The 56356-nt window shown below is 67.8% G+C and carries 50 protein-coding genes and 1 pseudogene (1 of these 51 cut by a window edge); 27 read left to right on the forward strand and 24 right to left on the reverse strand.

The window, feature by feature from the left end; translation table 11 throughout:
• Positions 1-437: 437 nt before the first annotated feature.
• Entirely contained in the window at positions 438-2327 is a 1890-nt protein-coding gene (gene mnmG, locus AC5P9F_RS16565) for a tRNA uridine-5-carboxymethylaminomethyl(34) synthesis enzyme MnmG (protein ID WP_308679424.1), read from the forward strand.
• A 151-nt stretch (positions 2328-2478) separates the two neighbouring features.
• Here mnmG and smeC read toward each other — a convergent pair whose 3' ends face one another.
• Genes smeC through smeA form a run of 3 tightly spaced genes read right to left on the reverse strand, consistent with a single transcriptional unit; the run spans position 2479 to position 8249 of the window.
• Positions 2479-3894 carry a multidrug efflux transporter outer membrane subunit SmeC gene (gene smeC, locus AC5P9F_RS16570; RefSeq protein WP_099527035.1) on the reverse strand — a complete coding sequence of 472 codons (1416 nt, stop codon included), beginning with the start codon at positions 3892-3894 and terminating at the stop codon, positions 2479-2481.
• Complete coding sequence (gene smeB, locus AC5P9F_RS16575; RefSeq protein WP_274849955.1) at positions 3891-7040, reverse strand: multidrug efflux RND transporter permease subunit SmeB; 3150 nt, start codon at positions 7038-7040, stop codon at positions 3891-3893. Before smeB ends, smeC begins: the two co-directional genes overlap by 4 nt.
• 12 nt (positions 7041-7052) lie before the next feature.
• On the reverse strand, positions 7053-8249 hold the full coding sequence (gene smeA / locus AC5P9F_RS16580; RefSeq protein WP_274849956.1) for a multidrug efflux RND transporter periplasmic adaptor subunit SmeA: 1197 nt from the start codon (positions 8247-8249) through the stop codon (positions 7053-7055).
• Between the two features lie 116 nt (positions 8250-8365).
• On the opposite strand from smeA, the gene baeS reads away from it, so the two are divergent.
• The 10 genes from baeS (at position 8366) to AC5P9F_RS16630 (ending at position 18955) form a co-directional block, all read left to right on the forward strand.
• Positions 8366-9769 (forward strand): sensor histidine kinase efflux regulator BaeS, encoded by a 1404-nt coding sequence (gene baeS, locus AC5P9F_RS16585; RefSeq protein ID WP_076739712.1) that lies wholly within the window; start codon positions 8366-8368, stop codon positions 9767-9769.
• Positions 9766-10455, forward strand: a complete 690-nt coding sequence (locus AC5P9F_RS16590) for a response regulator (protein WP_005411528.1) — start codon at positions 9766-9768, stop codon at positions 10453-10455. Before baeS ends, AC5P9F_RS16590 begins: the two co-directional genes overlap by 4 nt.
• Positions 10456-10589: 134 nt before the next feature.
• Positions 10590-11411, forward strand: a complete 822-nt coding sequence (locus tag AC5P9F_RS16595; protein WP_495232000.1) for a nucleotidyltransferase domain-containing protein — start codon at positions 10590-10592, stop codon at positions 11409-11411.
• A 140-nt stretch (positions 11412-11551) separates the two neighbouring features.
• Positions 11552-12082 (forward strand): gamma carbonic anhydrase family protein, encoded by a 531-nt coding sequence (locus AC5P9F_RS16600; RefSeq protein WP_005411530.1) that lies wholly within the window; start codon positions 11552-11554, stop codon positions 12080-12082.
• Positions 12083-12205: 123 nt separating this feature from the next.
• Complete coding sequence (locus AC5P9F_RS16605; protein ID WP_005414811.1) at positions 12206-12895, forward strand: RDD family protein; 690 nt, start codon at positions 12206-12208, stop codon at positions 12893-12895.
• The gene (locus AC5P9F_RS16610) at positions 12892-13884 is read left to right on the forward strand and encodes a stage II sporulation protein M (RefSeq protein ID WP_012481549.1); all 993 of its coding nucleotides are present in this window, start codon (positions 12892-12894) and stop codon (positions 13882-13884) included. The genes AC5P9F_RS16605 and AC5P9F_RS16610 overlap by 4 nt, the downstream gene beginning before the upstream one ends.
• Entirely contained in the window at positions 13874-15496 is a 1623-nt protein-coding gene (locus AC5P9F_RS16615; protein WP_005411533.1) for a DUF4129 domain-containing protein, read from the forward strand. Before AC5P9F_RS16610 ends, AC5P9F_RS16615 begins: the two co-directional genes overlap by 11 nt.
• Positions 15493-16677, forward strand: a complete 1185-nt coding sequence (locus tag AC5P9F_RS16620) for a DUF4350 domain-containing protein (RefSeq protein ID WP_262238763.1) — start codon at positions 15493-15495, stop codon at positions 16675-16677. Before AC5P9F_RS16615 ends, AC5P9F_RS16620 begins: the two co-directional genes overlap by 4 nt.
• Positions 16674-17660, forward strand: coding sequence for an AAA family ATPase (locus tag AC5P9F_RS16625; protein ID WP_033833772.1), 987 nt, complete (start codon positions 16674-16676; stop codon positions 17658-17660). Before AC5P9F_RS16620 ends, AC5P9F_RS16625 begins: the two co-directional genes overlap by 4 nt.
• The gene (locus AC5P9F_RS16630) at positions 17657-18955 is read left to right on the forward strand and encodes a DUF58 domain-containing protein (RefSeq protein ID WP_099524080.1); all 1299 of its coding nucleotides are present in this window, start codon (positions 17657-17659) and stop codon (positions 18953-18955) included. The genes AC5P9F_RS16625 and AC5P9F_RS16630 overlap by 4 nt, the downstream gene beginning before the upstream one ends.
• A gap of 614 nt (positions 18956-19569) precedes the next feature.
• On the opposite strand, the pseudogene AC5P9F_RS16635 reads toward AC5P9F_RS16630, so the two are convergent.
• From AC5P9F_RS16635 to AC5P9F_RS16645, 3 genes and pseudogenes are all read right to left on the reverse strand, one after another.
• A pseudogene (locus AC5P9F_RS16635) lies at positions 19570-20217 on the reverse strand (hypothetical protein).
• Positions 20217-21395: a glutathionylspermidine synthase family protein gene (locus AC5P9F_RS16640; protein WP_043035569.1), complete on the reverse strand. Its 1179-nt coding sequence runs from the start codon at positions 21393-21395 to the stop codon at positions 20217-20219. Before AC5P9F_RS16640 ends, AC5P9F_RS16635 begins: the two are co-directional and overlap by 1 nt.
• A 7-nt stretch (positions 21396-21402) precedes the next feature.
• Entirely contained in the window at positions 21403-21975 is a 573-nt protein-coding gene (locus tag AC5P9F_RS16645) for a DUF1190 domain-containing protein (RefSeq protein ID WP_005411539.1), read from the reverse strand.
• Positions 21976-22432: 457 nt separating this feature from the next.
• Here AC5P9F_RS16645 and ilvD point away from each other — a divergent pair, with 457 nt between their 5' ends.
• Positions 22433-24271 (forward strand): dihydroxy-acid dehydratase, encoded by a 1839-nt coding sequence (gene ilvD, locus AC5P9F_RS16650; RefSeq protein ID WP_043035570.1) that lies wholly within the window; start codon positions 22433-22435, stop codon positions 24269-24271.
• Between the two features lie 130 nt (positions 24272-24401).
• Here ilvD and dinG read toward each other — a convergent pair whose 3' ends face one another.
• The 3 genes from dinG to aroE form a co-directional block, all read right to left on the reverse strand.
• The gene (dinG, locus tag AC5P9F_RS16655) at positions 24402-26504 is read right to left on the reverse strand and encodes an ATP-dependent DNA helicase DinG (protein ID WP_043035571.1); all 2103 of its coding nucleotides are present in this window, start codon (positions 26502-26504) and stop codon (positions 24402-24404) included.
• A gap of 167 nt (positions 26505-26671) precedes the next feature.
• Positions 26672-27025 carry a hypothetical protein gene (locus AC5P9F_RS16660; protein ID WP_005411542.1) on the reverse strand — a complete coding sequence of 118 codons (354 nt, stop codon included), beginning with the start codon at positions 27023-27025 and terminating at the stop codon, positions 26672-26674.
• A 3-nt stretch (positions 27026-27028) separates the two neighbouring features.
• Positions 27029-27874 carry a shikimate dehydrogenase gene (aroE, locus tag AC5P9F_RS16665; RefSeq protein WP_062605408.1) on the reverse strand — a complete coding sequence of 282 codons (846 nt, stop codon included), beginning with the start codon at positions 27872-27874 and terminating at the stop codon, positions 27029-27031.
• 48 nt (positions 27875-27922) lie between these two features.
• Between aroE and AC5P9F_RS16670 the strand changes: the two genes are divergently transcribed.
• Complete coding sequence (locus AC5P9F_RS16670; protein WP_062605407.1) at positions 27923-28786, forward strand: TolB-like translocation protein; 864 nt, start codon at positions 27923-27925, stop codon at positions 28784-28786.
• Between the two features lie 82 nt (positions 28787-28868).
• Here AC5P9F_RS16670 and AC5P9F_RS16675 read toward each other — a convergent pair whose 3' ends face one another.
• The 4 genes from AC5P9F_RS16675 to AC5P9F_RS16690 all read right to left on the reverse strand — a co-directional run bounded on the left by AC5P9F_RS16675 (position 28869) and on the right by AC5P9F_RS16690 (position 31468).
• Positions 28869-29138 (reverse strand): hypothetical protein, encoded by a 270-nt coding sequence (locus tag AC5P9F_RS16675; RefSeq protein ID WP_049397683.1) that lies wholly within the window; start codon positions 29136-29138, stop codon positions 28869-28871.
• A gap of 32 nt (positions 29139-29170) precedes the next feature.
• Entirely contained in the window at positions 29171-30160 is a 990-nt protein-coding gene (gene hemB, locus AC5P9F_RS16680) for a porphobilinogen synthase (RefSeq protein ID WP_005414824.1), read from the reverse strand.
• A 19-nt stretch (positions 30161-30179) separates the two neighbouring features.
• Positions 30180-31097: a bestrophin family protein gene (locus tag AC5P9F_RS16685; protein WP_005411547.1), complete on the reverse strand. Its 918-nt coding sequence runs from the start codon at positions 31095-31097 to the stop codon at positions 30180-30182.
• A gap of 122 nt (positions 31098-31219) precedes the next feature.
• A complete protein-coding gene (locus AC5P9F_RS16690; protein ID WP_005411548.1) occupies positions 31220-31468 on the reverse strand; it encodes a hypothetical protein in 249 nt (82 codons plus the stop codon).
• 184 nt (positions 31469-31652) lie between these two features.
• On the opposite strand from AC5P9F_RS16690, the gene AC5P9F_RS16695 reads away from it, so the two are divergent.
• Positions 31653-32111 carry a hypothetical protein gene (locus AC5P9F_RS16695; RefSeq protein ID WP_005411549.1) on the forward strand — a complete coding sequence of 153 codons (459 nt, stop codon included), beginning with the start codon at positions 31653-31655 and terminating at the stop codon, positions 32109-32111.
• Between the two features lie 104 nt (positions 32112-32215).
• Here the strand turns inward: AC5P9F_RS16695 and AC5P9F_RS16700 are convergent, their stop codons facing one another.
• The 4 genes from AC5P9F_RS16700 to AC5P9F_RS16715 form a co-directional block, all read right to left on the reverse strand.
• On the reverse strand, positions 32216-34015 hold the full coding sequence (locus AC5P9F_RS16700; protein WP_274849957.1) for a DUF885 domain-containing protein: 1800 nt from the start codon (positions 34013-34015) through the stop codon (positions 32216-32218).
• 238 nt (positions 34016-34253) lie between these two features.
• Positions 34254-34769, reverse strand: a complete 516-nt coding sequence (locus tag AC5P9F_RS16705; RefSeq protein ID WP_005414826.1) for a cytochrome c oxidase assembly factor Coa1 family protein — start codon at positions 34767-34769, stop codon at positions 34254-34256.
• A gap of 25 nt (positions 34770-34794) precedes the next feature.
• Positions 34795-37020, reverse strand: a complete 2226-nt coding sequence (locus AC5P9F_RS16710) for a S9 family peptidase (RefSeq protein ID WP_088436050.1) — start codon at positions 37018-37020, stop codon at positions 34795-34797.
• 162 nt (positions 37021-37182) lie between these two features.
• Entirely contained in the window at positions 37183-37872 is a 690-nt protein-coding gene (locus tag AC5P9F_RS16715) for a glutathione binding-like protein (RefSeq protein WP_099473829.1), read from the reverse strand.
• Between the two features lie 112 nt (positions 37873-37984).
• Between AC5P9F_RS16715 and AC5P9F_RS16720 the strand changes: the two genes are divergently transcribed.
• Together AC5P9F_RS16720 and AC5P9F_RS16725 are read left to right on the forward strand one after the other, a co-directional pair.
• On the forward strand, positions 37985-38605 hold the full coding sequence (locus tag AC5P9F_RS16720) for a TIGR00645 family protein (protein ID WP_005411554.1): 621 nt from the start codon (positions 37985-37987) through the stop codon (positions 38603-38605).
• Positions 38606-38807: 202 nt separating this feature from the next.
• A complete protein-coding gene (locus tag AC5P9F_RS16725; protein WP_005414830.1) occupies positions 38808-39812 on the forward strand; it encodes an energy transducer TonB in 1005 nt (334 codons plus the stop codon).
• 82 nt (positions 39813-39894) lie between these two features.
• On the opposite strand, the gene AC5P9F_RS16730 is transcribed toward AC5P9F_RS16725, so the two are convergent.
• Positions 39895-40149 (reverse strand): hypothetical protein, encoded by a 255-nt coding sequence (locus AC5P9F_RS16730; protein ID WP_495232001.1) that lies wholly within the window; start codon positions 40147-40149, stop codon positions 39895-39897.
• Positions 40150-40226: 77 nt separating this feature from the next.
• Between AC5P9F_RS16730 and AC5P9F_RS16735 the strand changes: the two genes are divergently transcribed.
• Together AC5P9F_RS16735 and AC5P9F_RS16740 are read left to right on the forward strand one after the other, a co-directional pair.
• A complete protein-coding gene (locus AC5P9F_RS16735) occupies positions 40227-41012 on the forward strand; it encodes a helix-turn-helix domain-containing protein (RefSeq protein ID WP_099473832.1) in 786 nt (261 codons plus the stop codon).
• A gap of 67 nt (positions 41013-41079) precedes the next feature.
• Positions 41080-41508: a DUF7832 domain-containing protein gene (locus AC5P9F_RS16740; RefSeq protein ID WP_062605400.1), complete on the forward strand. Its 429-nt coding sequence runs from the start codon at positions 41080-41082 to the stop codon at positions 41506-41508.
• 71 nt (positions 41509-41579) lie between these two features.
• Here AC5P9F_RS16740 and AC5P9F_RS16745 read toward each other — a convergent pair whose 3' ends face one another.
• The 4 genes from AC5P9F_RS16745 to AC5P9F_RS16760 all read right to left on the reverse strand — a co-directional run bounded on the left by AC5P9F_RS16745 (position 41580) and on the right by AC5P9F_RS16760 (position 45500).
• Entirely contained in the window at positions 41580-42764 is a 1185-nt protein-coding gene (locus AC5P9F_RS16745) for an ABC transporter permease (RefSeq protein ID WP_032967061.1), read from the reverse strand.
• A complete protein-coding gene (locus AC5P9F_RS16750; protein ID WP_005411560.1) occupies positions 42761-43507 on the reverse strand; it encodes an ABC transporter ATP-binding protein in 747 nt (248 codons plus the stop codon). The genes AC5P9F_RS16745 and AC5P9F_RS16750 overlap by 4 nt, the downstream gene beginning before the upstream one ends.
• Positions 43504-45030, reverse strand: coding sequence for an alpha/beta hydrolase (locus AC5P9F_RS16755; protein WP_062605398.1), 1527 nt, complete (start codon positions 45028-45030; stop codon positions 43504-43506). The genes AC5P9F_RS16750 and AC5P9F_RS16755 overlap by 4 nt, the downstream gene beginning before the upstream one ends.
• A gap of 68 nt (positions 45031-45098) precedes the next feature.
• Complete coding sequence (locus AC5P9F_RS16760) at positions 45099-45500, reverse strand: diguanylate cyclase (protein WP_495232002.1); 402 nt, start codon at positions 45498-45500, stop codon at positions 45099-45101.
• 198 nt (positions 45501-45698) lie between these two features.
• Here AC5P9F_RS16760 and AC5P9F_RS16765 point away from each other — a divergent pair, with 198 nt between their 5' ends.
• The 3 genes from AC5P9F_RS16765 (at position 45699) to AC5P9F_RS16775 (ending at position 48937) form a co-directional block, all read left to right on the forward strand.
• Positions 45699-46226 carry a DUF1203 domain-containing protein gene (locus AC5P9F_RS16765; protein ID WP_164225697.1) on the forward strand — a complete coding sequence of 176 codons (528 nt, stop codon included), beginning with the start codon at positions 45699-45701 and terminating at the stop codon, positions 46224-46226.
• 190 nt (positions 46227-46416) lie between these two features.
• A complete protein-coding gene (locus tag AC5P9F_RS16770; RefSeq protein WP_012481568.1) occupies positions 46417-47589 on the forward strand; it encodes a lytic polysaccharide monooxygenase in 1173 nt (390 codons plus the stop codon).
• 178 nt (positions 47590-47767) lie between these two features.
• Positions 47768-48937, forward strand: coding sequence for a lytic polysaccharide monooxygenase (locus AC5P9F_RS16775; protein ID WP_076739697.1), 1170 nt, complete (start codon positions 47768-47770; stop codon positions 48935-48937).
• Between the two features lie 158 nt (positions 48938-49095).
• Here the strand turns inward: AC5P9F_RS16775 and AC5P9F_RS16780 are convergent, their stop codons facing one another.
• A complete protein-coding gene (locus AC5P9F_RS16780) occupies positions 49096-49845 on the reverse strand; it encodes a ferredoxin--NADP reductase (protein ID WP_080104359.1) in 750 nt (249 codons plus the stop codon).
• 84 nt (positions 49846-49929) lie between these two features.
• On the opposite strand from AC5P9F_RS16780, the gene AC5P9F_RS16785 reads away from it, so the two are divergent.
• From AC5P9F_RS16785 to AC5P9F_RS16805, 5 genes are all read left to right on the forward strand, one after another.
• On the forward strand, positions 49930-50898 hold the full coding sequence (locus AC5P9F_RS16785) for an ABC transporter ATP-binding protein (protein ID WP_053496779.1): 969 nt from the start codon (positions 49930-49932) through the stop codon (positions 50896-50898).
• A complete protein-coding gene (locus tag AC5P9F_RS16790) occupies positions 50895-51686 on the forward strand; it encodes an ABC transporter permease (RefSeq protein ID WP_005420226.1) in 792 nt (263 codons plus the stop codon). Before AC5P9F_RS16785 ends, AC5P9F_RS16790 begins: the two co-directional genes overlap by 4 nt.
• Positions 51687-52028: 342 nt before the next feature.
• A complete protein-coding gene (locus AC5P9F_RS16795) occupies positions 52029-52796 on the forward strand; it encodes a hypothetical protein (RefSeq protein WP_274849959.1) in 768 nt (255 codons plus the stop codon).
• Positions 52797-53173: 377 nt separating this feature from the next.
• Positions 53174-54112 carry a 2-dehydropantoate 2-reductase gene (panE, locus tag AC5P9F_RS16800; protein ID WP_274849960.1) on the forward strand — a complete coding sequence of 313 codons (939 nt, stop codon included), beginning with the start codon at positions 53174-53176 and terminating at the stop codon, positions 54110-54112.
• Complete coding sequence (locus AC5P9F_RS16805; protein WP_043034470.1) at positions 54109-54993, forward strand: NAD-dependent epimerase/dehydratase family protein; 885 nt, start codon at positions 54109-54111, stop codon at positions 54991-54993. Before panE ends, AC5P9F_RS16805 begins: the two co-directional genes overlap by 4 nt.
• A gap of 55 nt (positions 54994-55048) precedes the next feature.
• Here AC5P9F_RS16805 and AC5P9F_RS16810 read toward each other — a convergent pair whose 3' ends face one another.
• Complete coding sequence (locus tag AC5P9F_RS16810; RefSeq protein ID WP_043034484.1) at positions 55049-55846, reverse strand: TatD family hydrolase; 798 nt, start codon at positions 55844-55846, stop codon at positions 55049-55051.
• 67 nt (positions 55847-55913) lie between these two features.
• Here AC5P9F_RS16810 and hrpB point away from each other — a divergent pair, with 67 nt between their 5' ends.
• A protein-coding gene (gene hrpB, locus AC5P9F_RS16815; RefSeq protein WP_099596112.1) for an ATP-dependent helicase HrpB crosses the window boundary here: on the forward strand, positions 55914-56356 show its 5' end (the start). 2062 nt of this gene lie beyond the right edge of the window; only the first 443 of its 2505 coding nucleotides appear in the window; it begins with the start codon at positions 55914-55916; its stop codon lies beyond the right edge, outside the window.

Raw genomic sequence — 56356 nt, forward strand, 5'->3', positions numbered from 1 at the left:
CAACTGTTCGGGCGGTTCAGGGAGAATCCGGCGTGGGGACCCAAGCTACTTCTCGGTCGCAAGACCTGGATCCACACGGTCGCCCACGCCGGGCTCTCGGCACCCAAGGTGCCAGATTGGCAAGAGATAAGATCCACGCCATGCGTGGACGGGGCCTTTCCCGGCACCCCAAAAAAACAGGGCCGGACAGTCCCCCGACTGCCGGCCCTCTGCTCCCCCACCATGCACCTGTACCGGCCCCTGTTCCAATTCCGGTCACGGGCGCCTACGGCGCCAGCCACGATGGGTGCTATTGGGTTATCTGCAAAAATCCTGCCAACTTTAGGGTTGATTTCGACGCCAACTGGCCGGTGCCGGCGTCCTGGCCCCGAATGGCGCTAAAATCGCCACCCCGGCGCCGCCCCCGGCCGCGCCCGCCCCCAGCTGAACAGCCTCCCATGAACCCGTCCTTCCATTGTTACGACGTCATCGTCATCGGCGGTGGCCACGCTGGCACCGAAGCCGCGCTGGCCGCAGCCCGCACCGGCGTGCGCACCCTGCTGCTGACCCACAACATCGAAACCGTGGGCGCGATGAGTTGCAACCCGGCCATCGGCGGCATCGGCAAGGGCCATCTGGTCAAGGAAATCGACGCGCTGGGCGGTGCGATGGCGCATGCCGCCGACCGCGCCGGCATCCAGTGGCGCACGCTCAATGCCTCCAAGGGTCCGGCCGTGCGCGCCACCCGCTGCCAGGCCGACCGCAACCTGTACCGCATGGCGATCCGCGCCATCGTCGAAGGCCAGGACAACCTGACGGTGTTCCAGGCCGCGGTCGATGACCTGGTCATCGAAGGCGACACCGTGCGCGGCGTCATCACCCAGACCGGCCTGCGTTTCGACGCCGGGGCCGTGGTGCTGACGGCCGGTACCTTCCTCGCCGGCAAGATCCATGTCGGCCCGACCCAGTACGCTGCCGGCCGCATGGGCGACCCGCCGGCCACCACGCTGGCCGCGCGCCTGCGCGAGCGCCCGTTCCAGGTGGACCGCCTGAAGACCGGCACGCCGCCGCGCATCGATGGCCGCTCGCTGGACTACAGCGTGATGGATGAGCAGCCCGGTGATTCGCCGCGCCCGGTGATGTCCTTCCTCGGCTCGGTGGACGAGCATCCGCAGCAGGTCAGCTGCTGGATCACCCACACCACCGAACAGACCCACCAGATCATCCGCGACGCGCTGCATCGCTCGCCGCTGTACAGCGGCCAGATCGAAGGCATCGGCCCGCGCTACTGCCCGTCCATCGAGGACAAGGTAGTGCGCTTCGCCGAGAAGGCCAGCCACCAGATCTTCGTCGAACCCGAAGGCCTGGGCATCGTCGAGATCTACCCCAACGGCATCTCCACCTCGCTGCCGTTCGACGTGCAGCTGGAGATGGTGCGCAGCATCCGTGGTTTCGAGAACGCGCACATCACCCGCCCCGGCTACGCGATCGAGTACGACTTCTTCGATCCGCGCGGGCTGAAGGCCTCGCTGGAAACCAAGCTGGTCAACGGCCTGTTCTTCGCCGGCCAGATCAACGGCACCACCGGCTATGAAGAAGCGGCCGCGCAGGGCCTGCTGGCCGGCCTCAACGCCGCACGCCAGGTACGTGGACTGGATGGCTGGTGCCCGCGCCGCGACGAGGCGTACCTGGGCGTGCTGGTGGATGACCTGATCACCCACGGCACCAACGAGCCCTACCGCATGTTCACCAGCCGCGCCGAGTACCGCCTGCAGCTGCGCGAGGACAATGCCGACCAGCGCCTGACCCCGGCCGGCCGCGAAATGGGCCTGGTCGACGACCGCCGCTGGAACGCGTTCGAAACCAAGCAGGCCGCGGTCGCCGCCGAGCGTGCGCGTCTGGGTGCGCTGTGGGCCACGCCGGCCAATGCGCTCGGCCGCGAAGTGCAGGATACGCTGGGCGTCATGGTCAGCCGCGAAACCAACGTGCTGGACCTGATCAAGCGCCCCGAACTGGATTACGCGCAGCTGATGCAGGTGCCGTCGCTGGGCCCGGCCGTGGCCGACGCCAAGGTGGCCGAACAGGTGGAGATCGGCGTGAAGTACGCCGGCTACCTGGATCGCCAGCGCGAGGAAATCGAGCGGCAGCAGCGGCATGAGGCCACGCCGATCGCCGAGGCGTTCGACTATGCAACCGTGCGCGGGCTGTCGGCTGAGGCACTGCAGAAACTGGAACGTGTGCGCCCGCAGACCATCGGCCAGGCGCAGCGTATCCCGGGCATGACCCCGGCGGCGATCTCGCTGCTGCTGGTGCACCTGGAGCGGGCGCGGCGCGGACGCGTGGCGTAACGCGGTCTCACCTGCTTCTGGTGGGTGCCGACCTTGGTCGGCACATGAGTCTGCCCTGGTGGATGCCGACCTTGGTCGGCACGGAAGCATGGAGTGTCGCGATCTGATGATTCGTGCCGACCAAGGTCGGCACCTACCAGAGCAGATCGCGTTACCGCGCGTCGGCGCCACCACCCAGCACCTTGAACAACGTCACCCGGTTGCCCGCTTCCTGCTGCTGCAGGGCGATCAGGTCCTGCTGCGCGGCATACAGGCTGCGCTGCGCATCCAACGACTGCAGGTAGCCATCCAGTCCGGTGCGGTAGCGCGCATCGGCCAAGGTGTAGCTGCGCTGGCTGTCAGCCACCAACGCGCGTTGCGCGTCCAGCTGCGCGGTCAGGTGATCGCGCGTGGCCAGCGCATCGGCCACCTCACTGAAGGCCTGCTGGATCGCCTTCTCGTACTGCGCGATGCCGATGTCCTTGCCGATCTTCGAGGCATCCAGCGAGGCCTTCAGTGCACCGGCATGGAAGATCGGCGCGGTGATGCTGGGCGCGAACGACCAGCCACGGGTGCCGGCCGAGAACAGCGTCGACAACGCGGTGGAACTGTGGCCGTAGTTGGCGGTCAACGCCAGCGTCGGGAAGAATGCGGCGCGCGCGGCACCGATATCGGCGTTGGCTGCCTGCAATGCATGCTCGGCGGACAGCACGTCCGGGCGCTGCAGCAACACGCTGGACGGCAGGTTGGCGGGCAGCGGCGCCAATGCGACGCTGCCATCCAGCGCCTGCGCGGTAGGCAGCAGGGCCGGATCCAGCGGTGCCCCCACCAACAGCTGCAATGCATCGCGATCCTGCGCCTGCTGGGTCTGCAGCTTCGCAAGCGCTCCGCGCGCGGCTTCCACGCTGGTCTGCACCTGCGACAGGTCCAGGCCCGAGGCCAGCCCCTGTGCATGGCGGGCCTCGGTGCGCTGCAGGGTCTGCTGCTGGCTGTCCAGCGTCTGTTGCGTGAATGCCAGCGACTGCTCGTCGGCCGCCAGCGCCAGCCAGGCCGTCGCCACTTCAGCCACCAGGCTGGTGCGCGCGGCGCGCTGGTTCTCGGCGCTGGCCAGCCAGTTCTGCAGCGCCTCGTTCTTCAGGCTGCGGATACGCCCGAACAGGTCCAGCTCCCAGCTGCTGATACCCACCTGCACGGCATCGGATTCGGTCAGCTGGGTGACGCCGGTCTCGCTGTTGGCATCGCTCACCCGCGAACGGGTGACACTGCCGCTGGCATCCACCGACGGCAGCAGTGCCGCGCGCTGGATGCGGTACTGCGCGCGCTCCTTCTCCACCTGCAGCACCGCCACGCGCAGGTCGCGGTTGTTCTGCAGCGCCAGCGCGATGACCTGCTGCAGGCGCGGTTCCAGGAACACTTCGCGCCAGGCCGGCATCGCCAGTGCCGGCTCGGCCTCGCCGGTGCCGGCATTGCCGAACTGTGCCGGCACCGGCGCCTCGGGCCGCTGGTAGTGCGGGGCCATGCTCACGCAGCCGCCCAGCACGGCGGTCATCGTTGCGGCCGCCAGGGCGCGCAGCAGCATCGGCTTCATGGGCTTGCCTCCGGGGCAGTGGCGTCGGCCGGCGCGCGGCCCGGGAACAGGCGGCGCACCAGCAGGTAGAACAAGGGCACGAAGAACATGCCCAGCACCATCGAGGCCACCGTACCGCCGGCCACGCCCGTGCCCAGCGAACGGCGCGCAGCCGAACCGGCGCCGGTGGCAAATACCAGCGGCAACACGCCCATCAGGAACGCCAGCGAAGTCATCACGATCGGCCGCAGCCGCAGGTAGACCGCCTGCAGGATTGCGTCGCGGGTACTCCTGCCCTGCTGTTCGAGGATGCGCGCGAACTCGACGATCAGGATGCCGTTCTTCGCTGCCAGACCAATCGTGGTCAGCAGGCCGACCTGGAAGTACACGTCGTTGTTGAGGCCACGCAGGTTCATCATCAGCACGGCGCCGAACACGCCCACCGGCACCGCCAGCATCACCGCGAACGGCACCGCCCAGCTTTCATACAGCGCGGCCAGGCACAGGAACACGAACAGCAGCGAGATGGCGTACAGCATCGGCGCCTGGTTGCCCGACAGCTGTTCCTGGTAGGCCATGTCCGACCAGGCGTGACTGAAGCCTTCCGGCAGCGTGTCGGCCAGGCGCGCGATCTCGGCCATCGCCTCGCCGGAGCTGACGCCCGGTGCCGGCTGGCCGGTGATTTCCATCGCCGAGATGCCGTTGTAGCGCTGCAGTGCGGCCGGCGCACTGGTCCAATGCGTGCTGATCAGCGACGACAGCGGCACCATCTGCCCGGCCTGGTTGCGCACGCTCCAGCGCTCGATGTCCTGCGGCTGCATGCGTGCTTCGGCGGTGCCCTGGATGAACACCTTCTTGATGCGGCCCTTGTAGATGAAGTTGTTGACGAAGTCGCCGCCCAACGCCGCGTTCAAGGTGTCATTGACGTCCTGCGGGTTCACGCCCATCGCCTGCGCCTTGGCGTCGTCCACCTTCACCGCGTATACCGGCGCGTCTTCCAGGCTGGCGTAGCGCACGTTGACCAGCTTCGGGTCCTTGGCGGCTTCCTTCAGCAGCGTGTTGCGCGCGGCCACGGCGGCGGCATGGCCGGCACCGCCTTCGTCCTGCAGTTCCAAGGTGAAACCGCCCGCATCGCCGAGGCCAAGGATGGCGGGTGGCGAGGTGATGAACACCTGCGCATCGGGCACGCTGGCCATCGCCCGCGTCAACCGTGCGGCGATGGTATCGGCGTCGTCCTTGCGGTCATCCCAGTCCTTCAGGCGGATGAAGGCCTGGCCGACGTTCTGGCCGCTGCCGGTAACACTGAAACCGGCGGTGGCCTGGATCGAGAGCACGCCGTCGTCCTTCACCGCGACGGCACTCAGACGATCCATCACCGCCCGCGTCTGCTCCAGCGTGGAACCGGCCGGCAGCTTCACCAGCGCGTTGAGCATGCCCTGGTCTTCATCGGGCAGGAACGCGCCCGGCAGGTGCCACAGCAACAGGCCGGTGGCCACGCTCAGCACCAGGTAGAACAGCACGCCGAGCGTGCGGCGGCCGAGGAAACGATCCACGCGGTGACGCAGGCCGTTGGAGGTGCGCTCGAACCGGTGGTTGAACCAGATGAAGAACTTGCCCAGCAGGCTCGGCTCGCCACCGTGGTCGCCATGCGGATGGCCGCCCTTGGGAATCTGGTGCAGGATGCTGCCACACAGTGCCGGGGTGATGGTCATCGCCACCAGCACCGACAGGATCATCGCGGCGGCGATCGTCACCGAGAACTGGCGATAGATCACCCCGGTTACACCGCTGAAGAACGCCATCGGCAGGAACACCGCGGTCAGCACCAGCACGATGCCGACCAGCGCGCCGGTGATCTGGCCCATCGCCTTCAGCGTGGCCGGCTTCGGCGCCAGCCCTTCGAAGGTCATCACCCGCTCTACGTTCTCCACCACCACGATGGCATCGTCCACCAGCAGGCCGATGGCCAGCACCAGTGCGAACATGGTCAGGGTGTTGATCGAATACCCGAATGCAGCCAGCACGCCGAACGTGCCCAGCAGCACCACCGGCACCGCGATGGTCGGGATCAGCGTGGCGCGCCAGTTCTGCAGGAACAGGTACATCACCAGCACCACCAGGATGATCGCTTCGATCAGGGTGATCACCACTTCCTTCAGCGAAATGGTCACGAACGGCGTAGTGGTGAAGGCCACGTGGGCGGTGTAGCCATGCGGCCAGTACTTCTGCAGCTGCTGAAGCCGTGCATCGATGGCCTTGGAGACGGCGATCGCGTTGGCACCGGCATTGAGTTCAATGCCCAGCGACGCCGACGGCTTGCCATTGAAGGTGCTGATGCTGTCGTAGCTTTCCGGCCCGAGGCCGATCTTCGCCACGTCGCCCAGACGCACCACGCTGCCGTTGGCATCGGCCTTGAGCACCACCTGCGCGAACTGCTCGGGCGTGTGCAGGCGGCTGCGCGCGGTTACCGTGGCGTCGAGCTGCTGGCCCTTCAGCGCCGGCTGGCCACCCAGCTCACCGGCGGAGACATCGGTGTTCTGTGCCTGCAGTGCGGTCTCGATGTCCGAGGGCATCAGCGCGTACTGGCGCATCTTCTCCGGATCCAGCCAGATGCGCATGGCGTATTCCTGGCCGATCGGCTGGATGTTGCCGACACCGCTGACGCGGCTGATCTGGTCATCGATGCGCGCTTCCATGAAGTTGGCGACATCGAAGTTGTCCATGCTGCCGTCTTCGCTGGTGAACGACAGCACCTCGAAGATCGAACCACTGGACTTGGTGATGGTCAGGCCGTTCTGCTGCACCGCCTGCGGCAGCGTGGCCATGGCGGCCTGCAGCTGGTTCTGCACCTGCACCTGCGCGGTATCCGGATTGGTACCGGTGGCGAACACCAGGTTGACCTGCGCCGAGCCGTCGGAGGCACTGGTCGAGGTCATGTACATCAGGTGATCGAGGCTTTGCTGGGACTGCTCGATGACCTGGGTGACCGCGTTTTCCACGGTCTGCGACGAGGCGCCGGTGTAGGTGGCGCGGATGGTGATGGTGGGCGGGGCGATCTGCGGGTAGCGGTCCACCGGCAGGATCAGGATCGCGAGCAGGCCGAGCAGGCTGACCGCGATGGCGATCACCCAGGCGAAGATCGGCCGGTCGATGAAGAAACGAACCATGTGGGCCAGGCCTCAGTGCGACTTTTCGTCGGTGTTGCCGTTCGGATCGACCGCCGGCATCGCCGCCAACTGCGCCGTCGTGGCCGCCACCGCTTTCACCTGCTGGCCGAGCGATACCGCGCTGCCGTTGCTGACGATCACCCGTTCGCCAGCCTTGAGGCCGCTGGTGATCTGCCACTGGTTACCGACCACCTGGCCGGTGCTGACGCGGCGCTCGACCACATGATCCTTGGCGTCGAGCAGGCGCAGCAGCGGTTCGCCGCGCTCGTTGCGCACCACCGCCTTCTGCGGCACCAGCAGGGCACGCGCGTCGGTGGCCATCGGCAGCACCGCCTTCAGGTACATGCCCGGCAACAGCAGGCCGTCCGGGTTCGGAATGACCGCGCGCAGCTTCACGTTGCCGGTGCCCGGATCCACTGCGCTGCCGACGAACTCCAACGTGCCTTCATGCGCGTAGGTGCTGCCGTCCTCCAGCAGCACCTTTACCTGTGCCTTGCCATCGATGTCCTTCACCAGGCCCGCATCGAGCTGCTTGCGCAGCGCCAGCATCTGCGTGCTGGACTGGGTGACATCCAGGTACACCGGGTCCAGCCGCTGGATGGTGGTCAGTGCCGTATCCTGGCCGGCCGCGACCAGCGCGCCGGCGGTGACGCTGGAGGTGCCGATGCGGCCGTCGATGGGGGCGGTCACCCGGGTGTAGTCGAGGTTGATGCGGGCAGCCTGCAATGCAGCGCGCGCGGCAATCACGTTGGCCTGCGCCTGCTTCAACGCCGAGGTGGCATCGTCGGCGTCCTGCTTGCTGGCTGCATCCATGCTCACCAGCGCGCGGGTGCGCTCGGCCTTCGGCTGTGCCGACAACACGGTGGCCTCGGCCTGCGCCAGCTGCCCGCGGGCAGTATCGAAGGCCGCCTGGTACGGTGCCGGGTCGACCTGGTACAGCAGCTGCCCTGCCTTGACCTGCTGGCCTTCGGTGAACAACCGCTGGCGGATCAGGCCGCCGACCTGCGGCCGCACCTCGGAGATCTCGAACGGCACGGCACGGCCGGGCAAGGTCTGCTGGAGTGCCAGCGGCTGCGCGCTGGCGATGATGACGCCCACTTCGGGCATGGCCGGGGCATCGGTCCTGCCCGCCGAACAGGCCGCCAGGGCCAGCAGCAGGGGCAACAGCAGGGGACGCGGGGAACGGGACAGCGGGCGCAGGGGGGACATGGGGGCGTGGGGGCCTTTCGTTGACCCGTGCACGCTGCCGTGAAACTGTGCAGAGAATATGGAGATTGTGCGACGGGCTCAGCTGGCGCTTGCTTTCGGCGCCGCATGCGCCGCTAATGGCCTTCGCGATGGCGAAGTTCCAACTCAAATTCGGCCTGACCGCGAAGACCTTCCTCGCGATCTTCACCGCCTGCCTGCTGGTGCTGGCAGTGAACGGCATTGCCAGCCGCGTGGCCTTCCAGACCGGCTTCCTGGACTACCTCAACGACCAGGGCGACCTGCGCATGCAGCGGCTGATGCCACACCTGCAGCGCGAGTACCGCGAGCACGGTGGCTGGGAGCATCTGCGCGGTGATGGCGACCGCTGGGCGCGGCTGCTGCGCCCGGACCTGGCCCATGGGCACGAAGGGCCGGTGCCGTCGCTGTCCGACCAGACCGGCGTGCCGTCGCGCCTGGGCCTGTTCGACGCGCAGCACCGTTTCGTGGCCGGCAACCCCGACGCCACCAGCGATGACGAGCCGCATGCGGTGCAGGTGGACGGGCAGACCGTCGGTTGGCTGGGCATGGTGCCGTTCCAGACCGTCATCGCCACCAACGACCTGAACTTCTACAACACCCAGGTGCGCGCCTGGTGGGTGATCGGCATCGCGCTACTGCTGGTGACGGTACTGCTGGCCTGGCTGGTATCGCGTGCGCTGCGCCAGCGCCTTGCCAAGCTGGCCGCTGCCACCCACCGGTTGGCCGCCGGTGACTACGCCACCCGCATCGAGCGCACCAGTGACGATGAGCTGGACGCGCTGGTCAACGACTTCAACCGGATGGCGCAGGCGCTGGACGATACCGAACGCAACCGCCGCGCCTTCATTGCCGACATCTCGCATGAGCTGCGCACGCCATTGGCCGTGGTGCGCGCCGAGCTGGAGGCGATCGAAGATGGCATCCGTCCGCTGGACCGGGCCAACCTGGTGGGCCTGCAGGGCGAGATCCGCCAGCTGGGCAAGCTGATCGACGACCTGCACGACCTGTCGATGACCCAGTCCGGCGGCCTGGCGTACCGCTTCGCGCCACTGGACCTGGTGGCGCTGCTGCGCAGCGAACTCAATGGCATGCGCGTGCGCTTCGCCAATGCAGGCCTGGCGTTGGAAGAAGACCTGCCCGCCACGCCGTTGCAGGTGTCCGGTGACGAACGGCGCCTGCAGCAGGTGCTGGCCAACCTGCTGGAAAACGCACTGCGCTACACCCATGCCGGTGGCCGCGTACGCGTGCAGGCAGCGCGCGTGCCTGCCGGCGTGCAGCTGGTCGTGGAAGACACCGCGCCGGGCGTTCCGCCCGACAAGTGCGCACTGCTGTTCGAACGCTTCTACCGCGTGGAAAGTTCGCGCAACCGCGCCAGTGGCGGCAGCGGGCTGGGCCTGGCCATCAGCCACAACATCATCCTCGCCCACCACGGCGTCATCCACGCCGCGCCCTCGCCGCTGGGCGGGCTGCGCGTGGTCATCACCCTGCCGGAGCCTGCATGAGCACGTCGCCCGCCACGTCCACGAAGATCCTGATCGTCGAGGACGAGCCACGCTTAGCTTCGGTACTTCGCGACTACCTGGCCGCTGCCGGCATGGCCAGCGAGTGGGTGGATGACGGTGGCCAGGTGATCGACGCGTTCGTGCGCTACCAGCCCGACCTGGTGCTGCTGGACCTGATGCTGCCGCAGCGCGACGGCGTGGACCTGTGCCGCGAACTGCGTGCCAGCAGCGATGTACCGGTCATCATGGTCACCGCACGGGTGGAAGAGATCGACCGCCTGCTGGGCCTGGAGATCGGCGCCGACGACTACATCTGCAAGCCGTTCAGTCCGCGCGAAGTGGTCGCGCGGGTGATGGCGGTGCTGCGCCGCTACCGCCCCGACCCGGGTGCGCGCGCCAACGGTGGCCTGCACATCGACGAGCCGGCCGCACGCGCCACCTGGAACGGCAAGGGCCTGGACCTGACGCCGGTGGAGTACCGCCTGCTGCGCACGCTGCTGGCCACCCCGGGCCGGATCTGGGCGCGCGATGAACTGCTCGACCGGCTGTACCTGGACCATCGCGTGGTGGTCGACCGCACCGTCGACAGCCATGTGCGCAACCTGCGCCGCAAGCTGGCCGACGCCGGCATGGAAGGCGAGCCGATCCGTTCGGTGTACGGCATGGGCTACAGCTACGAGCCCTAGCCGGTAGTGCCGGCCGCTGGCCGGCAACCGCAGAATTCCAAGTGCGCCCGTGAGCTTGCCGGCCAGCGGCCGGCACTACCGGTGCGCACTTGCGTTAAAGTCGAGAACGCTCGACATCAACGAATCACGACGGCATGGACGACATCCACCCGATCGCGCCGGACAAGCGCGCCGCCATCCTTTCCACCCTGGCTGACATCGAACAGCGCTACGACGTACGCGTGCTGCTGGCCTGCGAGTCGGGCAGCCGCGGCTGGGGCTTTTCCTCGCCCGACAGCGACTACGACGCGCGCTTCATCTACGTGCATCGCCAGCCTTGGCATCTCAGCGTCAACGAGAGCACCGGTCCCGGCGAAGCGCAGCGCGATGTGATCGAACTGCCGATCGACGATGAGCTCGACGTGAGCGGCTGGGACCTGCGCAAGGCACTGCGACTGGTTTCAAAATCCAATCCGACCCTGATCGAGTGGCTGCGCTCGCCGATCGTCTACCAGCAGGATCAGGCGGCGGTGTCACAGTTGTGGGAAGCAGCGAAAGCGTTCCATTCGCCGCTGGGCACGTGGTGGCACTACTTCAACATGGCGCGCTCGAACCATCGCGGCTACCTGCGTGGCGAAACGGTGCGCACCAAGAAGTACCTGTACGTGCTGCGCCCACTGCTGGCCTGCCAGTGGATAGAGCACGAACAGACACCCCCGCCGATGGCCTTCGAGGATCTGCTGGACCGGCTGCTGCCAGACGGTGCGGTGCGTGAAGTCATCGATGCCCTGCTGGCGGTCAAACGGGCCAGCGCCGAGGTCGCCGCCGGACCGCGCATTGCGGCGATCAGCGACTACATCGATCGTGAACTGGCCATCCGGACTGCGCAGGCGCCACAGCTGCCCGCCGGACGAGGTGATGCTGCGTGGCTGGATGAGCTGTTCCGGCAGATGCTGGCCGAGCACGCGCCTGCATGAAGAGCCGCACCTGCCGCTGGTAGTGCCGGCCGCTGGCCGGCAACCACGGAAATCCAGGCGTGCCGCGCGGTTGCCGGCCAGCGGCCGGCACTACCACACGGGTATCATCGTCGCGAACGCCCTGATTTCCGGAGACCCCGATGAACCCGCTGCGCCCCTTCCGCGACAAGATGCCCATCCTCGGCGAGCGCGTGTACATCGACCCGTCGTGCACGATCATCGGCGACGTGGAACTGGGCGACGACGTGTCGGTGTGGCCGGGCACGGTCATCCGCGGTGACGTCAATTACGTACGCATCGGTGCACGCACCAACGTGCAGGACGGCACCATCATCCACGTCAGCCACCACAGCCCGTACAACAAGGCCGGCTACCCGACCCTGATCGGCGAAGGCGTGACCGTCGGCCACGGCTGCATCATCCACGCCTGCACGATCGGCGATTACAGCCTGATCGGCATGGGCGCCTGCATCCTCGACGGTGCCCGCGTGGAGCGCCATGGCTTCGTCGGCGCCGGTGCGGTGATCGGCCCCGGCAAGGTGGTGGGCGAAGGCGAGCTGTGGGTCGGCAACCCTGCCCGGCCGGCACGCACGCTGAGCGACAAGGAGATCGAGTCGCTGCACTATTCGGCCGACCACTACGTGCGGCTGAAGGACGAATACCGGGGCTGAGCAGCCAACGCTGCCGCGCGGCTCTGCTAAAGTCTGGGCCCGACCAGGACCTGTCGAGACCCCCATGCCTGTGGTTGCCAGCCGGAGAGGACTCCGGCGCCCACAACGAAGGCCACCGCGCTGATGGCCGCACCGATGCTCGATACCTACCGTGAGGTGGTGACGCCGGAGGGTGTGCTGCTCCAGTTGCCGGTAGCCGGACCGCTGCCGCGGGCCATGGCCTGGCTGGTCGATCTTGGCGTGCGCATCGCGGTGCTGGTGCTGATGGCGATTCCGCTGGCGGTGCTGGACGAATTCGGCTCCGGCCTCAACCTGGTGCTGATGTTCCTGGTCTACTGGGTCTACCCGATCGTGTGCGAGGCGCTGTGGGGCCGTACCCTGGGCAAGCGCGCGCTGGGCCTGCGCGTGCTGTCCCGCGATGGCGCGCCCGTGGGCTGGATGGCGGCGATCACCCGCAACCTGCTGCGCACGGTGGACATGCTGCCGTTCGGCTATGCACTGGGCCTGGTCAGCAGCCTGTTCGATCCGCACGGCCGCCGCCTCGGCGACCTGGTGGCCGGCACCGTGGTGGTGCACGCGCCTGTGCTGTACCTGCCGCCGCCACCTACCATCGACAGCGTGCTGGCCCCGCCGCAGCCACTGCGGCCGGAGGAACAGGCCGCGCTGATGGCCTTCGCCGAGCGCGCGCCACGGCTGTCGGCGGCCCGCCAGCAGGAGCTGGCCGGCATTGCCGAGCCCCTGACCGGCACCCACGGCCAGGTCGCCGTGCTGCGCCTGTACGCCATGGCCAACTGGCTGCTGGGGCGGCGATGAAACAGGAACAGTTCGTCGCCCGCTACCAGCAGGAATGGCAGGAGCTGGAACAGTGGCTGCTGCTGCGTGCCGGCGCCTCGCGCCGCGCGCGCCGCAAGGCCAGCGGCCTGGCACTGGACGATACCGCCGTCCCGCAGCGCTACCGGCGCCTGTGCCAGCAGCTGGCGCTGGCCCGCGAGCGCGGTTACAGCCCGCAGCTGCTCCAGCGCCTGCAGCAGCTGATGCAGCAGGGCCACAGTGTGCTGTACCGCACACGGCCGACGCGCTGGCGCGCCGCGCTGGAATTCCTCGTGGCCGACTTCCCGCTGCTCGTGCGCAGCCAGGCACGCAGCATGTGGGTGGCGCTGGCGATGTTCGCGCTGCCGGCAATCGCCTGCTTCGTGCTTGTACAGGTCTATCCGGACCTGATCCATACGTTGATGGACAACCGCCAGATCGCCGCGATGGAGCGCATGTACGACCCTGCCGCCGAACGACTGGGCCGCGACAGCGGTACCGACTGGATGATGTTCGGCCACTACATCCTCAACAACATCAGCATTGCCCTGCGCACCTTCGCCAGCGGCCTGCTGGCCGGGCTGGGTACGCTGCTGGTGCTGCTGTTCAACGGTGTCACCATCGGCGCGGTGGCCGGCCACCTGCAGCACATCGGGCACGGTGGACCATTCTGGCGCTTCGTGGCCGGCCATGGCGCGTTCGAGCTGACCGCGATCGTGATCGCCGGCGGTGCCGGCCTGCAGCTGGGCATGAAGCTGCTGGCACCGGGCCGGCGCAGCCGCCTGGACGCGCTGGTCGACGGTGGCCGCATCGGTGCGCGGCTGTGCCTGGGCGTGGCGTTCATGCTGCTGGTCGCAGCCTTCATCGAAGCGTTCTGGTCGTCGATCGCCGAACTCCCCGCATGGACCAAGTTCGGCGTCGCCGGAGTGCTCTGGGCCGGCGTGCTGCTGTGGCTGTGGCGTGGCGGGCGTGGAGGCGGTCATGCGCATTGACCGTCTGGACGTGGTGCTGCGTGCACGCAGCGGCTGGGAAGCGATGGAGCTGGGCAGTGCCCTCGCCCGCCGCCATGCGCGCGCCGTGTGGGGCAGCTGGCTGCTGGCCAGTGCTCCGTTGTTCGTGATCTTCAACGCGCTGGGATGGTGGCTGGATGCCTTCGGCTGGGCCTGGCTGGCGATGTGGTGGTGCAAGCCACTGTTCGAGCGTGCGCCGCTGTATGTGCTGTCGCGCGGCATCTTCGGCGAACCGGTCAGCACACTTTCGGCCCTGCGTGCGCAGCGCCACTGGGGCAACACTGGTTCCTGGGGCTACCTGGGCTGGCGTCGCTTCAGCGTGCTGCGCAGCCTGTGCCTGCCGGTGAACCTGCTGGAAGGCAACGCACCGGGTCAGCGCGGTCCACGCCGCCGTGCGGTGGCTGCCGGCGCCGCAGGTGCGGCGACAGTGCTGACCGTGACCTGCATGGCGTTCGAAGCGGTGCTGGTATCTGGTGCCATCGGTGCAGTGTTCATGTTCATGCCACTGGACCTGATGTCCGAATCCTGGCGTGCGGCCTGGGACATGATCGGCAAGGACACGCCGGCATGGGCACGCTTCGGTTTCAATCTGGCCTGCTGGCTGGCCTCGGCGCTGATCGGCCCGTTCTTCGTCGGTGCGGGCTTTGGCCTGTACTTGAACCGGCGTACGCAGATGGAAGCCTGGGACGTCGAAATCGCCCTGCGCCGACTGCGCGATCGCCTGCTGCCGGCGGCATCGACGCTGGCGCTGCTGCTGTGCCTGGCACTGCCGCTGGTCTCCGCCCCGGTGCATGCGCAGGACGCAGATGCCGAGCCCGGGCGCGCAATGGGCAAGCCCAACGCCAGTGACATCGCCGCCGAAGACGACGACGATGAACCGACCATCGACCCGGCCAACACGCCGGCCACCATCTTCGGTGGCACGCCGGTGGACACCGCCGGTTTCCGTCAAGCGGTTAACCGCGCCTATGAGGACCCGCTGCAGCGCCCGACCCGCGAGGTCACCCGCTGGAAGCCGATCGAGCAGGCCGAGGAAAAGAAGAAGGAAGACAAGCAGCTGCAGCGTGACACCAACAGCAAAGGTGAACGCAAAGCGCGCAGGGACGGCATCGCCTGGCTGGCACGGCTGGCCGAATGGGGCCTGTGGGGCCTGCTCGGCATCCTGCTGCTGGTGCTGCTGCTGACCGCGCGGCTGTGGCTGCCATGGCTGCGTGGCAGTGGCCGGCGCAAGGCCGACGCTGCACCGGAGGTGCTGGAGGAACAGGTGGAGTTGCCGGTGGTGCTGCCGCCGGACGTGGCCACCCAGGCTGGCCTGCTCTGGGACCAGGGCCGGCCGCGGCAGGCGCTGGCCCTGCTGTACCGCGCCAGTGTGCGCACGGTGGGCGAGCGCAGCGGTATCGCGCTTCCACCCGGTGCCACCGAAGCGCAATGCCTGCGCGCGTCGCGGCGCATGCCCGAGGCCAGCGACCGTGACCTGTTCGCGCGCATCGTGCGCATGTGGCAGTACGCCGCCTACGGTGGCCGCCTGCCCAGCCGCGCCGATTTCGATGCATTGGCCGATACCCTGCGCCAGCAGTACGGGTGGCAGGCATGAGTCCGCGCCTGTTCTGGTCGCTGCTGCTCGGTGCATTGGTGCTGTTCGGTGTACCGCTGACCATCCTCTACCTGCGCACGCACGAACGGGTGACCGAGACGATCCGGCTGCCGCCACAGGGCGAGGCCGCCTACAACCCGCTGTACGTACTCGGCCAGGCGCTGCGCGCCGATGGCATTGACGTGCACTCGCGGCCACGGCTGGAACTGCAGCAGATGGCACTGGGGCCGAACGATACGGTGGTGCTGCTGCAGGACAGCAGCGAACTGCCGCCGCCCGTTGCCAGCGCGCTGCTGGACTGGGTCGACGGTGGTGGTCACCTGCTGGTACGTACACCGCCGCCGGCCGAGGACGATGCCGGCAGCACGCAGGGCCCCTTGCTGGACCGGCTGGGCGTGGACAGCCTGTTCCAGCGCAGCGACTGCCAGCCGTTCCATGTCGACGACGATCCTGGCCACGTCGAATTCTGCGGTGGCCGCCGCTTCACCCTGGGTTTTGCCGCCAGTGCGCAGGCCGAACGTCGCTGGGGCACGGATCGCGACCTGGTGTTCGCGCGCCTGCGCCATGGCCAGGGCAAGGTGAGCGTGCTGGCCGACATGGAGTTCATGCGCAGCGAGGTGGACTCACCGGCGGCGCGCCTGGCCTCCGCAGGGGGCAAGGCCAGCGACGGCCTGCACGACGCGTCGCATCGCGACCTGACCCGCTACCTGCTCGATCCGAACTACGGCAAGGGTGCGGTCTGGCTGGTCTATGCCAGCCGCCCGCCGTCGCTGTGGTCGCGCATGTTCTATCAGGGCTGGCCGCTGTGGGCACCGTTGCTGCTGACCCTGCTGGGTTGGCTGTGGGGCCGCTCGCAGCGCTTCGGCAGCCTGCTGCCGTCGCCGGTTCTGGAACGCCGTTCGCTGCTGGAGCACGTGCGCGCCAGTGGTGAACTGCTGCTGCGTTTCGGCCACGGCGCGCGCCTGTACGAGGCCGTACTCGCCCTGTTCCTGCACCGCCTGCGCCTGCGCGCACCGGTTGCCGCCGCACTCGATGGCGCGCCGCGCGATCAGGCCATCGCCGAGCTGCTGAAGTGGCCGCAAGGCCGCGTTGCCAGCGCGCTCACGCCCCCTCCACCGCACGATTCCTCCGCCCTGCGCGAGCGCATCCGCTTGCTGCTCCAGATGAGATCCCTGCTATGACCGAAGTCCCCGAGCTGCCGGCGGCCGCCAACGCCCGCCTGATCGAACGCGTCGATGCCATCCGCGATGCCGTCGGCCACGCCTTCATCGGCCAGGCTGATGTGCTGGACCAGATCCTGGTGGCCCTGCTGGCCGGTGGCCACGTGCTGATCGAGGGCGTGCCCGGGCTGGGCAAGACCCTGCTGGTGCGCGCGCTGGCCCAGGCACTTGAGCTGGACTACGGTCGCGTGCAGTTCACCCCCGACCTGATGCCCAGCGACGTCAGCGGCCACGCGGTGTACGACCCGAAGACCGAGAGCTTCAAGATCCGTCGTGGCCCGGTGTTCACCAACCTGCTGCTGGCCGACGAGATCAACCGCGCACCGGCCAAGACCCAGTCGGCGCTGCTGGAAGTGATGCAGGAAGGCCAGGTGACCATCGAAGGCAAGGCCTTCACCCTGGCGCCGCCGTTCATGGCGCTGGCCACGCAGAACCCGCTGGAGCAGGAAGGCACCTACCCGCTGCCGGAAGCACAGCTGGACCGCTTCCTGTTGAAGGTGCTGATCGACTACCCGCAGCTGGAGGACGAGAAGCGCATGGTGACCGCGATCACCAGCGGCCGCGCCGCCAGCGATTTCGACCTGAGCCAGGTGCCGCGCGTGCTCGGTGCCGGCGAACTGCTGGAACTGCAGCGCGCCACGGCGGCGATCACCGTCGATGACGAAGTGATCGACTACGCGGTGCGGATTGTGGCGGCCACGAGGCAGTGGCCGGGTATCGCGGTCGGCGCTGGCCCGCGTGGCAGCATCGCGCTGGTACGTGCGTCGCGCGCGCAGGCGGTGTTGGCCGGCCGCGACTTCGTCACCCCCGACGACGTGCGCGACATCGCGCGTCCCGCGCTGCGCCATCGCATCGCGCTGGCACCGGAACTGCAGATCGAAGGCCAGGACGCCGACGACGTGCTGGGTGCACTGCTGGCCAAGGTGGAAGCACCGCGCCGATGAGGCCGGCCCCGCTGCTGCTGGCGCTGCTGCTGGCCTGGGCCGCCCTGGGTGGCCTGGTGCTGGGCGGCATGCTGCCGCGCTGGAGCTGGGCGCTGGCCGCGGTTGCGATTGCCGTGCCAGCGTTGATGGATCTGTGGCGGCAGACGCGGCGTCCATCGCCGCAGATCCAGCGTGAGCTGCCCGAAGCACTGGCACTGGGCGTGCGCCGCGAGGCCGCGCTGCGGCTGCAGGCGGACGCATCGATGACGGTGCAGGTGTTCGACCTGGTCCCCGGCGGCTGGCCGCTGGAGTCGCTGCCGCAGCGCGTGCGCCTGAAGGCCGGCAGCGCCTCCACCCTGCACTACCACCTGCAGCCGCTGCAGCGCGGGCGCTTCCGCTTCGAAGGCGTGCACCTGTGCATGCGCTCGCCGTGGCGGCTGTGGTGGCAGCAACGCACGCTGCCTCCCGCGCTGGACGTGCGGGTTTATCCGAACTTCGTGCCGCTCACCCGCTTCGCCCTGTTCAGTGCCGACCAGGCCTCGCGGCTGGTCGGTGCACACGTGAAGCGCCGCCGCGGTGAAGGCACCGACTTCCACCAGATGCGCGAGTACCGCATCGGCGACAGTCTGCGCCAGCTGGACTGGAAGGCCACCGCGCGTGCGCGCAAGCTGGTCTCGCGCGAGTACCAGGACGAGAAGAACCAGCAGCTGCTGCTGATGCTCGACAGTGGCCGCCGCATGCTGGCCAGCGAGGGCGGGCTCTCGCACTTCGATCACGCATTGAATGCCTCGCTGGTGGTGGCCTACCTGGCGCTGCGCCAGGGCGATGCTGCCGGCCTGTTCGCCACCGGTGGCGAGCGCCGCTGGGTGGCACCGCAGCGTGGCATGGGCACCGTCGAGCACCTGCTGCGTGCCAGCTACGACCTGCAGCCGCGCGCGGTGGCCACCGACTACCTGGCCGCCGCCACCGAAGTGTCGCTGCGCCAGCGCCGGCGCGCGCTGGTGATGCTGGTCAGCAACGTGCGCGACGAAGACATCGAGGATCTGCTGGCGGCGGTGCGCCTGCTGCAGAAACGCCACCTGGTGTGCGTGGCCAGCCTGCGCGAGCGCGAACTGGATGCTGTCCTCGATGATGAGGTGCAGTCGCTGGAGGACGCGGCCCAGGCCGGCGCCGCGGCGCTGTACCTGCAGCAGCGCGCGAAAGCGCATGAAGCGCTGCGCAGCGAGAAGGTGATGGTTCTGGACGTGACCGCCGACGCCCTGCCCGGTGCACTGGTGGAGCGCTATCTGGCGGTGAAGCGCGAAGGGTTGCTCTGATACCAGGAACGATTGCCGGCCAGCGGCCGGCACTACCGACACATCGCTCTGGTAGGTGCCAACCTTGGTTGGCACGAAACCCACAGCGCCGACCAGGGTCGGCATCTACCAGCAACGGTTGCCGGCCAGCGGCCGGCACTACCCCCTGCAACAACCGGTGCATCGCTCTGGTGGGTGCCAACCTTGGTTGGCACGAAACTCACGGCGCCGACCAGGGGCGGCATTTACCAGCAACGGTTGCCGGCCAGCGGCCGGCACTACCCCTGCAGCAACCGGTGCATCGCTCTGGTGGGTGCCAACCTTGGTTGGCACGAAACCCAAAGCGCCGACCAGGGGCGGCATTTACCAGCAACGGTTGCCGGCCAGCGGCCGGCACTACCCCCCCTGTAACAACCGCCACATCGCCCTGGTGGGTGCCTACCTTGGTTGGCACGAAACTCACGGCGCCGACCAAGGTCGGCATCTACCAGAAACGGTTGCCGGCCAGCGGCCGGCACTACCCCTGCAGCAACCGGTGCATCGCTCTGGTAGGTGCCAACCTTGGTTGGCACGAAACCCACAGCGCCGACCAGGGTCGGCATCTACCAACGGCGGTTGCCTGCCAGCGGCCGGCATTACCCCTGCAACAACCGCCGCTGCAATCGCTCCACCGCGCGCTGCAGCAACACCCGGTTGCGGGCCAGCTTCATCCACTCCGGCAGGCGCGAGAACATGGATCGGTGATGGCCGCGGCTTTCGCGCAATGTCGCGCTCGCGTACTCGTGCAATGCCTGCAGATGTTCAGCGTTATAGGCCTAGAGCAGGCCTGCGCGGGTCGGTTCGACCAGGCACAGCGGCAATCCGAAGTGCGGATCGGCAGGCTCGGCATCACGCAACGGACGCACCGAGACCGAAACATCGGTACTGCGATCACATTGCGCGCATCGAGCAGCGAAGGACGCCGGTGCAGGAACGCCAGCGGGAACCCGACGACGCACGTGCAGCCACTGATGCCCACAGAATCCACAAGGTTGGCGGCCCAGCATGTAGACCGCACCGACCCAGTCACCACTGTCCAGTGCAGAACTGCAGCCGGTGCAGCGGAATCGCGCGGTCCACCGGTAGGGTTCCCAGCTGGCGACCACCCAGCCGGGGGTGTCGCAGCGATGGCAACGCACCGCGACGCGGTCCGCGAAGGCCTGCAGGCTGCGCCCGTCATCGAAGTGCCGGCCAGGCACGGGCGAAGAACGCCCATGCCGGCCAGGCCAACGCCGCACCGCCATCAGACGTAGATCCGCGTCGGCGCCTCGTCAACGATCGCATGCGGCACGAAGCGCGCACTGTCACGGGTGATCGCGCTGTCGTCTTCGCGGATGCCGATGCCGCAGGCGTGGTCACCCACCACCCAGCTGCCGATCAGCGGATAGCCGCCTTCGAAGCGGGTGAGCGGATGGGCGCGCTGGATGATCGCCGGGCCATCGTAGGGACCGTCGCTGCGCTGGGTGCTGCCATCGGCCAGATGCATCTCGATGTTCGCGCCTTCGCGCGAGAACAGCGGCTTGCGCACCCAGCCCGACGCCAGCGTGCTGCCGTCATCGAAATGCGCTTCCAGCAGGTTCGGATGGCCCACGTTGCGCTGCCACAGCAGCGGCAGGATGGCCTTGTTGCTCAACACCGCCTTCCACGCCGGCTCCAGCAGCTGCACGCCCGAGCCGGGCAGCGCGCGACCGAATTCCTCGGCCATCAGGTCTTCCAGCGGGTACAGCTTGAACAGCGTGCCGATCACCGAATCGTCCAGCGCGGTGAAGCGGCCGTCCTCGGACAGGCCAATGTCCTCGATGGCGATGGCCTGGCCATGCAGGCCGGCCTGCGATGCACAGTCGCGCAGATAGTCGACGGTGCCGCGGTCTTCTTCGGAGCTGCCCACGGCACTGAAATACAGCGGCGGCGGCAGCTGCGTGGCCAGTTCGCCGAAACGCTCGACCAGCGTTTCGTGGATCGCGTTGAACTGGTCGGCGTGCTGCGGCAGGCGACCGGCGTTGCGCTGGTCTTCCAGCCACTGCCATTGGAAGAAGCTGGCCTCGAACAGCGAGGTCGGCGTGTCGTAGTTCAGTTCGTACAGCTTGGCCGGCCCAGTACCGTCGTAGGCCAGGTCCAGGCGACCGTACAGATGCGGCTGGCGCTGGCGCCAGCTGTCGGCGATCCAGTCGCGGTAATGCGACGGAATCGCCAGCTGGTCCATCAAGCGTTCGCTGGCGATGACATCGCCGACCAGGTCCAGCGCCATCTGGTGCAGCTCGGCGCTGGGGTCTTCGATGTCCTGCTCGATCTGGCGCAGGGTGAACGCGTAGTACGCGCTTTCGTCCCAGTACGGCTGGCCGTCGATGGTGTGGAAGCGGAAACCCGCCTCTTCCGCGCGCGCCCGCCATTGGGCACGCTCGGCAATCCGGATGCGCTGCATGGGTCGATCAGCCGCCGTAGCTGCCGCTGCTGCTGCGGCGCGCGCTGGTGTTGCCGAAGCCACCACGGCTGGCAGTGACCGCACGGTTCGGTTCGCTGGTGACCGGGGCCAGGCCGGCCTTGCCCGCGCCGATGCCGCTGGCGGTGTTCAGGCCACCAGTGCCACCCGGTGCCGGGCGCGCCCAACCCGCATTCTTGTCCTGGTAGGCCGGCGCCGACGCCGGTGCCTGCGGTGCCAGGCCTCCGCGGTTGCTCAGCATCTGCGACATGAAGAAGCCCATCATCATCGGGCCGATGAACGAGGTACCGGCCGAGGTGTGCTGCTGCACGCACTGCTCCGGCTTGTAATCCTTCTCGCAGGCTTCCCTGCTGGCGTACTTCGGCGCCGCATCGGCGGCCTGCTTCTGCGCTTCGGCGAAGGCATTGCGGCACGACGACGGATCGCCGGTGGCCTCGGTGCAGGCCTCGACCGACGTGTACAGGCCTTCCTGCACCTTCACCTCCGGCTCCTTCTGGCAGGCGGTGAACAGCAGCGGCGCGGCGCTCATCAGCAGCAGCGCGGTGGTGCGGGAACGTTTCATGGCCTCATGCCCTGTCGACGGATCAATGCCCCAATGATGCCAAATCCGGGCCAGCAACCGGAATCGGCAAAGTCCGAAAGATGAACGGACTTTCATTTTCGTCGTTCCAATCAGGAATCGGGGGTCAGAGCCCGTCGCGCAGCAACGGGATCCGACCCCGTCAGATCGCAGGAAACTGTCGAAGGCGGGGTGGGTCCGGTTGCGGGGGCGTGAGCGCCATGGATGGCGCGACCGAGGCTACATGGACGTACTTGCGCCGTCCCCCGCAGCCGGACCCACCCCGCCATCCCACGGATAGCCCAGCTGTTGCTGTTGAGGTTGCCGGCCAGCGGCCGGCGCTACCCCGGGTGCAGGGCGCAGCCCTGCCGCTCTCTCCCCGGTGGTTGCAGCAGCAACCGAAAAAATTGGCCATGATCGGCTGACCCCCACGTCGTACGGCCCGCCCGTTCCGCCAGCCATGCCCGAATACCGTTCCCGCACCTCCACCGCCGGCCGCAACATGGCCGGCGCCCGCGCCCTGTGGCGTGCCACCGGCATGAAGGACGGCGACTTCCACAAGCCGATCATCGCCATCGCCAACTCCTTCACCCAGTTCGTGCCCGGCCACGTGCACCTGAAGGACCTCGGCCAGCTGGTCGCGCGCGAGATCGAGCAGGTCGGCGGCGTCGCCAAGGAATTCAACACCATCGCCGTGGACGACGGCATCGCGATGGGCCACGACGGCATGCTGTATTCGCTGCCCAGCCGCGAGATCATCGCCGACGCCGTGGAGTACATGGTCAACGCGCACTGTGCCGACGCACTGGTGTGCATCAGCAACTGCGACAAGATCACCCCCGGCATGCTGATGGCCGCGCTGCGCCTGAACATCCCGGTGGTGTTCGTTTCCGGCGGACCGATGGAAGCGGGCAAGACCAAGCTGTCCGAGCACAAGCTGGACCTGGTCGATGCGATGGTGGTGGCTGCCGATGACAGCGCTTCCGACGAGAAGGTGGCCGCGTTCGAACGCAGCGCCTGCCCCACCTGCGGCTCCTGCTCGGGCATGTTCACCGCCAACTCGATGAACTGCCTGACCGAAGCGCTGGGCCTGTCACTGCCCGGCAACGGCACCACGCTGGCCACCCACGCCGACCGTGAGGCGCTGTTCCGCCGTGCCGGCCGCCTGATCGTCGAACTCTGCCATCGCTGGTATGGCGGCGAAGACCCGAGCGCGCTGCCGCGCGGCATCGCCACCCAGGCGGCATTTGCCAATGCGATGACCCTCGACATCGCCATGGGCGGCTCCACCAACACCATCCTGCACCTGCTGGCCGCCGCGCAGGAAGCGGAGGTCGACTTCGACCTGACCCACATCGACGCGCTGTCGCGGCGCGTCCCGCAGCTGTGCAAAGTGGCGCCGAACACGCCGAAGTACCACATCGAGGACGTGCATCGCGCCGGCGGCGTGTTCGGCATCCTCGGTGAACTGGACCGCGCCGGCCTGCTCGAAACCACGGTGCCGACCGTGCACAGCGCCAGCCTGGCCGAAGCACTGGAACGCTGGGACGTGGTGCGCAGCGACAACGACACCCTGCATACCTTCTTCAAGGCCGGCCCGGCCGGCATCCCCACCCAGGAGGCCTTCAGCCAGGCCACGCGCTGGCCGACGCTGGACGTAGACCGCGCCGAGGGCTGCATCCGCTCGCTGCAGCATGCGTATTCGCTGGAAGGTGGGCTGGCCGTGCTGCGCGGCAACCTGGCCGTGGATGGCTGCGTGGTGAAGACCGCCGGCGTGGACGAATCGATCCATGTGTTCGAAGGTCCCGCGCGTGTCTATGAAAGCCAGGACGCCGCCGTCGCCGGCATCCTCGCCGACGAAGTGCAGCCGGGCGAGGTGGTGGTGATCCGCTACGAAGGCCCGAAGGGCGGCCCCGGCATGCAGGAAATGCTGTACCCGACCAGCTATCTGAAATCGAAGGGGCTGGGCAAACAGTGCGCACTGCTCACCGATGGCCGCTTCTCCGGCGGCACCTCGGGCCTGTCGATCGGCCACGTCTCGCCGGAAGCCGCCAGCGGGGGTGTCATCGGCCTGGTGGAAGATGGCGACCGCATCCGCATCGACATTCCGGCCCGCCGCATCGACCTGCTGCTGGACGAGGCCGTGCTGGCCCAGCGCCGCGGCGACGCCGATGCGCGTGGTTGGAAGCCGCGCGCACCGCGCCCACGCAAGGTCACCAGCGCGCTGAAGGCCTACGCCCTGCTGGCCACCAGCGCCGACAAGGGCGCCGTACGCAACACCGCGCTTCTGGGCGATTGACCGCCATACGGTAGTGCCGGCCGCTGGCCGGCATCTGGGAAAAGGGGACGGAGGGAATTAAGTCGTTTGTGCCATAAACGACTTAATTCCCTCCGTCCCCTTTTTTCCGGCCAGCGGCCGGCACTACCGGTCAGCCGATCACACGCTTGAACGGCGGCAGCGCGTCGATGATGCGCTTGCCGTAGCGGCGGGTCAGCAGCCGCGAATCGAGGATGATCACGCGGCCGGTGTCGGTGGAAGTGCGGATCAGGCGGCCTGCGAACTGGGTCAGCGTGCGCAACGCATGCGGAATGGCGATCAGGTTGAAGGCATTCAGCCCACGCCCCTCGAACCATTCGCTGAGGGTGGCGGTCTGCGGATCGGTCGGAACCGCGAATGGCACCTGGGTGATCACCACCGTGGTGCAGGCTTCACCGGGCAGGTCGAGGCCTTCGCCGAACGAGTTCAGTCCGAACAGCACCGAACCCTCGCCTGCGGCCACGCGGCGCAGGTGCTCGTCGATCAGCCGGGTCTTGGACATCTCGCCCTGCACCAGCACCTGCTTGCGGCGTGCGGCCGACATCAGCCCAGCCACCTTCTCCATCTTCCAGCGCGAGGTGAACAGCACCATCGAGCCTTTGGCCCAGTCCAGTTCGGAATCCAGGTAGCGCGCTACTTCGCGCGGGTGGCCTTCGCGGTCGTCCGGGGTGACCGGGAACTTCGGCACGATCAGCTCGGCCTGGTTGGGCAGGTCGAACGGCGAGGACAGCGAGACCATCTCGGCCTCTTCCGGAATGCCGTTGTCGATCGCCAGCGACTGGAAGTCGCCACCGCCGGTCAGCGTCGCCGAGGTCATCACCACCGAGTCCACTTCATCCCACAGCAGCTTGCGCAGCACGTGCGCGGCCGAAACCGGCGAGCCGTGCAGCACCAGGTCGCCGTCGCGGGTGGCGGTGACCCAGCGCGCCATCGGCGGCGCACCGTCCTTGTCTTCGCGACGCCAGGCCTGCCACAGGTTGTACTGCTGCTCGATCATTTCCAGCGCCATGCCCAGGTTGCGCTGCAGGCGCTCGCGCGCGGCATCGTCCGGCTTGCCCTTGGCCACCTGCGCGGTGGCGGCGTGCGCCCAGTTGTAGAGGCTGCGGGTATCGTCAGCCAACGCCTCGATCGGCTCGCGCCAGGCCTCGGGCAGTCGCCCATTGGCCGCGCGCCACATCGGCTCTTCGTCCGCCGGCGCCGGCATCCACACGCGCTCGATATGATCGCGGAACGCGCGCAGCTGCTTGGCCACGTTGCTGGCCACCTCGATCGCTTCGTTCGGCAGCAGGTTGCCAAGGCGATCCTTGTCCACCGCGCGGTAGGCGCCAGCGATCAGGATCTGCAGGCGGCCGGTACGCTTGGCCATCTCGTCCAGCGCCAGGCTGGCCGCGCCCTGGTCGATCGCCACGTTGCCGATGTGATGGCCTTCGTCCAGCACCAGCAGCATGTCCGAGGGCGGCGCGATCAACGGCTGGCCGTTGTCGCTGTCGCCGATCGACAGCGCCGACAGCAGCAGCGCGTGATTGGTGACCACGATCTGCGCGTCACGCACGGTGTTGCGCGAACGCAGCACCGCGCACTGTGCCGAGTACGCACAACGGCGCCCGGCGCAACCCGAAGCCGGCGTGGTGATGCGGCTGCGCAGGCCGGGGCTGATGGTCTCCGGTGCGTTGTCGATATCGCCATCCCAGCTGCCGCTGGTGAAGGCGTCGGTCAGGCGCTTGGCGATGTCCATTTCGATCGGCGCCAGCGGCCGGTCGAACAGCGGCGCGTCATCCTCGAACATGCCGCCCTGCGAGCCCTCGCCCTGCGCCTCGGCGGCATTGCGCGTGCACAGGTAGCGGGTACGGCCCTTGGCCAGCGCCACGGTCGCCTCCAGGCCGGTGGCTTTCAGGAAATTCGGGATATCGCGCTCGACCAGCTGCGACTGCAGCGCCACGGTGCCGGTGCTGATCACCAGCTTCTTCTTGCTGGCCAATGCGATCGGCACGCCTGCGGTGAGGTAGCCCAGGCTCTTGCCGACGCCGGTGGGCGCCTCGACCACGCCGACGCCACCGCTTTTCGACAGCGCACGCGACACCACGCCGATCATCTGGCTCTGCGAGCGACGGGTGGAAAAGCCGGGGGTATTGGCCTGCAGCGTCGTGTACGCCTTGCGGATCGCGTCCTTCAAGGTGTCATCGAGGGTGCGCGGAGCGGCGACGGTTTCGGTCACGCCGGGAATTACCGTAGCTGGATCAGGCCGGGCATTGTCGCATGGCCGGCCGCATTCACCGCCGCTGGGACCCTGAACGGGCCAGCGACGACGCCCGCTGGCGGTCCCGGTCCAATGACCGGACCATCCCAGGGGCAGATACGCCGGGCATGGCCCGGCGCGACCGGTCAGGCGGCCGGGAGCGTACGGGTACGCAGCAGGCGCACCAGCGCCCACACCACCAGCACCACACCGATGGCCTCGACCATCGCCAGCGCGAAATGCAGCACGCCGAGGATGGCACTCAAGCTCGACACGGCACTGAAATCACCGCTGCGGACCATCCACATCGGCAGGATGCCCGCCGCCATGCCGCCGAGGCTGGCCAGCAGCAACAGCAGCAGGCCGACCAGGGCACCGGTGCGGGTGGCATCGCGCGGTGCGCCGACCACCCAGACCAGGCCCACGCACAGCGCGATCAGCACCGGCAGGCGCACGCCCACCATGCTCAGCACCGTCACCAGCAGGGTTGTGCCGTCCATCGATCAGTCCTCGCCGGCCAACACCGCCGAGCCCTGTCGCAGCGACTGGTAGACTTCGTCGGTCTGCGGGCGCACACCGTGCCACTGCAGGAAGCTCTCGGCGGCTTGCTCGACCAGCATGCCCAGGCCATCCACGGTGTTGCGGCAGTTCGCCGCGCGTGCCCAGGCCAGGAAGGCAATCGCCGCCTCGCCGTAGTTGAGGTCGACGGCGGTGGTCATCGAGTTGACCAGCGACAGCGGCAGCTTGAACTCGACGTCACGGTCGCGGCCGGCCGAGGTGGCGTTGACGATCAGTTCGAAGTCACCCAGATCACGCAGGTCTTCCCAGTAGCGGCTGATCGCGCGACCCGGCTCACCCATCGCATCGATCAGTTCATCGGCGCGTTCCGGCGTGCGGTTGACCACCACCAGCTCGGTGATGCCGGCATCAAGCAGCGCCGGGGCGACGCTGCGCGCGGAGCCACCGGCACCGATCAGCAACATGCGGCGGCCACGCAGGTCCAGGCCATGGCGGTCGGTCAGGTCACGCACCAGGCCGATGCCGTCGGTGGTGTCGCCATGCCAGCGGTCGCCCTTGCGCAGCAGCGTGTTGACCGAACCGGCGCGGCGCGCGCGTGCGGTCAGGGTGGTGCACACCGAGAACGCGGCCTCCTTGTGCGGCGAGGTGACGTTGGCGCCGACACCGCCGTCGGCGGCGAAGGCCTCCAGGCCGGCCAGGAACGCCTCCGGGGCCAGGTCGATCGCGCGGTAATCCACCGCGATGCCTTCCTGGCGACCGAACGTCGCGTGGATCTGCGGCGACTTCGAGTGGGCAACGGGGTGTCCGAAGACGGCGTAACGGTCGGTCATGGAATCCTCAAGCTGGCTAGACTGATGCTCTTTCGTGCACGGACCCGGATGATGCGCATCACCCCGCCCCTGCTGGTGCTTGCCGCCAGTCTACTCTCTGCCCCCGTGGCGATGGCGTTGAACGAGTACGGCATCGAAGGCATGGGCGTGGTCTCGACCCGCGCCGACGAGGGCCGCGCCACGATCAGTGCCGATGGCCGGCGCATCGTCTTCGCCCGCCGCGGCGAAGCCGGCTGGGGCCTGTGGGAGGCGCGCGTGGTCGATGGCCGCTGGCAGCAGGCGCAGGCCCTGCCGGTAGGCGTGGCCGGCGAGGCCCGCGATCCGTACTTCAGCCGCGACGGCCGCTGGCTGTTGTTCGCCGCCGGCCGCGAAGGCGCGCTGGCGCTGTACCGGGCTGCGGTGGAAGCCGATGGCCGGCTGGGCAAGGCGCACCCCATGGCCGGCGACGGTGGACGCCACGAAGAGCGCGGGCCGGCCCTGAGCGCGGACGGCACGCGGCTGCTGTTTGCCCGCCAACAGGGCCGTGGCGCCGGCTGGAACCTGTTCGTGGCGACGCTGGATGTGCAGGGCATGCGCGGCCCGGCCACCGCATTGACAGCGTTGAACAGCGCCGATGACGAGACCGACGGCGACTGGCTGCGCAACGATGGCGCAGTGGTGTTCAGCCGCGGCAACGGCACGACCGCACAGGTGTGGAGCAGCGGCTGCGCGTGGAGTGGCGCGGCCCTGCAACCGTTGGGACTGTCGTTCAACCAGACCGGCGGCTGGACCGGCGCGCCGGTGATCGACAACGCCAAGCCAGGCGAAATGATGGTGGCCAGCAGCGCGGCCAGGGCACCGCGTGCCGGTGGCGTGGACGTGTACCGGTTGGCGGTGCCGAAGGTGGCGGCGGTGGCCGGGTGCGTGCGGTAGATCCACGCCGCGCGTGGATGGCGCCCGCGCAGGGGTCAGAGCCCTTTCCTGCGGAAAGGGATCCGACCCCGGGCATTGCCCGTCAGCGCGACAACACCTTGGCGCGCAACTGCTCGTACTCCATCTCGCTCAGCTGGCCATTGTCCTTGCGCTGGTTCAGCGCGGCCAGCTCGGCCTGCACGCTGTCCGGCAGGGCCTGCTCACGGGCCACGTGGCGGGCGGCGGAGAGCTGCTCCGGTGGACGCTTGCCCGCGCGCCAGGCGGCGATGAAGACACCGACGATGATGGTGCCGAACACCAGCGTGCCGGTGCCCCAGATCAGCCATTGCATCCATCCCAGTTCGGGTCCCATCGCGCAGTCCTCCGTCTATCGTGGCGCTATTGTCAGCGCTCGCGCAGCCATCGCGCCACCTGCGGCGCGAAATAGGTCAGCACGCCATCGGCACCGGCCCGCTTGAAGCCCAGCAGCGACTCCAGCACGCAGGCGCGCTCGTCCAGCCAGCCGTTGGCGAAGGCGGCCTTCATCATCGCGTACTCGCCACTCACCTGATAGGCGAAGGTCGGCACACCGAATTTCTCCTTCACCCGGCGCACCAGGTCCAGGTACGGCATGCCCGGCTTGACCATCACCATGTCGGCGCCTTCTTCCAGGTCCAACGCGATCTCGCGCAGGGCCTCGTCGCCGTTGGCCGGGTCCATCTGGTAGGTCTTCTTGTCGGCCTTGCCGAGGCTGGCCGCGCTGCCCACCGCATCACGGAACGGACCGTAGAACGCCGAGGCGTACTTGGCCGAGTAAGCCATGATGCGCACGTTGACGTGGTTGTCGGCATCCAGCGCACGGCGGATCGCGCCGATGCGGCCATCCATCATGTCCGACGGCGAAACGATGTCGACGCCGGCTTCGGCATGCGACACCGACTGCTTGACCAGCGCTTCGACAGTGATGTCGTTCAGTACATAGCCCTTGTCGTCGATGATGCCGTCCTGGCCGTGGGTGGTGTACGGGTCCAGCGCCACATCGGTCATCACCCCCAGTTCCGGGAAGCGCGACTTTAGCGCGCGGATCGCGCGTTGCGCCAGGCCGTCCTCGGCCCACGCCGCCGATGCATCCAGCGATTTCAGCGACGGGTCGATCACCGGGAACAGGTCGATCACCGGAATGCCCAGCTCCAGCGCCTCTTCGGCCACCTTCAGCAGTTCTTCGATCGACAACCGCTCCACGCCCGGCATCGACGGCACTGCGGTGCGGCCGGCCAGTTCGTGCACGAACACCGGGTAGATCAGGTCGTCGGTGGTCAGCGTGTTCTCGCGCATCAGGCGGCGCGAGAACTCGTCGTGGCGCATGCGGCGCGGGCGGTACAGCGGGTGGGACATGGCAGGCTCCGAGGAGTGGCTATTGCAACAGGTAGCCCTGCGGCAGCAGGGGTTCGGGCAACGGGCGTTCGCCGAGCGCATCGAGCTGGTCGATCTCGATCGTGCGCACCAGCGCGTCCAGCGGCAGATCGTTCGGCTCAAGGCCGAACGGGTCTTCCATTTCTTCGCCCAGCTGGTCCAGGCCGAAGAAGGCATAGGCCAGCACCGCCGACAGCACCGGCGTGCCCCAGCCCAGCGAACTGGCCAGGCCGAACGGCAGCAGCACGCAGAACATCCACGCGCAGCGGTGCAGCAGCAGGGTGTAGGCGAACGGCAGCGGCGTGGTGAGGATGCGCTCGCAGCCGGCCTGGATCGACGACATCGCGTGCAGGCGCTCTTCCAGCTGGGTGTAGAGGATGGGCTCGAGCTGGCCGGCGCGCAGCGCATGCGCCAGTTCGGCCGCGATCATCGCCAGCAGTGCATCGGGCACGTTCTCGCGCTGGCCCAGCTGTTCGCGCTGGCGCTTGTCCAGCCACGGCAGTGCTGCCAGGGCGACGATGCGACCACGCAGTCGCGCCGCCAGCGCATGGGCGAACGCGGTGGTGAGGTAGGCGACGCGACGACGACGGCCCGCGTCGTCGGCCAGCAGCAGGTTTACCTGGCGCGCCAGCGAACGCGATTCGTAGACCAGCTGGCCCCACAGCTTGCGTCCTTCCCACCAGCGGTCGTAGCAGGCGCTGTTGCGGAAGCTGAGGAAGATCGACAGCACCAGGCCAAGCAGGGTGAACGGGGTCACCGACACGCGTTCGATGCCGGTGGGGGGCGCCAGTTCGACCACCGCAGCCACGGCGATGGACAGGATCAGGATGGCCAGCACCTTCGGCGCGATCGCTTTGACGATCGAACCGCGCAGGATGTACAGAAGTTGCCAGCCGTGGGGACGGGGTCGGATGATCATGGGGCAGCCGCGCGGGGCGCGGATTCACAGGCACGCGGGGGGCTCGCGCAGCCATTCATTGTACGCCCCCGCCCGGCCATCGGCCGTGTGCCTGCGACGCCCTGTCGCACCCGGGACCGGGCTCAGACCACGCCGCCGCCCAGGCCAAGACGCAGGATGCCGACCACCACCACGATACCGTTCAGGACCAATCCGGCCCACGCCCGACCACGCTTGCTCGGGTGGGTGAACAGGATGCCCAGCGCGGCGATCACCGCACCGACCGCGGCGAACGGGATCAGGAACCAGTTGCCCCAGCCCAGCAGCGGAATCAACGCCAGGATCATCCACAACAGCGCCAATACGCCCCACAACAGACTGATCACACCCATGCCGCTCTCCCGCAGTTGGTTCCTGGCCCCACCATAATCGTTCCCGTTGCCGCCGCCTACTGCCATTGGCGGGGCTGTCACCCGACCCGTGCTAGCGTGCTGCCGTGCGTGCCCCGGCCCGGGTGTTGGCGCCGATTCAGAGTGGCCCGCCGATCATCGCAACCAGTCCTGCAGGGGAAGTGCCATGAACATCCGTTGGGCCGCGTTGGCGGCCACGCTGCTGGTCGCCGCCGGCTGTGCCAGCACCTCCAAGGTGATGCTGGGCCGCGCGCGCGCACCGATCGATCCGGCGCTGGTGCAGATCTATTCGACGCCACCGGCCGGCTCCCAGGAAATCGCCCAGCTGGAATCGTCTTCCGCCGTCGGCTTCGGCACCCAGGGCCAGACCGACGCCGCCGTGGCCCGCCTGAAGCGTGAAGCCGCAGCGCTGGGCGCCAACGGCGTGGTGCTGATGGGCGTGGGCAGCAGCGGTTCGCCGGTAGGCATGTCGGTGGGCGCGGGCACGTTCGGCTCGCACGTCGGTGGTGGCGTCGGCATCGGGATTCCGACCACGCAGAAGCGCGCCGCAGGCGTCGCGATCTGGGTGCCGAATCCGGCACCGCCGGCGCGGTTGCCGACACAGGTGATTACCCCGCAGCGGTGACGCAGCAGCGTCACCGGGGTAGTGCCGGCCGCTGGCCGGCAACCCCAAGAGTCCTTCCTGCGCCAGGGGCAATGCCGGCCAGCGGCCGGCACTACCGGTGATGCTCAGCGCTTGTACTTCGGCACGAACACCTTGTTCACCGCGTCGGCCAGCTGGTCCGGCGGCAGCAGGCCCTGGTCGAGCAGGAAGTTGTTGAACGCCAGGCGGTCGAACTTCGCACCCAGCGCCAGTTCCGTCTGCATGCGCAGTTCCAGGATGCGGGTGTAGCCGTAGAAGTAGCTACCTGCCTGGCCCGGCATCCGCACCATGTAGCGGTCCAGTTCCTGGGTGGCCATCGCCTTGGACAGGCCGACCTGCTCCATCAGCACGCGCTCGCCGTTGGCACGGTCGGTCAGGCCGAGGTTGAGCATCGGGTCGAGCATCGCGCGCGCGGCGCGCAGCAGGCGGAACTGCAGGGCGATCATCTGCCCGTCCAGCGGCTCGTACGGCACCATCTCGGCTTCGGCGTACAGCGCCCAGCCTTCCACGTTCACCGAATTGAACGCGAACATGGTGCGTGCCAGCGACACACCACGCTCGACCATCGCGGTGAACTGCAGCTCGTGGCCGGGGCGGCCTTCATGCGCGCTCAGCGTCCATGCTGCCGCACCGAAGTTGAAGTCGTCGTACTGCGCGCCCGGGCCCGCTGCCGGGTTGCCCAGCGGCAGCACGAAGGTGCCCTGCTGCCCGGTGTTGTTGACCAGCGGGGCCGGCAGGAAGTGCGGAGCCGGGCTGGCCGCACTCTCGGCGGCCGAGCCCAGGCGCATCTGCATGGCGCGCTTGGGCACGTCGACGATGGCGTGCTCGCGGATCAGCGGATCGATCGCATCGATCACCTTGCGATAGTGACCTTCCAGATGGTCGTCGGCGATCTTGTCGGCCTTCAGCGCGCGGATCACCGCCACCGGATCGCTCGGGTCGGCCACCTTCAGCCCCTTGTCCTTCACCACCAGCGGTGCCAGCTGCTGCATCGCCGAGCGGGTTTCCATGAACTCCAGCTGCGCGCGCTGCATCAGCAGCTTCGGGTCGATGTCGATGCCGACCTGCTTGAGCTGGTAGGCGTACAACGGCGCCGGCAGGCGTGCGTCGGCACGTGACTTCGGCAGTACCTCCTTGCGGGTCCAGGCGGCGTAGTCCTTCATCTGCCCGGCCAGCGCCTTCATTGCTTCATCGGCGCCGGCAATCTGGTACTTCTTCAGCAGCGACTCGATACCGGTGATGTAGGTCTCGACGTTGTCCAGCGACTGCTGCACTTCAATCTTCGTCGGCTGCAACAGGCTGCTGTCCTTCAGCCGTTCCTCGTAGCGCTGGCGCGCCAGCGTGGTGAAGGCGGTGCCGCCCGGCTGCAGGCCGGCATAGGCCTTGAGGCGGTCGACCGCCTTGGCCCGGCGCTCCGCTGGCACCTGGTCGGACAGCAGCAGGTTGAGGCCGCTGAACACGGTCTGCGGCGCATCGCTCCACGGCAGCAGGTACTTCTCGTTGAGCTCGCTGCCTTCGATGTTCTGGCTGGCGGCGTGGATCATGATCTCCAGGTCCTGGCGGACATTGGGATCCTTCTCGACGGCCAGCTTTGCGTTCAGTTCGTCGCGTGCCTTGGCCATGGCAGCGCGGTAGCGCTTGCCGTTGTCCGGGCCGAGATCGGCCACCTTGTCGTCGTAGCCGGGCACGCCGAAGAAGCCGGTTTCCTCCGGCTGGAACGGGCCCTGGGCGTCCAGCAGAATCTGCGCCAGCGCATTGCTGCGGGCGACCCAGGCCGGGCTGGCCGGGGTGGCAGCCTTGGCGGAGGGTGCCGCCAGCGCCGGTGGTGCGGACAGCAGCGGTGCGGCAGTCAGGGCCAGGGCAACGGCGAGCGCAATCGGCTTCATGGGACACTCCAGCAAAGGGTTGCCCGCACCCTACGCGCTCACGGCGACGGCGACAATCGGCGGGAAGTCATGGCGGGCTGGTTGTGCAGCCGGGCTCCGCGGAAACCTGGCGGGAGTAGAGTCGATTGTCAGTCGACCATCGCGCGCAGCGCGGGGTTTTTCGCTGTCTGATCGAAGAGCAGTCGACTGACAGTCGACTCTACCCAGTCGACGTCCCGCAGTCGCCTGCGCCCGGAGGTCACAGCACGGCGGTCAGCGGGCATTCGCCGCGATCACGGCAGGCCTTCAGCTCGCACTCCTGCGCGGCCTCGTCGTCATCCAGCGCCGTCAGGTCGAAGGTCTGCTTGTCCTCGCCCAACACGTACATCACCGGGTAGTCCCACACGTCATCGCGACGGGTACCCTGCACGAACAACCGCCCGTGCGCATGCGGTCCTTCCAGGGCTACGGTCAGGCCGACATCACGCTGGCCGTTGATCGCCGTCTGCATGCTGCCCAGCGGCATCGACTCGATGTTCAACGGCTCACCGAACGCTTCCACCAGTTCAATACTGCAGCCCGCCCGCCGCAGCGCCTCGCGCATCGGCGGGCTCTCGCGTGCTGCCTCGCTCCAGCGCAGCACGCTCCAGGTCACCACACCCCCTGCACCACCCAGCACCAGCACCACCATCAACGGCATCGCCCAGCGCCAGTGGCGGCACCACCAACCGGCGGATGCCGGGTCATGGGCGGGAATCGGCGGTGGCAGGGTCATCGGCGGGCTCCTTCCCGTTGCTGGATCAGGGCTTGAGGCAACGTCCCAGGAAGGCTTCGGCCACGCGGTAGCGATGCAGTGCATCGGCGCCGGACAGGCCATGCTTGGCACCCGGGTAGGTCATCAGCTCGAACGGCTGTGCACGCTTCTGTAACGCGCTCATCAGGCTGGTCGAATTGGTGAACAACACGTTGTCGTCAGCCATGCCGTGGATCAGCAGCAGCGGCGAGCGCAGGCCATCGATATGGGTCAGCACGCGCGCTTCGCGGTAACCCGCTTCATTGCGCGCCGGCAGGTCCATGTAGCGTTCGGTGTAATGGCTGTCGTACAGGCCCCAGTCGGTCACCGGCGCACCGGCCACGCCACAGGCGTACTGGTTCGAAGCCTTGGCCAGCAGCATCAGGGTCATGTAGCCGCCGTTGGACCAGCCCTGCACGCCGATGCGCGCCGGGTCCACCCATGGCTGCTGCTTCAGCCAGGCCACGCCGCGCAGCTGGTCGGTCACTTCCACCGTGCCCTGCTTGCCATACAGCGCACCACCGAAGTCGCGGCCACGGCGCGGGGTGCCACGGTTGTCCAGCGAGAACACCACGTAGCCCTGCTGGGCCAGGTACTGGTTGAACAGGTGGTCGCCACGGCCGGGCCAGCTGTCGGTGACGGTCTGGCTGGCCGGGCCACCATAGACGTACACGGCCACCGGGTAGCGCTTGGACGGATCGAAGCCGGCCGGCTTGATCAGGCTGTAGTTCAGCGGGGTCTTGCCGTCGGCGGCCATCAACGTGCCGAATTCCACCGGGCGCTGCGCATCGCGGTAGCGCGCATACGGATGCTTGGGATCGGCCAGGTCGTTCTCGAGCAGGGTGGCGATCTTCTCGCCATTGGCGCGGAACAGTTCGATCTGCGGCGGCGTGGTGCTGTTGGACCAGCTGTCCACGTAGACGCTGGCGTTGCGGGCGAAGCTGGCGCTGTGCATGCCCGGCGCCTTCGACAGGCGCTGCGGCTCACCGCCCTGCAGCGACACCGCGTAGATCTGGCTTTCGCGCGAACTTTCGATGCCGGCACGGAAGTAGGCCTTGCCGGCCTTTTCATCGACCGCCAGCAGCTCGTCCACCGGCCAGTTGCCGTGGGTCAGCGCGGTGGCCTTGCCCTTGCTGTCGATGCGGTACAGGTGCTGGAAGCCGGTGCGTTCGGACGACCACAGCACGCTGCCATCGTCGAGGAAACGCAGGCTGTTGTGCAGCGGCACCCAGGTCGGGCTGGTTTCGTGGGCGAGCACGCGCTGGCGGTTGGAGTCGAGTGCCACTTCCACCAGGTCCAGCTGCTTCTGGTCACGCGACTGGCGCTGGAAGCTCAGGTGCTGCGCATCGCGCCAATCGACGCGGGCCAGGTAGATGTCCTGTTCCTTGCCCAGATCGACCCAGCGCGGCTGCGCGCCGGAAGCCGGTGCGATCACGCCCAGCTGCACGCGCACGTTGGCGTCGCCGGCGGCCGGGTAACGCTGTTCGATCACATCGGTGCGGTCGGCGTAGACCTCGTAGCGCTTCTGCACCGGCACCGGTGCCTCGTCGATGCGGGCGAAGGCGATGGCCGAATCGTCCGGTGCCCACCAGTAGCCGGTGTGGCGGTCCATTTCTTCATCGGCGACGAACTCGGCAACGCCGTTGCCGATGGTGGTGCTGCCGTCGCGGGTCAGCTGCAGCTGCCTGCCGCTGGCCAGGTCGATCACCCACAGGTTGCGGCCGCGGATGAAGCTGACGAAGCCGCCCTTGGGCGACAGCTTGGCGTCGGTGGCGAAGCCTTCACCATGGGTCAGCTGGCGCACCGCCGCCTGGCCCTGCTGCTTGAGGTCGTACAGGTACAGCTCGCCGCCCAGCGGGAACAGCAGGCGCTGCGCGTCCGGCGACCACTGGTAATCGACGATGCCGCTCATCGCGGCGATGCGCTGGCGCTCGCGGCGGGCCTTCTCCTCGTCGCTGAGGGTCTCGGTGCCGGGCAGCACCACCTTGGAATCAACCAGCAACCGGGTCTGGCCACTGTCGATGTCGTAGGTCCACAGGTCCAGCTGGTTGCGGTCGCTGTCCTTGCCGCGCAGGAAGCTGACCTGCGAACCGTCGGGCGCCACCTTCGGCTTCATCAGGGTTGGGCCGGACAACGGCAACGGGCCGGTGATGGCTTCCAGGGTCAGCTTTTCAGCGTGGGCGGCGGTACTGGTGGCGAGCATGAGGGCGAGCGAAGCGAACAGGTGGCGCATGGAGGATCCCGGCAAACGGCAGGTCCGCCCCCGCGATGGACGCGGAGCGGTCGTCCCCCATCCTAACCAAGCCTGTGCGGGAAGGCAGCATGACCTTCTGCCCATGGCCTGGTGCTGGGGTCAGAGCCCTTTGCGCTGCAAAGGGATCCGACCCCGAGGCGGTCAGCGCTGGCCGAACAGGTGCTTGCGCTCCTCGTCGCTGAGCGGCTTGCCGGCGTTGGGGTTCACCTGCTGGCGCAGGGCATAGGCCCGCTGGGTGGCCGGGCGTGCGGCAATGGCTTCATGCCAGCGCTTGAGGTTCGGGAACGCGGTGAAATCCACCGGCAGCGTGTCGTAGGCGCCGATCCACGGGTAGCTGGCCATGTCGGCGATGGTGTACTCGTCGCCGGCCAGGAAGGCGTGCTGGGCCAGGCGCTTGTCCATCACCCCGTGCAGGCGGCGCACTTCGTTGTCGTAGCGCTCGATGGCATACGGGATCTTTTCAGGCGCGTATACGTTGAAGTGGCCCATCTGGCCGCTCATCGGGCCCAGGCCGGCCATCTGCCAGAACAGCCACTCCAGGGTGGTGACGCGGCCGCGGGGGTCGCTGGGCAGGAAGCGGCCGGTCTTCTCGGCCAGGTACAGCAGGATCGCGCCGGACTCGAACACGCTCTGGGGAGCACCGCCATCGGCCGGGGCCTGGTCGACGATGGCCGGCATCTTGTTGTTCGGCGAGATCGCCAGGAATTCCGGCTTGAACTGGTCGCCCGAGCCGATGTTGACCGGGTGGATGCGGTATTCCAGGCCGGTTTCTTCCAGCAGCAGGGTCACTTTGTGGCCGTTCGGGGTGGGCCAGTAATACAGGTCGATCATGGCGGCGGCTCGGGGTGCGGAAAGGAACCTGAAGTCTAGTGCGTGAGTTGGGTTGGCACCGTCATGGCGGGCCGGTAACCTCGCCTCTCCCCCGCAACGCAGCATCCCTCGCATGAGTGCAAACCGCCCGCCGCTCTCCCCCTTGTCCACGCTGATCTTCGCCTCACGCTGGCTGCAGCTGCCGCTGTACCTGGGCCTGATCGTGGCGCAGTGCGTCTACGTGTTCCTGTTCGGCAAGGAACTGTGGCACCTGATCTCGCACTCGGTGTCGATGGGCGAGCAGCAGATCATGCTGATCGTGCTGGGCCTGATCGACGTGGTGATGATCTCCAACCTGCTGGTGATGGTGATCGTCGGCGGCTACGAGACCTTCGTCTCGCGCCTGCGCCTGGAAGGCCACCCGGACCAGCCGGAATGGTTGAGCCACGTCAATGCCAGCGTGCTGAAGGTGAAGCTGGCGATGGCGATCATCGGCATCTCCTCGATCCACCTGCTGAAGACCTTCATCGCCAGCGGTGCGCTGGGCGGCATCCCGCTGTGCACGCCGGAGCAGATGAGCGTGGCCGCTGCCAACATCGGTGTCGCCCGCTGCTCGATGCTGACCCAGGATGGCGTGCTGTGGCAGACCATCATCCACTGCGTGTTCATCCTGTCGGCGATCGGCATCGCCTGGACCGACAAGCTGATGTCCAACAGCCACAGCAAGTCGCACGACAAGGCACACGACCACTGAGGTCGCCGCCGCCAGCGGCTTGACCGCCGCTGCCCCATTCCGGCCACCGTCCCTTGTGCGCGGCGGTGGCCGGGATGCTAGATTGCACCCTCGCCGTTGCCGGCGGTGGCGTCGGGAAACGTCACCCTGCCGCGCCCGGACCGCAGGTCCCGGCCATGCGTATCAATGATTTACGTCACGTCGTCTTCTAGAGGGGAGCAGGATGTCGCACGTCTCAACGATCACCGCCGCGCGCCGGTGGCTGCCGGTTGCCCTGGCACTGGCACTGGCCGCCTGCTCGGGCAAGGAAGAATCCGCAGCGCCTGCTGCCGCCACGGCGCCTGCCGCTGCCGCACCCGCCGCACCGGCGGTTGCTGCCAAGGTGCAGTCCATGGGTACCGAGCAGCTGCGCGAGTCGGCCAGCCAGGCGCTGCGCGAGAACCGCATGTATGCACCGGCCGGCGACAACGCCATCGAGTACTACCTCGCCCTGCGTGACAAGACGCCGGACGACGCCTCGGTGAAGAGCGCACTGACCGACCTGCTGCCGTACACCCTGATCGCCGCCGAGCAACACCTGGGCCGCGAGGACTACACCGAAGCGCAGCGCCTGGTGGCACTGATCGAGAAGGTGGATGCATCCGCGCCGGCCCTGCCGCGCCTGAAGGACGGCCTGGCCAAGGGCGTGCAGAACGCCGCCAAGCGCACCGAAGCGGAAGCCGAGAAGGCCAAGAAGGACGCCGAGGACCGCAGCAAGCAGCAGACCGAGCAGCAGCGCCTGAGCGAGCAGCGCGCCAAGGAAGCCGACGCCGCCAAGCAGATTGCCGCGCAGCAGGATGCCGCGCGCCGCGACAACGAGCGCCAGGAAGCCGAGCGCCAGGCCGCCGCCCGCCGCGAGGCCGAGCAGAAGCAGCAGCAGGCTGCCGCCCAGCAGGCCAGCGCCGCACGCCAGGCCGCCGCACCGGCAGCGCCCACCCTGCGCCCGGTCAGCACACCGGCGCCGCGCTATCCGGGCGAAGCGCTGCGTTCGGGAACCTCCGGCGAAGTGCTGGTGGAGATCACCGTCGGCACTGACGGCTCGGTGGTGAACGCTCGCGTGCTGCGCGCGACGCCGGGACGCGTGTTCGACCGTGAAGCCCTGAACGCGGTCAAGCGTTGGCGCTTCGAGCCGGTCAGCGCGCCGGTGACCACCCGCCGTACGCTGGTGTTCGCGCCGGGCAACAACTGAACGAAAAAGGGGACGGAGGGGATTAAGTCGTTTCTGCCCCTGCAATGACGCCAAGGCCCGGCATGTCCGGGCCTTGTCCGTTTCAGGCCGCTCCATCGATCAGGTGTTGCAGTGCCGGATCGCGCGCCGTCAGCACCTGGAACAGGCCCAACGCGTGCAGGCCCGGCAGCAGCGCACGCAGGTCGACTTCGGCAGTGGAACGGGTGGCAACATCGCTGGCGGGATCCTGCCAGTCACGGACGCTGGCCAGGAAGGCGCCGACACTGCCCTTGCGCACGGTGAGGCCGTTCACCTGCACGTCGTTCTGATGGTCGGGGAGGATGTCGTGTGGCTGCATGGGGAAGCGCTCCGTTGAAGTGGGCCCCAGTGTCGGGGCCCGGAGGCGACGTTTCTGCCGTATAACTGCCAATCGATATGGCAGATCAGACAACCGCCGCATTGCTCGACCCCGCGCTGGCCGATGCCACCGATGGACCGGTGGTGCTGGCGGCCCGGCTGCACCAGCTCGGCAAGCGTCGCACGGCCCGCCACCGGCATGCGCGTGGGCAGCTGCTGGGTGCGTACCAGGGGCTGCTGCGGATCGCCGCCGACGACCTGCACTGGCTGCTGCCCGCAGGTCACGTCGCCTGGATACCGCCGTTGCTGCCCCACGCGCTGCTGGGCGCAGACGGGTTCAATGGCTGGAGCCTGTACTTCAACGCGGAGGCCTGCCTGGGTCTGCCCGCCACACCACGCATCTTCCAGCCCAATGCGCTGCTGCAGGCGGCGACAGCACGTGCGCTGCAATGGCCCCATGCGCCACTGGATGCTGCGCAGGCACGCCTGGCCGGCGTGATCGCCGATGAGATTGCCGCCAGCACGCCGCTGCCGCTGGCCCTGCCACAACCGCGTGACCGGCGCCTGGGCCGGATCGCCGCCGCGCTGGCTCGCGCGCCGCACGACAACCGCAGCGTCGAGGACTGGGCCGCCAGCAGTGGCCTGTCCGGCCGCAGCCTGGCCCGCCACTGGCTGGCCGAGACCGGCATGACGCTGAGCCAGTGGCGGCAACGCCTGCGGGTGCTGCTGGCGCTGCCACGCCTGCTGTCCGGCGAGCCGGTGATCAGCGTCGCGCTGTCGATGGGGTACGACACGCCCAGCGCCTTCATCGCCGTGTTCAAGCGCGAGATGGGGGTGACGCCTGCGCGGTATGGAAAGGACTGACGCATTCGGCACTACCGCCGCCTTTCCGCACCTCCTAAGCTCGCTGTCGATCTCAAGGGAAGAACAGATGAAGTACGACGACGCCAGCTGGCATTCCGGCGGTGATTTCCCCACGGATCTTCCTGCAGAGGCTGGGGCTACTCACATTGGCATGTACCTGGCGTGGCTGCTGCTACAGGGAATGGCAAGCGCGGAACTCGCGGAAGACGCAGAAGAAGACCTGCAAGCGCTGCTGGAACGCAGAACGACGCCAGGCCTGTTCCTGCTGGAGTGCAGCGACGGCAAATTCGTCGACGATCTGATCAGTGATGAAGCCAACACGTTCACCGCTGCGTACTACGACCTCGAGAATGGCCAGTACCTGGACGACTATGAGGAACAGCTGGGCGCCAATGTCCCGGATCTGTACCACGTCGCCGATACCTGGGAGAACTTCGACCGCCTGGCGCCGGTGATTGCCCAGCGCTTCGCCACTTGGCAGGCAACCCAATCCTGAAAACAACGAGGCCCGGCATGACCGGGCCTCGTTTCATATCCGCCGGGCACAGCCCAGCGCTATCTCTGCGGTCAGCCGGAGATGGCCAGGCGCTCGTTGTGATAACGGCGCACGGCGGCGAACCACAGCACGGCGGCCAGGCCGAGGCTGGCGCCGAGGTAGATGGCCCAGACCGCGGGTGTGATGGTCTCGTGGCGGATCACCTTCAGCAGCATCTGGTTCTGCGACAGGAACGGCACGGCGTACTGCCACAGCTGGCTCTTCACCGGGTAGGCAATCAGCGCATAGCCCGGCAGCATCGGCAGAAGCATCAGCCAGGTCATGTGGCTCTGCGCTTCCTTCATGCTCTTGGCCGCTGCGGCCAGGAAGGTCAGCAGCGAGGTGCCGATCAGCAGCATCGGCAGCATCACCAGCAGCATCTGCACCATCGCCATGATGTTCATGTTGAGCTGGCGGCCGATGTTGCCGGGGGCGATCTGCGCGCTCACCTTGAACGCGGCCAGGGTCAACAGCAGCGACGCAAAGCCGACCATGCAGGCGGCGGCGATCTTGCCGCTGACAATGGCACTGCGCGACCCCGGCGTGGCCAGCAGCGGCTCCAGCGACTGCCGCTCACGCTCGCCGGCGGTGGTGTCCATTACCAGGTAGGCACCACCGAGGAACGAGGTGAGGGTCAGCAGGATCGGCAACAACGCCGACAGCATCAGGCCACGCTTGGCTTCGGCACTGGCCATGTCCTGGCTGGCCACGTCCAGCGGCCGTGCGACCTGGGCGTCGATGCCCCGCGCCATCAGCCGCAGCGCCCCTACCTGCCCGTTGTACGTGGCCAACGCCGCCTGCAGGCGCGCAGTGGGCACCTCGGCGGCACGTCGTGTGCTGTCACTGATCACCTCCACCAGCGCCGGCTTGCCATCGGCCCAGTCCCTGCCGAAGTCCGGGCTGATGCGCAGCGCGACGTCGATGTCCTGCGAACGGATGGCCTCGGCCAGGTCCTTCGGCGCAGCAGCGGCATTCAGGCCCTGGGCAGCCAGGAAGCGCACCAGGTTCGGCGCATGTTCGGCGCCGATGGTGGGAATCTGCAGCGGCTGCTCGATCTGCGTGCGCACGCGGCTTTCGGACAGCTTGCCCATGCCCAGGATCAGCAGCGGGTACAGCAGTGGCCCGAACAGCAGGGTCAGCGCCAGCGTACGGCGGTCGCGCGACAGGTCACGCAGCTCCTTGCGCATCACCGTCATCAGGGTCGACATCATGCTCATGCGTGCAGGCCCTCTTCGCTGCCGATCAGTTTCACGAACGCATCCTCCAGGTTGGATTCGCCGGACTGCGCGCGCAGTTCATCGGCGCTGCCGGCGGCCATCACCGTGCCCTTGGCGATGATCACGATGTGATCGCACAGCGCAGCCACCTCCTGCATGATGTGGCTGGACAGGATCACGCAGCGGCCTTCTTCGCGCAGGCCCAGCAGGAAGCGGCGCAGTGCGCGGGTGGTCATCACGTCCAGGCCGTTGGTCGGTTCATCGAGAATGACGTTGCGCGGGTCGTGCACCAGTGCGCGGGCGATCGCGGTCTTGGTGCGCTGGCCCTGCGAGAAGCCATCGGTCTGGCGGTCGAGGATGTCCCCCATGTCCAGCGCGTGCGACAGCACCTCGATGCGCTCGCGGATGCGCTCGGCCGACAGGCCATGCAGTTCGCCGAAGTAGGCGATGTTCTCACGCGCGGTCAGGCGCTTGTAGACGCCACGCGCGTCGGGCAGCACGCCGAGATGGCGACGCACTTCCACCGGATTGCGCGCAGCATCGACACCATCGACGCTGATGCTGCCCTGGTCGGGGGTCATCAGCGTGTACAGCATGCGCATGGTGGTGGTCTTGCCCGCACCATTGGGCCCCAGCAGGCCGGTGATGCGGCCATCCTCGGCGCGGAAGCCGACGTTGGACACTGCCTGGATACGGCCGGTGCGGGTGTCGAAGGCCTTGTGCAGGTTGTCGGCGACGATCATGGTTCCCATCCGTTGAACGAGGTGAACGCCGGCACGTAGCTCAGCGTGTCCAGGCAGCCGGCATCCAGCGCCTTGGCATCGGTCGTGTCGATGAACTGGCCGAGCAGGCGCGGCATGCAGCCGGCAGTCAGCGTGCCGTGGCCCTGGCCACGGGCGACCAGCGCGCGTCCATTGGGCAGGCCCTTGAGGACCTGCTCGGCATAGCGCGGCGGGGTCACCGGGTCCAGTTCACCAGACAACAGCAGCGCCGGTACGTCACTGCGCAGCGGCACGGCATTGGCTGCCGGTGCCGGCCGGTGCGGCCATGCCGGGCAGGCGGCAAAGAAGGAACTTGCCACGTCGTTGCCGAACAGGCGCCCGGGATCCTCGGCCGGCGCCTGGTAGCGCGGCGCGTCTTCGCTGCAGATCACCGACCAGTGCATGCCACGGTTGATCTGGAAATCCATGCTGCGGTTCGCACCGCGCGCCAGCGAGGCGAGCGGTGCGTAGCGGCCGTGCGCGGCTTCATCAAGAACCAGCGGCAGCAATGAGGCGTACTGGGGTACGTAGGAAAACGCAAAAGCCAGGCCCACCACGCTGTCCGGTGTCAGCACATCCTTCCGGGTGTCGTAGGTGCCAGGATCGCGATACTCGACCGGAACCGGTGCACGGCGCAGGGTCTCGACCACGCTGCGCAGCTGCGCACGGGTATCGGTCGGGAAGCGCCTGCTGCAGGCAGCGTCCTTGCGGCACTGCGCCGACTGCAGGGCGATCGCGTCTTCGAACGTCCTGGCGAAATCGCCGCCCACCACCAGCTCATTCGGCACCACGCCATCGATGACGATGCTGCGGGTGTGCTGTGGATAGGTACCCGCATAGCGCTGGGCCACGCGGGTGCCGTAGGACGCACCGATCAGATTGACCCGGTCCACGCCCAAGGCCTGGCGGACCGCGTCCAGGTCGGCAATGGCTTCGGTGGTGGTGTAGAAACGTGCGTCCGCACGTCCCTGCAGGGAAGCCGCGCATCGCTGGGCATAGTCGCGCAGCAAGGCCTCGGAGGGCGCCGCGTCCTCGTCCATCGGCAGTTCCTTTCCGTCCGCGCCGAGGCAGCTGAGCGGGTTGGAGCCGCCGGTGCCGCGCTGGTCGACCAGGAAGATGTCCCGCTGCTTGCGCACCTGGCGCAGCGCGGTATCGACGATGACGGCCACTTCGCTGGCGGCCTGGCCGGGGCCACCGGCCAGGAAGAACACCGGGTCGGGCTGGCTGGAGCCGCTGCTGCCCGATTCCAGCCAGGCGATGCGCAGGCCGATGCCCCGGCCAGCGGGCTGGGCCCGGTCCTCCGGCACCTGCAGGGTGGCGCACTGCGCTTCCACGTTGGCACTGGCACCTACCGTGGACAGCGTGCAGGGCTGGAAGTCGATCGTGCCGAAACGGCGGCTGGGTGCATCGCTGGCGCCTTCGGCGGCGGGTGACGGTGACTGGCTGCAACCGGCAAGCATCAGGCTGGCCAACACTGCGGCCAACGCGAGGTGGTGTCTTTGCATCGTGCTCGTTTCCCCTGGAGGACGTTCCTGGCAACCACGACGGGCTGCCGCGGAAGATGTGACTCAACTTACACGGGCACGGCGTCGTCGGCGATGGGCAGACGCGAAATCTCCGCCGGCGTGGCGCAGGCCAGGCGATCGCGGCCGGCGGCCTTGGCCCGGTACAGCGCCGCGTCTGCCGCTGCCAGCAGCGTGGACAGCTCGCCCTGGCCGTGGTCCATCGCCAGGCCGATGCTGGCAGTGAACGTCACCGGCCCGGTGGCCAGCCGCGCCGGCTTCTGCTGCAGAGCGGTACGGATCGCCGCAGCCCGCGCCATCGCTTCCGCCTGCGTGCTGCCGGCCAGCACCAGCACGAACTCCTCGCCACCGTAGCCGCCCAGCAGCGTGTGATGGCCCTGCAAACCGTGCTGCATCAACGCAGCGAAGTGGCGCAGTACCTCGTCTCCGGCCAGATGGCCCCAGCGATGCAGAGCAGGAAGCCAAGCACGGTGAGGGTGGGGAAATCCACGGACATGCGGCGCTCATCGGCCGGGGCGGCGCGCGCATCTTGGCGCCTTGTGCTGCGTTCCCCGTGGCGCTGCCTGGCCCGATGGAGATGCGGGGTCTGAAAACGGCGAGCACGGCGGCCGGTGCCTGCGCAGAATCCGTGGGAAACCAAGGAGACGCCCATGCATGCGTGGTACCTCGGTGGCATCGACCACCGCCCGTTCCTGCACCTGTTCGAAAAGAGCGACACCGCGCTGGCTGCGCTGGGCATCCGGCGTCGCTGGGCCGGCGAATCAGGAGGACACCCCTGCCGGATCAGCCTGAGCGATCCGCCCGGTGGCAGCGAGCTGCTGCTGTTGTCCCACGTGCACCTGCCCCTGCACTCGCCCTATCACGCCTCGGGCCCGATCTTCGTACAGCGTGGCGTGACCCGTTGCGTGCTGCCGCCAGGCGAGGTGCCCCCGTATGTGCAGCGCCGGATGATCTCGTTGCGCGCCTATGACCAGGCTGCATTGATGCTGGCCGCCGAGATCAGCGCAGGCACGGATGTCGGCGCTCGGCTGGACGCGCTGTTTGCCGACCCTGCCGTGGCCTTCGTGCAGCTGCACAACGCGGCCCACGGCTGCTTCTCGTGCCAGGCGGATCGCGTCGGCATGACATCGACATGGCCGGATCTCCACGACGTGATCGTTGCCACGCCGGACACGTGATCGCCAGCGCATCCGTTCAGGCCCACGTGAAGCCCGCGGGAAGGGCTTCACACCCACAGTCACGGATCAGCATTTCCATGGTTCCGCACCCGGCACCGCAACTCGATACTCGCGATGGTGCCGCCGAAAGTCCGCCGCGCAGCGCAACTCTGCGGTCACCGCTCTCTTTCGACGACCACAAGGAAGCGCCATGTCATTCCGATCCACACCGCTGCTGCTGGCCACCTCGTTCGCCGCTGCAGGCCTGTGCCTGGCCGGCAACGCGTTCGCCCACGGCACCATGACCACGCCGGTCAGCCGCGTCTATGCCTGTTTCCAGGGCAATCCGGAGAACCCGACCAACCCGGCCTGCGCTGCCGCGAAAGCGGTGGGCGGATCGCAGGCGTTCTACGACTGGAACGGCATCAACCAGGCCAACGCCAACGGCAACCATCAGGCGGTGGTGCCCGACGGCAAGCTGTGCAGCGGCAACAATGCCACCTTCCGCGGCCTGGACGTGAACCGCAGTGACTGGCAGACCACGCCGATCCACGCCGATGCCAATGGCAAGTTCACCTTCGTGTTCAGGGCAACCGCGCCGCACGCCACGCGCGACTGGCGCTTCTTCGTCACCCGCGACGGCTGGCAACCGGGCAGCCCGTTGCGTTGGGCCGACCTGCAGGAGTTCTGCACGCTGGGCAATACACCGCTCTCTGCCGATGGCACCTACAAGCTGCAGTGCACGCTGCCGCAGCGCACCGGCCAGCATGTGATCTACAACACGTGGCAGCGCTCGGATTCGACCGAAGCGTTCTACACCTGCATGGACGTACGCTTTGAAGGCGGCGGCGGTGGTACGGCGCCGGCACCGCAATGGCAGGATGCCGGCCCGGTCACCGCCCGCGGTGAATTGCCGGTCGGTACGACGCTGGCACTGCGCGTGTTCAATGCCAGCGGCAACGATGTCGAACGTGTGGAAGCGACGCTGGCCGGCGGCCAGACCTCGGCCGCGCAATGGCCCTTGGCGCTGGCCCGCAAGGTCAATGCCAGTGCCCGGCATGCGCGCGTGGGCGTGCTTGCCAATGGCGTGATCACGCCGTCGGCGTCGGCCACCGACAATCGCGTGTACCTGAAGGACGGCAACCGCTTCCAGCTCGATACCCAGGTGCCGGACCCGGGTACGCCATCGCCGGGTGGTGATTTCGACCACGTGTACCCCGCGGGCATCGGCAGCTATGTGCCGGGCCAGACCGTGGTGAAGAGCAGCGACGGCAAGCTGTATGCCTGCCGCCCGTTCCCGGAGGGTGCATGGTGCAACGTCAATGCCGAGGCCTACCGGCCGGGCGTGGGCGCGGCCTGGCGCGATGCGTGGATCGCGTACTGACGCAGTGATGTGGGAGGCGGTGCACATCACACCGCCTCCTGGCTCCCCTGCCGCGCAGTGGGGCGCGCGTTGCAGAAACAGAGGAACGCAGCAGCCTTTCAAACTTGTCTGATGGGCATATGGCGGCTACATGGGAAGACTCCGCGAGGTTTCCAACACTTCGCAAAGGAGTTCCTGCATGCACCTGTCCCATCGGGCCGTCCTCGCACTGTCCGCCGTTGTCGGCCTGGCACTGTCCGGCAACGCCTTCGCCCACGGCACCCTGTCCAAGCCGCTCAGCCGCGTGAAGCAGTGCCACGAGGGCAATCCGGAGAATCCGACCAACCCGGCCTGCGCCGCCGCCAAGGCCATCGGCGGCGCCCAGCCGTTCTACGACTGGGCCGGTGTCAACCAGGCCAACGCCAACGGCAACCATCAAGCGGTGGTTCCAGATGGCGAGTTGTGCAGCGGCGGCAACAGCAAGTACCGCGGCCTCGATCTGAACCGCAGTGACTGGCCGACCTCGCCGATCCGCGCCGATTCGCGCGGGCGCTACACCTTCGAGTTCAAGGCACCGGCCCCGCATGCTACCCGCGAGTGGAAGTTCTACGTCACCCGCGACGGCTGGCAGCCGGGCAGCCCGCTGCGCTGGGCCGACCTGCAGGAATTCTGCACGCTGGGCAACGTGCCGGTCTCCGGCGACGTCTACAAGCTGGATTGCCCGCTGCCCAAGCGCAGCGGCCAGCACATCATCTACAACACCTGGCAGCGCTCGGATTCCGGTGAAGCGTTCTATACCTGCGCGGACGTGCGCTTCGAAGGCGGTGGCGGCGTTGAACCGCCGCCGCAGTGGCAGGACGCCGGCCCGGTCACCGCCCGCGGTGCGTTGGAAGAAGGCACCACCCTGACGCTGCGCGTGTTCAACGCCCAGGGCAATGATCTGGAGCGTCCGGAGATCACCCTGGCCGCAGGTCAGACCGCTGCGAACCAGTGGCCGCTGGCGCTGGCCCGCAAGGTCAACGCCAGTGCACAGCAGGCGCGTGTGGGCGTGATGAGGAACGGCGTGATCACGCCGGTCGCCTCGGCCACCGAGAACCGCGTCTACCTGAAGCCGGGCAACCTGTTCCAGATCGATACCCGCCTGCCGGGCCCGGTGGATCCGGTCGATCCGCCGCCGGGTGACGACTACGACTTCGTGTATCCGGTCGGTATCGGCAGCTACACGCCGGGCGAAACCGTGGTCAAGGGCACCGACGGCAAGCTCTACGCCTGCCGGCCGTTCCCGGAGGGTGCGTGGTGCAACATCAACGCCGATGCCTATCGCCCGGGCACCGGTTTCGCCTGGCGCGATGCCTGGGTCGCGTACTGAGGCAGGGCACCGGGGGTGGCGTGGCGCCGCCTCCGGTTCTTGGAGTTGCCGGCCAGCGGCCGGCACTACCAGGTTCGTGGGGCTGCCCGGCCGGCGGCCGGCGGCCGGCACTACCAGGGTTCGTGGGGCTGCCGGCCAGCGGCCGGCACTACCCTGACTTACTTGCTGCTGACGTACTTCTCGCGGCGGATCTGCGGGTTGCCCAGGCCGGCCGCCTTCAGCAGCTCGGCGCAGGCATCGACCATGTCCGGGTTGCCGCACAGGTAGGCGATGTCGGTGGCCGGGTCCGGCGTGAAACCGGCCAGCGCCTGCTGCACGTAGCCGTGCTGTACATCCGGGTGCGGTTCGGTCGGCAGTTCGCGCGACAGGCACGGAACATAGCGGAAGTTCGGGTGCTTTTCGGCGAAGCTGTAGAAATCTTCGCTGTACAGCAGCTCGCCCGGGCTGCGCGCGCCCTGCAGCAGCACGATCTGCACGCCGCGTTCGGCCATGGCCTTCTCCAGCAGCGGCAGCATGGAGCGGTACGGGGTAACGCCGGTACCGGTGGCGATCAGCAGGTAACGGGCGTTGTGGTCACCGGGATTCAGGCAGAACCGGCCATAGGGGCCGGACGCACTGATCTGGCTGCCCTGCTCCAGCGCCTCGAACAGGGCCGTGGCGGCGCCACCGGGCACGAAACTGACCGCGATGTCCACCGCCTCGCCCGGGCCCAGCGCATGGTCGTGGATGGTCGCCAGCGAGTAGCTGCGCTTGGTTTCGGTGCCGTCGGCGTAGCTGAAATGGACCTGGATGAACTGGCCGGGCTGGAAATCCAGCGGCTGCCCATCGTCACGCACGAACTGGTAGTGGCCGACGGTCGGGGCCAGCATGCGGCAGCCGACCAGCTTGAGGGGGAATTGAACAGGCACGACTTTTCGGGACAGTGTGTAGCCGGGGCAAGCCCTCGGGGTCTTCTATAATAGCCCCTCCCCGCCCCTCTCCAGCGCCAGCCCATGGGCGCGAAGGCTTCGAGCTTGGCATCCCAGAACGATACGGCGCCCGCCCTGCGCGTGCGCGACCTGCGCAAGACCTATGACAACGGCACCCAGGCCCTGAAGGGCGTTTCCCTGGAAGTGGCCCCGGGCGACTTCTTCGCCCTGCTCGGCCCCAACGGGGCGGGCAAGTCGACCCTGATCGGCATCATCAGCTCCCTGGTCAACCTCAGCGAGGGCCAGGTGGAGGTGTTCGGCAGCGACCTGGTGCGCAACCGCAGCGCCACCATGCGCCTGATCGGGCTGGTGCCGCAGGAGATCAATTTCAACCTGTTCGAAAAGCCCTTCGACATCCTGGTGAACTACGCCGGATTCTACGGCGTGCCGCGCGAGGAAGCCGAGCAGCGCGCCGAGGAAGAGCTGAAGCGCGCGCACCTGTGGGAAAAGGCGCAGGTGATGAGCCGCACGCTGTCCGGCGGCATGAAGCGCCGGCTGATGATCGCCCGCGCGATGATGACCCGCCCGCGTCTGCTGATCCTGGATGAGCCGACCGCCGGCGTGGACATCGAGATCCGCCGCGACATGTGGCGCGTGCTGAAGGAGATCAACGCTGCCGGCACCACGATCATCCTCACCACGCACTACCTGGAAGAAGCCGAGTACCTGTGCCGCCACCTGGCGATCATCAACCATGGCCAGATCGTCGAGCAGGGGCCGATGCGCACCCTGCTGGCCAAGCTGGACGTGGAAGGCTTCCTGCTGGACATCGACGGTGACCTGCCGGCACAGCTGCCGGTGATCGAGGGCACGACGCTGACCGCGCCGGACCCGCACACGCTGGACATCGACATGCCACGCGCGATGGACCTCAACCGCGTGTTCGCTACGCTGAACGAGTCCGGCATCCGCGTGCGTTCGATGCGTACCAAGAGCAACCGCCTGGAGGAGCTGTTCGTGCGCCTCACCGGCAACATGGAGAAGCCTGCATGAGCACCACCGAGCTGACCGACGGCCAGCGCAACCGCATCGCGCTGATGACCATCGTGCGCCGCGAAGTCGCCCGCATCATGCGCATCTGGGGCCAGACCCTGGTGCCGCCGGCGATCACCATGACCCTGTACTTCCTGATCTTCGGCAACCTGATCGGGTCGCGCGTGGGTGACATGGGCGGCTACACCTACATGCAGTTCATCGTGCCGGGCCTGGTGATGATGAGCGTGATCCAGAACAGCTACGGCAACATCAGTTCCTCGTTCTTCGGTGCCAAGTTCGGCCGCCACGTCGAAGAACTGCTGGTCAGCCCGATGCCGAACTGGGTGATCCTGTGGGGCTACGTGGCCGGTGCCGTGCTGCGCGGCCTGATGGTCGGCGTGATCGTGCTGATCATCGCGATGTTCTTCACCCCGGTGCGAATCCCGCATCCGATTGTGATGCTGACCACGGTGATCCTCGGCGCGACGATCTTCTCGCTGGCCGGATTCATCAATGCGGTGTATGCGAAGAAGTTCGATGACGTGGCGATCGTGCCGACCTTCATCCTGACCCCGCTGACCTACCTGGGTGGCGTGTTCTATTCGGTGAAGCTGCTGCCGGGCTGGGCCGAAGCGGCCACGCACGCGAACCCGATCTTCTACATGGTCAACGCGTTCCGCTATGGCCTGCTGGGCAGCAGCGATGTACCGCTGCCGGTGGCCTACGGCCTGATGATCGGTTTCGTGGTGGTGCTGACGGCGTTGGCGCTGTGGCTGCTGCGTCGCGGCGTGGGCATGCGCAGCTGAGTTTTGCCTGCAGGGCCTGCGGCCCTGCACCCGCCGAATCAACGGCAACGGCAACGGCAACGGCAACGGCAAAAGCAACGGCAAAAGCTGACTATCCGGGGGATGTCGGGGTGGGTCCGGTTGCGGGGGACGCCGTGAATCCGTCCATGGAGGCTTGGCCGCGGCATCCATGCCGCGGACACCCCCGCAACCGGACCCACCCCGCCTTCGACAGATTGCCGCTGCTGTTGGTGGGTGTCGACCTTGGTCGACACGATGGATCCACGCCATGCGTGAATGGAGCGTTCACGGTAAGGCCGACGCCCGGATCTTTTCGTTCGGGATTGCGGCTAGGCTGTGGCGATGAAGATCACTTCCATTCCATTGGACAAGGCCGTGTCGGACGGCCCCATCGATGCCTTCAGCCATGCGTTGCTGGGCGATTCGCCCACGCTGGATGAGGTGCTGGAATACCTGGCCTCGCGGCACGCGGCTGATCCCCGGTATCGCTACCTGTGCACGCTCGATGATGTCGGCCAATGCCGCTACACCAGCATGCATGCGTCCGACGACGCGCGCATCGCGCTGTACGAGGACGAAGATCCGGAAACCCCCGAAGACGCATTGGCGGCACGCGAGCGGTTGCTGGCGCATGTGGTCGCGCAGCTCGAGCATTCCTCTCATCGGCTGGAATGGAGCGCGCTGGCGGGCACGCTGATGTGCAGCAACGAGGACGTCGAGGCCCTGGTCGCCGCCAATGCAACGCCGGACCTGATCGTCGACGAGGTGGTCTGCTTACAGCAGGTGCCGGTGGACCGCGATGACCTGCTGATTGCCGCCCTGCCCAACGGTTACTTCAGCGCGGACTGGGACATCTTCCAGAATCACGCCCTGATCCGGCACCTGCAGGAGCACCATGGCTACCGCTTGTTCGGACTCGGCGCATCGTGGCTCGGCTTCCAGCGCGACAGCGCGCCGTCGCCTGCACAGGCAAATGCGTTGGTCGCGGACCTGCAGCGCGTCTACGCGGCCGGAACGCATGACACGTGGTCAAAACTGGCTGCAACCCTGGCCACCCGCACCACACTGCTGTTGGGCTACACCGAAGACTTCAGCGAACAACTGCCCTGAGCACCGCTCTACACGAGCGAGCGCAGCGAGCGACCCGCCTCCGCTCCTGATCTGTTTTCCGTGGTGGCCGCACCCGGAAACTGTCAGGGGTCGTGTGCGATGGGCTCGCGGGGGTATCCGCGCCATGGATGGCGCGGCTAAGCCCCCAGGGGTGAGGGCGCTTTGCTTGCGAAGCATTGCTTCGCAAGCGCCCGAACGCACAGCCGCCAGCGGCTGGGCCGGACCGCGGAGCGGGGTTCACGGCGTCCCCCGCGAACCCATCGCACACGACCCAGCTCATGAAACCAACTGCGCGAACCACCACGAGGGGCTCCGCCGTTGGCCGCAATCTCCGGCACAATCGCAGATCTGATTCTCCAGAAAGCGGTGAACGTGCAATGCGCATCCTGATCCTCGGCGCCGGCGGTACCGGCGGTTACTTCGGTGGTCGCCTGGCCCAGGCCGGCGTGGACGTGACCTTCCTCGTGCGCCCCGCGCGCGCCGCACAGCTGGACCGCGATGGCCTGGTCATCCGCAGCCCGCTCGGCGATGCCAGCTTCCCGGTGCAGCACGTCACCGCCGATGCGCTGCCCGCATTGGCCGCGCAGAAGCCGTTCGATCTGGTCATCCTCAGCTGCAAGGCCTACGACCTCGACAGCTCGATCGACGCCATTGCTCCAGCCGTGGGCGCGAACACCACCGTGCTGCCGATCCTCAACGGCCTGCACCACTACAACGCGTTGGACCTGCGCTTCGGCCGCGACGCCGTGCTCGGCGGCCTGTGCTTCATCAGCGCCACCAAGGCCCCCGACGGTGCGGTGCTGCACCTGGGCAAGCCGGCCAAGCTCACCTTCGGCGAGCGCGATGACGGCGCGGCGTCCGCACGCGTGCGTGCCTTCGCCGCTGCCTGCGCGCAGGCCCATCTTGATCACCTGGCGAGCGAACACATCGGCCAGGAACAGTGGATCAAGTACACCTTCCTGACCGCGCTGGCCGCTGCTACCTGCCTGCTTCGCGCGGATATCGGCACCATCGTCGCCACCGATGATGGCGAGGCGATCGTGCGCGGCCTGTACGACGAATGCCTGGCCGTGGCCGAAGCTGCCGGTGAGCCGATTCCCGATGCCGCGCAGGACACCGCGCGCGGCACCCTCACCCAGGCCGGCTCTGCATTGAAGGCATCGATGTTGCGGGACCTGGAGGCTGGCCAGCAGGTCGAGGCCGAGCAGATCGTCGGCGACATGCTGGCGCGTGCACGCAAGGCCGATCAGGAAGCCCTGTTGCTGCAGGTCGCCTACAGCAGCCTGCAGGCCTACCAGGCACTGCGCGGCGCGTGAGCCTCCCGTTGCGGGCCAGCGCGCTGCCTACGCGGGTGCTGATCCTCGGTATGGGCTGGAGCGGATGCGTGCTGGCCACGCAGCTGCAGGCACGGGGAGTGCACGTCGTCGGCACGGTGCGTGACCCCTCGTCGGCGCCGGACGATGGCCTGCTGCGGCATCAGCTGCACGCTGACACTCCACCGTCGCCCGCCCTGCTCGATGAGGTCGCGCAGGCCGAGGCCGTGCTGTGCAGCGTGCCGCCAGATGCTGCGGGCGACCCGGCACTGCGCCTGCTGCTGCCGGCTCTGCGGGCCAGCCCGGCACTGCGCTGGGTGGGCTATCTGTCGTCCACGTCGGTGTATGCCGATCGGGCCGGCGGCTGGGTTGACGAGCACAGCGCAGCCGATGCCACCGAAGCAGCCGGCGTGCAGCGCCTGCGTGCCGAAGCGCAATGGCGTGCGCTTGCAGAGGTACGTGGCATCGCTTCGGCGGTGTTCCGCCTGCCCGGCCTGTACGGGCCGGGGCGCAATGCGTTGCTGCAGCTGTCACAGGGCCGTGCCCGCCATGTGATTCGGCCGGGCCTGGCGTTCAACCGCCTGCACGTAGAGGATCTTGCGGCAGTGATCGTCGCGGCGATGCAGCGACCGGTTGCGCAGGGGATATACCTGCCCAGCGATGACGAGCCGGCACCACCGCAGGATGTGCTGGCCTTCGCCGCGAAGCTGGGCGGGTTTGCGATGCCACCTGCCGTGGCCTGGGACGACCCTGCACTCAGCCCGACGCTACGCCGCTTCTACGAGAGCAACAAGCGCATCGACAGTCGTGGCACGCGTGAAGCGCTGGCGTGGCAGCCGCGCTTCCCCAGCTACCGTGAGGGCCTGCGCGACCTGCTCCGGTAGTGCCGGCCGCTGGCCGGCACCACGGTTGATTGCCGGCCAGCGACCGGCACTCCCATCAACCCGCGTCGGGCAGGCGGAAGAACGCACGCGTCGCCGCAGTCGCATTGGCCGCCGTCACTGCAACGTCCTCGCCACGGTCACGCGCCAGTTCTTCCACGATGTGCGAGAGGAACATCGGTTCGTTGCGGCGGTCCTTCGGCATCGGCTTCAGCGTGCGTGGCAGCAGGTAGGGCGCATCGGTCTCGATCATCAGGCGGTTGGCCGGGATGTTCTTCACCAGTTCGCGCAGGTGCGCGCCACGGCGCTCGTCGCACAGCCAGCCGGTGATGCCGATGTACCAGTCCTGGTCCAGGTAGTCGAACAGCTCGTCGCGTTCGCCGGTGAAGCAATGCACCACCGCCGGGCCTATGCGACCTTCGAAGTTCTTCATCTGTGCCATGAAATCGGCATGCGCGTCGCGCTGGTGCAGGAACAGCGGCTTGCCATTGTCCGCGGCCAGCTGCAACTGGCGCTCGAAGGCACGGTGCTGCGCCGGGCGCGGCGAGAAGTCACGGAAGTAGTCCAGCCCGCACTCACCCACCGCCACCACTTCCGGGTGATCATGCAGCGCGCGCATCTCGGCATCACATTCCTCGGTGTACTCCACCGCATGATGCGGGTGCACGCCGGCGGTGGCATACAGGAAGCCCGGGTGCTGCTGCGCCAGCTGCACGGCCAGCGGCGAGTGCTCGCGGCTGGCACCGGTGATGACCATCTGCACCACGCCGGCCTGCCGTGCGCGGTCCAGCACGGCATCGCGGTCGCGGTCGAAGGAGTCGTGGGTCAGGTTGGCGCCGATATCGATCAGGTGCATGGTCATCGCGGGGGAAAAGTGCCCGCGCATTGTACCTGCGGCCGCCATGGCCCCTTATCCTTTGTCCATGAATGCCCCGCTCTTCCCGATTTCCCCGCTGCTGCCGCAGATCCAGCAGCACCTGGCCGTGCAGCCACGGCTGGTGCTGGAAGCCCCGCCCGGCGCCGGCAAGACCACCCAGGTACCACTGGCCCTGCTCGAAGCACCATGGCTGCAAGGCCGGAAAATCATCCTGCTGGAGCCGCGCCGGGTCGCCGCACGCAGCGCCGCGCTGTTCATGGCACGGCAGCTGGGCGAAGAGGTCGGCGGCACGGTCGGCTACCGCATCCGCTTCGAGAACAAGGTCTCGGCACGCACCCGCATTGAAGTCGTCACCGAAGGCATCCTGACCCGCATGCTGCAGGACGACCCGATGCTGGAAGAAGTCGGTGCGATCCTGTTCGACGAATTCCACGAGCGCCATCTCAGCGGTGACCTCGGCCTGGCGCTGGCGCTGGACGTGCAGGCGCA

Source organism: Stenotrophomonas sp. YJH_SMC_4, from assembly GCF_059371575.1.

What these genes read in the sequence shown, in the direction of transcription:
- smeB (WP_274849955.1), bottom strand. Translation starts at nt 7,040, where the DNA reads ATGGTTCGTTTCTTCATCGACCGGCCGATCTTCGCCTGGGTGATCGCC.
- AC5P9F_RS16605 (WP_005414811.1), top strand. Translation starts at nt 12,206, where the DNA reads ATGGCCGCACCGATGCTCGATACCTACCGTGAGGTGGTGACGCCGGAG.
- smeA (WP_274849956.1), bottom strand. Translation starts at nt 8,249, where the DNA reads ATGTCCCCCCTGCGCCCGCTGTCCCGTTCCCCGCGTCCCCTGCTGTTG.
- smeC (WP_099527035.1), bottom strand. Translation starts at nt 3,894, where the DNA reads ATGAAGCCGATGCTGCTGCGCGCCCTGGCGGCCGCAACGATGACCGCC.
- AC5P9F_RS16660 (WP_005411542.1), bottom strand. Translation starts at nt 27,025, where the DNA reads ATGGACGGCACAACCCTGCTGGTGACGGTGCTGAGCATGGTGGGCGTG.
- AC5P9F_RS16765 (WP_164225697.1), top strand. Translation starts at nt 45,699, where the DNA reads ATGCATGCGTGGTACCTCGGTGGCATCGACCACCGCCCGTTCCTGCAC.
- AC5P9F_RS16600 (WP_005411530.1), top strand. Translation starts at nt 11,552, where the DNA reads ATGAACCCGCTGCGCCCCTTCCGCGACAAGATGCCCATCCTCGGCGAG.
- AC5P9F_RS16775 (WP_076739697.1), top strand. Translation starts at nt 47,768, where the DNA reads ATGCACCTGTCCCATCGGGCCGTCCTCGCACTGTCCGCCGTTGTCGGC.
- AC5P9F_RS16745 (WP_032967061.1), bottom strand. Translation starts at nt 42,764, where the DNA reads ATGAGCATGATGTCGACCCTGATGACGGTGATGCGCAAGGAGCTGCGT.
- AC5P9F_RS16740 (WP_062605400.1), top strand. Translation starts at nt 41,080, where the DNA reads ATGAAGTACGACGACGCCAGCTGGCATTCCGGCGGTGATTTCCCCACG.
- AC5P9F_RS16670 (WP_062605407.1), top strand. Translation starts at nt 27,923, where the DNA reads ATGATGCGCATCACCCCGCCCCTGCTGGTGCTTGCCGCCAGTCTACTC.
- AC5P9F_RS16770 (WP_012481568.1), top strand. Translation starts at nt 46,417, where the DNA reads ATGTCATTCCGATCCACACCGCTGCTGCTGGCCACCTCGTTCGCCGCT.
- AC5P9F_RS16810 (WP_043034484.1), bottom strand. Translation starts at nt 55,846, where the DNA reads ATGCACCTGATCGATATCGGCGCCAACCTGACCCACGACTCCTTCGAC.
- AC5P9F_RS16595 (WP_495232000.1), top strand. Translation starts at nt 10,590, where the DNA reads ATGGACGACATCCACCCGATCGCGCCGGACAAGCGCGCCGCCATCCTT.
- mnmG (WP_308679424.1), top strand. Translation starts at nt 438, where the DNA reads ATGAACCCGTCCTTCCATTGTTACGACGTCATCGTCATCGGCGGTGGC.
- AC5P9F_RS16590 (WP_005411528.1), top strand. Translation starts at nt 9,766, where the DNA reads ATGAGCACGTCGCCCGCCACGTCCACGAAGATCCTGATCGTCGAGGAC.
- AC5P9F_RS16720 (WP_005411554.1), top strand. Translation starts at nt 37,985, where the DNA reads ATGAGTGCAAACCGCCCGCCGCTCTCCCCCTTGTCCACGCTGATCTTC.
- AC5P9F_RS16785 (WP_053496779.1), top strand. Translation starts at nt 49,930, where the DNA reads ATGGGCGCGAAGGCTTCGAGCTTGGCATCCCAGAACGATACGGCGCCC.
- AC5P9F_RS16700 (WP_274849957.1), bottom strand. Translation starts at nt 34,015, where the DNA reads ATGAAGCCGATTGCGCTCGCCGTTGCCCTGGCCCTGACTGCCGCACCG.
- AC5P9F_RS16715 (WP_099473829.1), bottom strand. Translation starts at nt 37,872, where the DNA reads ATGATCGACCTGTATTACTGGCCCACCCCGAACGGCCACAAAGTGACC.
- AC5P9F_RS16620 (WP_262238763.1), top strand. Translation starts at nt 15,493, where the DNA reads ATGAGTCCGCGCCTGTTCTGGTCGCTGCTGCTCGGTGCATTGGTGCTG.
- AC5P9F_RS16630 (WP_099524080.1), top strand. Translation starts at nt 17,657, where the DNA reads ATGAGGCCGGCCCCGCTGCTGCTGGCGCTGCTGCTGGCCTGGGCCGCC.
- AC5P9F_RS16755 (WP_062605398.1), bottom strand. Translation starts at nt 45,030, where the DNA reads ATGCAAAGACACCACCTCGCGTTGGCCGCAGTGTTGGCCAGCCTGATG.
- AC5P9F_RS16710 (WP_088436050.1), bottom strand. Translation starts at nt 37,020, where the DNA reads ATGCGCCACCTGTTCGCTTCGCTCGCCCTCATGCTCGCCACCAGTACC.
- AC5P9F_RS16730 (WP_495232001.1), bottom strand. Translation starts at nt 40,149, where the DNA reads ATGCAGCCACACGACATCCTCCCCGACCATCAGAACGACGTGCAGGTG.
- AC5P9F_RS16640 (WP_043035569.1), bottom strand. Translation starts at nt 21,395, where the DNA reads ATGCAGCGCATCCGGATTGCCGAGCGTGCCCAATGGCGGGCGCGCGCG.
- AC5P9F_RS16685 (WP_005411547.1), bottom strand. Translation starts at nt 31,097, where the DNA reads ATGATCATCCGACCCCGTCCCCACGGCTGGCAACTTCTGTACATCCTG.
- AC5P9F_RS16675 (WP_049397683.1), bottom strand. Translation starts at nt 29,138, where the DNA reads ATGGGACCCGAACTGGGATGGATGCAATGGCTGATCTGGGGCACCGGC.
- AC5P9F_RS16610 (WP_012481549.1), top strand. Translation starts at nt 12,892, where the DNA reads ATGAAACAGGAACAGTTCGTCGCCCGCTACCAGCAGGAATGGCAGGAG.
- hemB (WP_005414824.1), bottom strand. Translation starts at nt 30,160, where the DNA reads ATGTCCCACCCGCTGTACCGCCCGCGCCGCATGCGCCACGACGAGTTC.
- AC5P9F_RS16750 (WP_005411560.1), bottom strand. Translation starts at nt 43,507, where the DNA reads ATGATCGTCGCCGACAACCTGCACAAGGCCTTCGACACCCGCACCGGC.
- ilvD (WP_043035570.1), top strand. Translation starts at nt 22,433, where the DNA reads ATGCCCGAATACCGTTCCCGCACCTCCACCGCCGGCCGCAACATGGCC.
- panE (WP_274849960.1), top strand. Translation starts at nt 53,174, where the DNA reads ATGCGCATCCTGATCCTCGGCGCCGGCGGTACCGGCGGTTACTTCGGT.
- AC5P9F_RS16690 (WP_005411548.1), bottom strand. Translation starts at nt 31,468, where the DNA reads ATGGGTGTGATCAGTCTGTTGTGGGGCGTATTGGCGCTGTTGTGGATG.
- AC5P9F_RS16790 (WP_005420226.1), top strand. Translation starts at nt 50,895, where the DNA reads ATGAGCACCACCGAGCTGACCGACGGCCAGCGCAACCGCATCGCGCTG.
- AC5P9F_RS16625 (WP_033833772.1), top strand. Translation starts at nt 16,674, where the DNA reads ATGACCGAAGTCCCCGAGCTGCCGGCGGCCGCCAACGCCCGCCTGATC.
- AC5P9F_RS16705 (WP_005414826.1), bottom strand. Translation starts at nt 34,769, where the DNA reads ATGACCCTGCCACCGCCGATTCCCGCCCATGACCCGGCATCCGCCGGT.
- AC5P9F_RS16795 (WP_274849959.1), top strand. Translation starts at nt 52,029, where the DNA reads ATGAAGATCACTTCCATTCCATTGGACAAGGCCGTGTCGGACGGCCCC.
- AC5P9F_RS16725 (WP_005414830.1), top strand. Translation starts at nt 38,808, where the DNA reads ATGTCGCACGTCTCAACGATCACCGCCGCGCGCCGGTGGCTGCCGGTT.
- AC5P9F_RS16645 (WP_005411539.1), bottom strand. Translation starts at nt 21,975, where the DNA reads ATGAAACGTTCCCGCACCACCGCGCTGCTGCTGATGAGCGCCGCGCCG.
- aroE (WP_062605408.1), bottom strand. Translation starts at nt 27,874, where the DNA reads ATGACCGACCGTTACGCCGTCTTCGGACACCCCGTTGCCCACTCGAAG.
- AC5P9F_RS16735 (WP_099473832.1), top strand. Translation starts at nt 40,227, where the DNA reads ATGGCAGATCAGACAACCGCCGCATTGCTCGACCCCGCGCTGGCCGAT.
- AC5P9F_RS16695 (WP_005411549.1), top strand. Translation starts at nt 31,653, where the DNA reads ATGAACATCCGTTGGGCCGCGTTGGCGGCCACGCTGCTGGTCGCCGCC.
- baeS (WP_076739712.1), top strand. Translation starts at nt 8,366, where the DNA reads ATGGCCTTCGCGATGGCGAAGTTCCAACTCAAATTCGGCCTGACCGCG.
- AC5P9F_RS16615 (WP_005411533.1), top strand. Translation starts at nt 13,874, where the DNA reads ATGCGCATTGACCGTCTGGACGTGGTGCTGCGTGCACGCAGCGGCTGG.